This is a genomic window from Actinomycetospora sp. 2LY8.5 (assembly GCF_057180585.1).
The window spans coordinates 1-55,455 of the sequence record NZ_JBXUHE010000022.1; the positions used below are offsets into that span (position 1 = coordinate 1).

55 protein-coding genes (1 of these 55 only partly in view) are annotated in these 55,455 nt (G+C 74.8%); 27 read left to right on the top strand and 28 right to left on the bottom strand.

What is annotated here, in order from left to right; genetic code table 11:
• Positions 1-566: 566 nt before the first annotated feature.
• The 5 genes from AC2A1K_RS21320 to AC2A1K_RS21340 form a co-directional block, all read right to left on the bottom strand.
• Positions 567-2,261 carry a glycine/sarcosine N-methyltransferase gene (locus tag AC2A1K_RS21320; protein WP_483898331.1) on the bottom strand — a complete coding sequence of 565 codons (1,695 nt, stop codon included), beginning with the start codon at positions 2,259-2,261 and terminating at the stop codon, positions 567-569.
• A 262-nt stretch (positions 2,262-2,523) separates the two neighbouring features.
• Positions 2,524-3,741 (bottom strand): OmpA family protein, encoded by a 1,218-nt coding sequence (locus tag AC2A1K_RS21325; RefSeq protein ID WP_483898332.1) that lies wholly within the window; start codon positions 3,739-3,741, stop codon positions 2,524-2,526.
• The gene (locus AC2A1K_RS21330; RefSeq protein ID WP_483898333.1) at positions 3,738-4,667 is read right to left on the bottom strand and encodes a hypothetical protein; all 930 of its coding nucleotides are present in this window, start codon (positions 4,665-4,667) and stop codon (positions 3,738-3,740) included. The genes AC2A1K_RS21325 and AC2A1K_RS21330 overlap by 4 nt, the downstream gene beginning before the upstream one ends.
• Entirely contained in the window at positions 4,664-5,350 is a 687-nt protein-coding gene (locus AC2A1K_RS21335; RefSeq protein ID WP_483898334.1) for a hypothetical protein, read from the bottom strand. Before AC2A1K_RS21335 ends, AC2A1K_RS21330 begins: the two co-directional genes overlap by 4 nt.
• A gap of 2 nt (positions 5,351-5,352) precedes the next feature.
• Positions 5,353-6,102 carry a hypothetical protein gene (locus AC2A1K_RS21340; protein ID WP_483898335.1) on the bottom strand — a complete coding sequence of 250 codons (750 nt, stop codon included), beginning with the start codon at positions 6,100-6,102 and terminating at the stop codon, positions 5,353-5,355.
• A gap of 263 nt (positions 6,103-6,365) precedes the next feature.
• Between AC2A1K_RS21340 and AC2A1K_RS21345 the strand changes: the two genes are divergently transcribed.
• Both AC2A1K_RS21345 and AC2A1K_RS21350 read left to right on the top strand, forming a co-directional pair.
• A complete protein-coding gene (locus AC2A1K_RS21345) occupies positions 6,366-7,055 on the top strand; it encodes a vitamin K epoxide reductase family protein (RefSeq protein WP_483898336.1) in 690 nt (229 codons plus the stop codon).
• Positions 7,052-9,268 carry a heavy metal translocating P-type ATPase gene (locus AC2A1K_RS21350; RefSeq protein WP_483898337.1) on the top strand — a complete coding sequence of 739 codons (2,217 nt, stop codon included), beginning with the start codon at positions 7,052-7,054 and terminating at the stop codon, positions 9,266-9,268. Before AC2A1K_RS21345 ends, AC2A1K_RS21350 begins: the two co-directional genes overlap by 4 nt.
• A 67-nt stretch (positions 9,269-9,335) precedes the next feature.
• On the opposite strand, the gene AC2A1K_RS21355 is transcribed toward AC2A1K_RS21350, so the two are convergent.
• From AC2A1K_RS21355 to AC2A1K_RS21370, 4 genes are all read right to left on the bottom strand, one after another.
• Positions 9,336-10,064 carry a DsbA family protein gene (locus AC2A1K_RS21355; protein ID WP_483898338.1) on the bottom strand — a complete coding sequence of 243 codons (729 nt, stop codon included), beginning with the start codon at positions 10,062-10,064 and terminating at the stop codon, positions 9,336-9,338.
• Between the two features lie 40 nt (positions 10,065-10,104).
• On the bottom strand, positions 10,105-12,009 hold the full coding sequence (locus AC2A1K_RS21360; RefSeq protein ID WP_483898339.1) for a cytochrome c oxidase assembly protein: 1,905 nt from the start codon (positions 12,007-12,009) through the stop codon (positions 10,105-10,107).
• Complete coding sequence (locus tag AC2A1K_RS21365; RefSeq protein ID WP_483898340.1) at positions 11,990-12,736, bottom strand: zf-HC2 domain-containing protein; 747 nt, start codon at positions 12,734-12,736, stop codon at positions 11,990-11,992. The genes AC2A1K_RS21360 and AC2A1K_RS21365 overlap by 20 nt, the downstream gene beginning before the upstream one ends.
• A 76-nt stretch (positions 12,737-12,812) precedes the next feature.
• Positions 12,813-13,370 (bottom strand): sigma-70 family RNA polymerase sigma factor, encoded by a 558-nt coding sequence (locus AC2A1K_RS21370; RefSeq protein WP_483898341.1) that lies wholly within the window; start codon positions 13,368-13,370, stop codon positions 12,813-12,815.
• Positions 13,371-13,656: 286 nt separating this feature from the next.
• Between AC2A1K_RS21370 and AC2A1K_RS21375 the strand changes: the two genes are divergently transcribed.
• The 7 genes from AC2A1K_RS21375 to AC2A1K_RS21405 all read left to right on the top strand — a co-directional run bounded on the left by AC2A1K_RS21375 (position 13,657) and on the right by AC2A1K_RS21405 (position 19,475).
• Complete coding sequence (locus AC2A1K_RS21375; protein ID WP_483898342.1) at positions 13,657-13,929, top strand: hypothetical protein; 273 nt, start codon at positions 13,657-13,659, stop codon at positions 13,927-13,929.
• A complete protein-coding gene (locus tag AC2A1K_RS21380; RefSeq protein ID WP_483898343.1) occupies positions 13,926-14,627 on the top strand; it encodes a DUF5134 domain-containing protein in 702 nt (233 codons plus the stop codon). The genes AC2A1K_RS21375 and AC2A1K_RS21380 overlap by 4 nt, the downstream gene beginning before the upstream one ends.
• Before the next feature lie 28 nt (positions 14,628-14,655).
• Positions 14,656-16,017, top strand: a complete 1,362-nt coding sequence (locus tag AC2A1K_RS21385; RefSeq protein WP_483898344.1) for a PepSY-associated TM helix domain-containing protein — start codon at positions 14,656-14,658, stop codon at positions 16,015-16,017.
• 93 nt (positions 16,018-16,110) lie between these two features.
• On the top strand, positions 16,111-17,475 hold the full coding sequence (locus tag AC2A1K_RS21390) for a UDP-glucose dehydrogenase family protein (RefSeq protein ID WP_483898345.1): 1,365 nt from the start codon (positions 16,111-16,113) through the stop codon (positions 17,473-17,475).
• A 101-nt stretch (positions 17,476-17,576) separates the two neighbouring features.
• Positions 17,577-18,029: an SRPBCC family protein gene (locus AC2A1K_RS21395; protein ID WP_483898346.1), complete on the top strand. Its 453-nt coding sequence runs from the start codon at positions 17,577-17,579 to the stop codon at positions 18,027-18,029.
• Between the two features lie 71 nt (positions 18,030-18,100).
• Positions 18,101-18,874 (top strand): DUF1990 family protein, encoded by a 774-nt coding sequence (locus AC2A1K_RS21400; RefSeq protein WP_483898347.1) that lies wholly within the window; start codon positions 18,101-18,103, stop codon positions 18,872-18,874.
• Between the two features lie 193 nt (positions 18,875-19,067).
• On the top strand, positions 19,068-19,475 hold the full coding sequence (locus AC2A1K_RS21405) for a hypothetical protein (RefSeq protein ID WP_483898348.1): 408 nt from the start codon (positions 19,068-19,070) through the stop codon (positions 19,473-19,475).
• A gap of 40 nt (positions 19,476-19,515) precedes the next feature.
• Here the strand turns inward: AC2A1K_RS21405 and AC2A1K_RS21410 are convergent, their stop codons facing one another.
• The gene (locus AC2A1K_RS21410; RefSeq protein ID WP_483898349.1) at positions 19,516-20,556 is read right to left on the bottom strand and encodes an endonuclease/exonuclease/phosphatase family protein; all 1,041 of its coding nucleotides are present in this window, start codon (positions 20,554-20,556) and stop codon (positions 19,516-19,518) included.
• 36 nt (positions 20,557-20,592) lie between these two features.
• Positions 20,593-22,023: a heparin lyase I family protein gene (locus AC2A1K_RS21415; RefSeq protein ID WP_483898350.1), complete on the bottom strand. Its 1,431-nt coding sequence runs from the start codon at positions 22,021-22,023 to the stop codon at positions 20,593-20,595.
• Between the two features lie 574 nt (positions 22,024-22,597).
• On the opposite strand from AC2A1K_RS21415, the gene AC2A1K_RS21420 reads away from it, so the two are divergent.
• Entirely contained in the window at positions 22,598-23,551 is a 954-nt protein-coding gene (locus AC2A1K_RS21420) for a hypothetical protein (protein WP_483898351.1), read from the top strand.
• 205 nt (positions 23,552-23,756) lie between these two features.
• Here AC2A1K_RS21420 and AC2A1K_RS21425 read toward each other — a convergent pair whose 3' ends face one another.
• The 3 genes from AC2A1K_RS21425 to AC2A1K_RS21435 all read right to left on the bottom strand — a co-directional run bounded on the left by AC2A1K_RS21425 (position 23,757) and on the right by AC2A1K_RS21435 (position 25,618).
• Positions 23,757-24,257 (bottom strand): hypothetical protein, encoded by a 501-nt coding sequence (locus tag AC2A1K_RS21425; RefSeq protein ID WP_483898352.1) that lies wholly within the window; start codon positions 24,255-24,257, stop codon positions 23,757-23,759.
• A 237-nt stretch (positions 24,258-24,494) separates the two neighbouring features.
• Positions 24,495-25,301, bottom strand: a complete 807-nt coding sequence (locus AC2A1K_RS21430) for a phospholipase effector Tle1 domain-containing protein (RefSeq protein WP_483898353.1) — start codon at positions 25,299-25,301, stop codon at positions 24,495-24,497.
• Complete coding sequence (locus AC2A1K_RS21435; protein ID WP_483898354.1) at positions 25,202-25,618, bottom strand: phospholipase effector Tle1 domain-containing protein; 417 nt, start codon at positions 25,616-25,618, stop codon at positions 25,202-25,204. The genes AC2A1K_RS21430 and AC2A1K_RS21435 overlap by 100 nt, the downstream gene beginning before the upstream one ends.
• 115 nt (positions 25,619-25,733) lie before the next feature.
• Here AC2A1K_RS21435 and AC2A1K_RS21440 point away from each other — a divergent pair, with 115 nt between their 5' ends.
• Positions 25,734-27,761: an acyltransferase family protein gene (locus AC2A1K_RS21440; RefSeq protein ID WP_483898355.1), complete on the top strand. Its 2,028-nt coding sequence runs from the start codon at positions 25,734-25,736 to the stop codon at positions 27,759-27,761.
• Position 27,762: 1 nt separating this feature from the next.
• Here AC2A1K_RS21440 and AC2A1K_RS21445 read toward each other — a convergent pair whose 3' ends face one another.
• A complete protein-coding gene (locus tag AC2A1K_RS21445) occupies positions 27,763-27,933 on the bottom strand; it encodes a hypothetical protein (protein WP_483898356.1) in 171 nt (56 codons plus the stop codon).
• 206 nt (positions 27,934-28,139) lie between these two features.
• Between AC2A1K_RS21445 and AC2A1K_RS21450 the strand changes: the two genes are divergently transcribed.
• Positions 28,140-28,304 (top strand): hypothetical protein, encoded by a 165-nt coding sequence (locus tag AC2A1K_RS21450; protein WP_483898357.1) that lies wholly within the window; start codon positions 28,140-28,142, stop codon positions 28,302-28,304.
• Between the two features lie 53 nt (positions 28,305-28,357).
• On the opposite strand, the gene AC2A1K_RS21455 is transcribed toward AC2A1K_RS21450, so the two are convergent.
• Positions 28,358-29,029, bottom strand: a complete 672-nt coding sequence (locus AC2A1K_RS21455; RefSeq protein WP_483898358.1) for a hypothetical protein — start codon at positions 29,027-29,029, stop codon at positions 28,358-28,360.
• 193 nt (positions 29,030-29,222) lie between these two features.
• On the opposite strand from AC2A1K_RS21455, the gene AC2A1K_RS21460 reads away from it, so the two are divergent.
• Positions 29,223-29,576 (top strand): VOC family protein, encoded by a 354-nt coding sequence (locus AC2A1K_RS21460; protein WP_483898359.1) that lies wholly within the window; start codon positions 29,223-29,225, stop codon positions 29,574-29,576.
• Here AC2A1K_RS21460 and AC2A1K_RS21465 read toward each other — a convergent pair whose 3' ends face one another.
• Positions 29,577-30,089 carry a mycothiol transferase gene (locus AC2A1K_RS21465; protein WP_483898360.1) on the bottom strand — a complete coding sequence of 171 codons (513 nt, stop codon included), beginning with the start codon at positions 30,087-30,089 and terminating at the stop codon, positions 29,577-29,579. It lies immediately after the preceding gene.
• Positions 30,090-30,327: 238 nt separating this feature from the next.
• Here AC2A1K_RS21465 and AC2A1K_RS21470 point away from each other — a divergent pair, with 238 nt between their 5' ends.
• Positions 30,328-30,552, top strand: a complete 225-nt coding sequence (locus AC2A1K_RS21470; RefSeq protein WP_483898361.1) for a hypothetical protein — start codon at positions 30,328-30,330, stop codon at positions 30,550-30,552.
• A 4-nt stretch (positions 30,553-30,556) separates the two neighbouring features.
• On the opposite strand, the gene AC2A1K_RS21475 is transcribed toward AC2A1K_RS21470, so the two are convergent.
• Positions 30,557-30,964 carry a hypothetical protein gene (locus AC2A1K_RS21475; protein WP_483898362.1) on the bottom strand — a complete coding sequence of 136 codons (408 nt, stop codon included), beginning with the start codon at positions 30,962-30,964 and terminating at the stop codon, positions 30,557-30,559.
• 181 nt (positions 30,965-31,145) lie between these two features.
• On the opposite strand from AC2A1K_RS21475, the gene AC2A1K_RS21480 reads away from it, so the two are divergent.
• The 3 genes from AC2A1K_RS21480 (at position 31,146) to AC2A1K_RS21490 (ending at position 33,054) form a co-directional block, all read left to right on the top strand.
• The gene (locus tag AC2A1K_RS21480) at positions 31,146-31,844 is read left to right on the top strand and encodes a hypothetical protein (protein ID WP_483898363.1); all 699 of its coding nucleotides are present in this window, start codon (positions 31,146-31,148) and stop codon (positions 31,842-31,844) included.
• Between the two features lie 254 nt (positions 31,845-32,098).
• A complete protein-coding gene (locus AC2A1K_RS21485; RefSeq protein WP_483898364.1) occupies positions 32,099-32,746 on the top strand; it encodes a Clp protease N-terminal domain-containing protein in 648 nt (215 codons plus the stop codon).
• A 35-nt stretch (positions 32,747-32,781) separates the two neighbouring features.
• Entirely contained in the window at positions 32,782-33,054 is a 273-nt protein-coding gene (locus AC2A1K_RS21490; protein ID WP_483898365.1) for a hypothetical protein, read from the top strand.
• Between the two features lie 105 nt (positions 33,055-33,159).
• On the opposite strand, the gene AC2A1K_RS21495 is transcribed toward AC2A1K_RS21490, so the two are convergent.
• On the bottom strand, positions 33,160-35,472 hold the full coding sequence (locus AC2A1K_RS21495; RefSeq protein ID WP_483898366.1) for a CDP-alcohol phosphatidyltransferase family protein: 2,313 nt from the start codon (positions 35,470-35,472) through the stop codon (positions 33,160-33,162).
• Between the two features lie 52 nt (positions 35,473-35,524).
• Between AC2A1K_RS21495 and AC2A1K_RS21500 the strand changes: the two genes are divergently transcribed.
• The gene (locus tag AC2A1K_RS21500) at positions 35,525-36,496 is read left to right on the top strand and encodes a zinc-dependent alcohol dehydrogenase (protein WP_483898367.1); all 972 of its coding nucleotides are present in this window, start codon (positions 35,525-35,527) and stop codon (positions 36,494-36,496) included.
• Between the two features lie 175 nt (positions 36,497-36,671).
• A complete protein-coding gene (locus AC2A1K_RS21505; RefSeq protein ID WP_483898368.1) occupies positions 36,672-36,893 on the top strand; it encodes an FmdB family zinc ribbon protein in 222 nt (73 codons plus the stop codon).
• Here AC2A1K_RS21505 and AC2A1K_RS21510 read toward each other — a convergent pair.
• Positions 36,890-37,789: an aldo/keto reductase gene (locus AC2A1K_RS21510; RefSeq protein WP_483898369.1), complete on the bottom strand. Its 900-nt coding sequence runs from the start codon at positions 37,787-37,789 to the stop codon at positions 36,890-36,892. The two genes, AC2A1K_RS21505 and AC2A1K_RS21510, sit on opposite strands and share 4 nt — an antisense overlap.
• A 98-nt stretch (positions 37,790-37,887) precedes the next feature.
• Here AC2A1K_RS21510 and AC2A1K_RS21515 point away from each other — a divergent pair, with 98 nt between their 5' ends.
• Positions 37,888-38,451: a TetR/AcrR family transcriptional regulator gene (locus tag AC2A1K_RS21515; protein ID WP_483898370.1), complete on the top strand. Its 564-nt coding sequence runs from the start codon at positions 37,888-37,890 to the stop codon at positions 38,449-38,451.
• Between the two features lie 295 nt (positions 38,452-38,746).
• Positions 38,747-39,148 carry a 6-pyruvoyl trahydropterin synthase family protein gene (locus AC2A1K_RS21520; RefSeq protein ID WP_483898371.1) on the top strand — a complete coding sequence of 134 codons (402 nt, stop codon included), beginning with the start codon at positions 38,747-38,749 and terminating at the stop codon, positions 39,146-39,148.
• Here the strand turns inward: AC2A1K_RS21520 and AC2A1K_RS21525 are convergent.
• Positions 39,141-39,674, bottom strand: coding sequence for a L,D-transpeptidase (locus tag AC2A1K_RS21525; RefSeq protein ID WP_483898372.1), 534 nt, complete (start codon positions 39,672-39,674; stop codon positions 39,141-39,143). The two genes, AC2A1K_RS21520 and AC2A1K_RS21525, sit on opposite strands and share 8 nt — an antisense overlap.
• 324 nt (positions 39,675-39,998) lie before the next feature.
• On the opposite strand from AC2A1K_RS21525, the gene AC2A1K_RS21530 reads away from it, so the two are divergent.
• On the top strand, positions 39,999-42,251 hold the full coding sequence (locus AC2A1K_RS21530) for a transglycosylase domain-containing protein (protein WP_483898373.1): 2,253 nt from the start codon (positions 39,999-40,001) through the stop codon (positions 42,249-42,251).
• A 32-nt stretch (positions 42,252-42,283) separates the two neighbouring features.
• Here the strand turns inward: AC2A1K_RS21530 and AC2A1K_RS21535 are convergent, their stop codons facing one another.
• The gene (locus tag AC2A1K_RS21535; protein WP_483898374.1) at positions 42,284-42,799 is read right to left on the bottom strand and encodes a DinB family protein; all 516 of its coding nucleotides are present in this window, start codon (positions 42,797-42,799) and stop codon (positions 42,284-42,286) included.
• Between the two features lie 51 nt (positions 42,800-42,850).
• A complete protein-coding gene (locus AC2A1K_RS21540; protein ID WP_483898375.1) occupies positions 42,851-43,606 on the bottom strand; it encodes a GntR family transcriptional regulator in 756 nt (251 codons plus the stop codon).
• 20 nt (positions 43,607-43,626) lie between these two features.
• On the opposite strand from AC2A1K_RS21540, the gene AC2A1K_RS21545 reads away from it, so the two are divergent.
• The 4 genes from AC2A1K_RS21545 to AC2A1K_RS21560 all read left to right on the top strand — a co-directional run bounded on the left by AC2A1K_RS21545 (position 43,627) and on the right by AC2A1K_RS21560 (position 47,198).
• Positions 43,627-44,637 (top strand): glycosyltransferase family 4 protein, encoded by a 1,011-nt coding sequence (locus AC2A1K_RS21545; protein ID WP_483898376.1) that lies wholly within the window; start codon positions 43,627-43,629, stop codon positions 44,635-44,637.
• Positions 44,634-45,467 carry a class I SAM-dependent methyltransferase gene (locus AC2A1K_RS21550; RefSeq protein ID WP_483898377.1) on the top strand — a complete coding sequence of 278 codons (834 nt, stop codon included), beginning with the start codon at positions 44,634-44,636 and terminating at the stop codon, positions 45,465-45,467. The genes AC2A1K_RS21545 and AC2A1K_RS21550 overlap by 4 nt, the downstream gene beginning before the upstream one ends.
• 202 nt (positions 45,468-45,669) lie before the next feature.
• On the top strand, positions 45,670-46,653 hold the full coding sequence (locus tag AC2A1K_RS21555) for a lysylphosphatidylglycerol synthase transmembrane domain-containing protein (protein WP_483898378.1): 984 nt from the start codon (positions 45,670-45,672) through the stop codon (positions 46,651-46,653).
• Positions 46,653-47,198 carry a histidine phosphatase family protein gene (locus AC2A1K_RS21560; protein WP_483898432.1) on the top strand — a complete coding sequence of 182 codons (546 nt, stop codon included), beginning with the start codon at positions 46,653-46,655 and terminating at the stop codon, positions 47,196-47,198. The genes AC2A1K_RS21555 and AC2A1K_RS21560 overlap by 1 nt, the downstream gene beginning before the upstream one ends.
• Positions 47,199-47,252: 54 nt before the next feature.
• Here AC2A1K_RS21560 and AC2A1K_RS21565 read toward each other — a convergent pair whose 3' ends face one another.
• Complete coding sequence (locus AC2A1K_RS21565; RefSeq protein ID WP_483898379.1) at positions 47,253-47,435, bottom strand: hypothetical protein; 183 nt, start codon at positions 47,433-47,435, stop codon at positions 47,253-47,255.
• A 239-nt stretch (positions 47,436-47,674) separates the two neighbouring features.
• Between AC2A1K_RS21565 and AC2A1K_RS21570 the strand changes: the two genes are divergently transcribed.
• Positions 47,675-48,973: a GH39 family glycosyl hydrolase gene (locus AC2A1K_RS21570; RefSeq protein WP_483898380.1), complete on the top strand. Its 1,299-nt coding sequence runs from the start codon at positions 47,675-47,677 to the stop codon at positions 48,971-48,973.
• Between the two features lie 26 nt (positions 48,974-48,999).
• Here AC2A1K_RS21570 and AC2A1K_RS21575 read toward each other — a convergent pair whose 3' ends face one another.
• The 4 genes in view from AC2A1K_RS21575 to AC2A1K_RS21590 are tightly spaced (each overlapping or abutting the next) and all read right to left on the bottom strand, a layout consistent with a single transcriptional unit that may run on beyond the window.
• Positions 49,000-52,641, bottom strand: a complete 3,642-nt coding sequence (locus tag AC2A1K_RS21575; RefSeq protein ID WP_483898381.1) for a lipopolysaccharide biosynthesis protein — start codon at positions 52,639-52,641, stop codon at positions 49,000-49,002.
• Positions 52,634-53,446, bottom strand: coding sequence for a polysaccharide deacetylase family protein (locus AC2A1K_RS21580; protein WP_483898382.1), 813 nt, complete (start codon positions 53,444-53,446; stop codon positions 52,634-52,636). Before AC2A1K_RS21580 ends, AC2A1K_RS21575 begins: the two co-directional genes overlap by 8 nt.
• Complete coding sequence (locus AC2A1K_RS21585) at positions 53,443-54,393, bottom strand: glycosyltransferase family 2 protein (RefSeq protein WP_483898383.1); 951 nt, start codon at positions 54,391-54,393, stop codon at positions 53,443-53,445. The genes AC2A1K_RS21580 and AC2A1K_RS21585 overlap by 4 nt, the downstream gene beginning before the upstream one ends.
• Positions 54,390-55,455 carry the 3' portion of a GNAT family N-acetyltransferase gene (locus AC2A1K_RS21590; RefSeq protein ID WP_483898384.1) on the bottom strand. The gene runs 32 nt beyond the window's last position, so 1,066 of the gene's 1,098 nt are visible here — the last part of the coding sequence; the start codon falls outside the window, past its right edge — the gene reads right to left on this strand; it ends in the stop codon at positions 54,390-54,392. The genes AC2A1K_RS21585 and AC2A1K_RS21590 overlap by 4 nt, the downstream gene beginning before the upstream one ends.

The window sequence follows — 55,455 nt, forward strand, 5'->3', positions numbered from 1 at the left end:
CAGCGGTCGTTGGCGCCCTCCGACCACGGTGACAACACCCCCCAGATCATCAACGACAGGGGCACTCAGTCATGCCGTGGCCGGCGGCCTGCAAGCCCTCACCGGGCCTGATCAAGAAGGTAACGGGTGTGGCGAGGTCGGCGGGGTGGTCCAGTGGCACCTGGACGGTCGCGTGCCCCGCTCGACGTCGCCGGAGACCTCGGTGGCCGTCGCGCCGACCGCGAGCGCGACGAGCGGGTCCGGGTCCAGCGAGCCGCGCCCGATCACTACGCCGTCCACAGGCTCTCGGAGCCCGCGTCCACCCCACGCCGGGCCCACTCCGCGATCGCGAACGGCGGCGCCGGGCTCAGGTCGGCGAGGGTGGCCCCGAGACGCAGGGCTCGTGTCCTTCCTCGGCGTGTCGCGCGGCGAGCATGTGGCGATCCTGGCGTGAGACGCCAGCGATGCCGCATCGCTCGTACCGACACCGACACCGACACCGACACCGACGCACCGACGCAGCGGGGCACCGACGCCACGGGGCCGGCCGGGACGCGATGGTCCCGGCCGGCCCCGTGTGCCCGGCGTCAGCGCTTGATGCGGAAGATGCCCCAGGCGAGTTGGCCGCTCTTGCCGCCGTTCACCCAGTTCTTCAGGCCCGTCTTCATGTTCGAGACGTACTCGTCGGAGATCGCACCCTTGAACTTCGGCTCCGCGGCCTCGAGCTCGCTCAGCACGCGCCCGTAGTGGGTCGTGAGCTGCTGGGTGTGGTCCTCGAACTCCACCGAGGAGTAGCCCTTCTTGCCGAACTCCTGGCGGTAGAAGCCCGGCGAGCCGAGCGTGTCGAGGTGCAGGCGCGCCAGGATCGGCGCGAGCTGCGAGACGTCGGCGCCGTCGGCGGCCATCGGGTCGGTGAACACGACCTGGCCGCCGGGGACGAGGACGCGGTCGATCTCCTCGACGACCTGGCTGCGCTCGCCGGAGTGGAGGAACGCGTCCTGCGACCACACGAGGTCGTAGTAGTTGTCCTGCACCGGCATGCTCTCGAACGACCCGTCGACGACGTCGACGAGGTGGTCGAGGCCCTGCGCGCGGTTCTTCTCGCGGTTGCGCTCGTTCTCGACCTCGGAGAGGTTCAGGCAGGTCACGTGGCAGCCGTACTTCTTGGCCAGCCACCGCGCCGACCCGCCGTATCCCGCGCCCATGTCGAGCACGCGCGTCTCCGCGGTGATGTTCATGCCCTCGGCCATGCGCTCGACGGTGCGCTGCGAGGCCGGCGCGATGGCCTCGTCGGGCGAGTTGTAGAGCCCGACATGGATGTCCTCGCCGCCCCAGACCTCGTGGTAGAAGGTGTCGGCGTCGGTCGAGTTGTAGTAGTCGCGCGCGGTGTGGACCGCGGTCGAGTAGCTCTCGGTCAATTCGTCATCCGGTCGGTAGGTCTTCTCCGCGACGTGGATCCAGAAGTCGGGGCTCTCGGTCCCGTAGGTCTCCTGGAAGTCGCCGTACGAGTCGATCTTCTGGAACCCGACCTCGCGCATGAGCCGGCGCACGTAGTCCTTGCGCAGCGGGAACATGTTGAGGTGGTACACGGAACCGTCGTCGTGGAACGTGTACCGGAATCGGGCGAGACCGTCGTCGATGTACTCCGGCTCCGCGGTGACGGTGTCGCCGCAGTAGAAGTACTTGTGCTTCGACGAGAACCCGTGGTCGAGGATCTCGTCGTAGTTGCGCTGATCGAGGATCAGCACGCCGTCGTGCTTGAGCATCGCGTAGAACTCGGCCAGCGCCTTGCGCCGGTCACGCTCGTTGAACAGATGCGTGAACGAGTTCCCCAGGCAGATGATCGCGTCGTACTCGCCGTGGACGTCACGGTTGAGCCAGCGCCAATCGGCCTGGACCACCCGCAGCACGTGCCCGTGCTGGCGACCGTTCTCGAAGGCCTTCGCGAGCATCTCCGCGCTGCCGTCGGCGGAGACCGTCTCGAAGCCGGCCTTGAGGAGCTGGACGGAGTTGAACCCCGTGCCGGTGGCGACGTCGAGAACCTTCTCGACCCCGCGGGCACTGAGCTGGTCGATGAAGAACGACCCCTCGCTGGCGGCGCGACCCTCCCAGCCGATGTAGTCGTCCCACTTGTCCACGAACCCCTTGACGTACTCCTCTTGGTAGTGGTTCGTGTCTCGGACCTCGTTCGGGTTCTCGCCGAACTCCTGATGAACATCGGCCTCGGTGTACTCGTCGAGGCCAGCCGCGGTGTCGGGGCTCCGGTCTGCGGCTGCAGTCATGTGTCCTCCGGACGTCGGTGACGCTTCCGGAGAGACGACGCTAGGCAGGTCTCGGCGAGCGTGGAACCACCGCCGAGTTCGTACGGTCGACAAAATCGATACAGTCCGAGCCCCCACGACTCCCGCGGAGGGCGCCATCAGCGCTGCTCCGACCGGGTGTGCGCGACCCCGGATCCCCGTGACCACATCGTGCTGTGATGGCAGCCACGTTTCATCGGGAATGCGCAACCACGGTGACTCGCAACACTGTGTCACCGTCGGGTTACCCGGTCGGCTCGACGATCACCGTCCGATTCGCGCTCGCCGGACCGGGCAGCTGGCGCCCGTCCGGACCGACGTCGTCGACGTAGCCGGGGAACTCGCTGCCCACGCCCCGGGTGCTGATCCGGTCAGCGGGCGCCCCCAGCTCGACCAGCAGGGACTTCACCGCCTCGGCCCGGCGGGCGGAGAGGTCGATCTGTCCCTGGAGCGTGCCGGCGCGGGCGCTCGTGCCCGTCAGGGTCAGGCGCGGTGCCGGTGATTGCTGCACGAACTGCGCGAAGGGCGTGAGAACGGCGCGCGCCGCGTTCCTGTCGCGGAATTCGGCCGTGTCGGGCCGGAATCCGACGGAATTGTCGTCGGGAAGCGTCGTGGTCTGCCCCGGCGTGATCGTCGGCGGCGGCGGGACGTCGACGAGGCTCACGGGCGGGACGTCACTCGGGGCGTCGCCGCCCCGGGGCTCGTCGACGACCGCGACGCAGGCGGCGCCGCCCGCCTCGGCGACCGCGGTCCACAGGGCCACCAGCGAGGAGCGCTGGGCGGGGCTCGGTGCGGCCTGGGGCTCGGCGACGTCACCGAGGCCCGCGAGGACCACGGTGACGCCCTCCAGACCCGGCAGGGCGTTGTTCGCGCGCAGCGCCTCGACGGTCTCGGCGGGCGGCGCGTCGAGCAGCCCGCGCTGGCGGAAGTCCAGCGGGGCGACCGTCGAGAGCCCGGAGTCGACGAGGACGACGGTGCCGGGCCGGTCGCCGCCCTGCTCCGATCCTCCGGCGGACCGGCCCGCGAGGTCGAGCGCGGAGAGCACGTCGGCCTCGGGGGCCCGGGCGCGCATCTCCGTCAGCGCCTCGCCGAAGCCGTTCAGGAACTGGTTGCGGTCGTCCTCGGCGGCGATGCCGTTGCCGGCGTCGGTGGAGAACGTGTCGCTGCCCGCCGACGTGGGCCGCCCGTCGAGGTCGATCAGCGTGACGCGCGGCTGGTAGTCCTGGTCGACCGCGCGCGTCAGCACCGAGGTCGTCGCGTCCTGGACGCTCTGCGGCAGGCCCGGTGCGGGGGAGTTCGCGCGGCCGGACACCGCGAACGCCATCGGGCCGACCGGCACCGGGCAGGACAGGCCGCCGCCCCCTCCGCCGAAGCCGCCGCCCGCGGCGTCGTCGCCGCTCGAGCAGCCGGCCACCAGGGCCGTAGCGAGGACCAGGGCAGCCACGACAGGCCGTCGGGTCACCGAGAGTCTCCGTTCGCACCGGTGTCGACGGTGGTGACGGGGCGCATCGCAGGCGGGGCCTCCTCGCCGGGCACGACGTCGCTCGCCGGCGTGAACAGCGGGAAGGGGGCGTTGCCGGTGAGGCCGTCGGTGACCGACGGGTCGGCCTTCCTCGACGCCATCAGCGTGCGCGCGTAGTTCTGCAGCTCGAGCATCTCGGCGGTGACCTGCTGACGGGCCGCGCGCCAGCGCTGGTCCTCGCGCGCGCGTTCGTTCTCCTGCTGGCGCAGGGCCTCGCGGGCGCGTTCGAGCTCGGCGCGGCTGGCCCGCTCGCGCTCGGTGGCCTCGCGCATCCGGTGCTCGGCGCGCCGCAGGGCGCTCGCGACGGGATTGAACGACACGAACGTCGCGATCATCGCGGCCATCCCGCTCGCGAGGAACAGCGCGCCGAACAGCAGCGCGGGCAGCAGCGCGGTGAGCTCGATGTCGCCCCCGCCGGACCCGAACCCCCCGCCGGACCCGAACCCGGAGTCGGACCCGAACCCGGAGTCGGACCCGAACCCGCCCCCGGAGCCGGACCCGAACCCGCCCGACGACGTGGTGCTCGGGGTCATCAGCCGCGTGGAGAACGCCGCGGCGCCGAGCGTGAGCCAGGTCAGCGCAGCGAGGACCGTCAGGGGCACCGACGCGCGCGGGTCGCCGCAGCGTCGCCGCGCGAGCCCCTGCCCGACGAGGTGGGCGAGGCCGACCGCGGCCGCCGCGAAGCCGACGGTCCCGACCGCGATGAGCAGTGGCGAGCCCCGGAAGACGCGGGCGAGCACGACGTAGAAGGCCGCGATGTCGGCGCCGATGGCGAGCAGCACGATCACGAGAGCGAGGTGGTCCTCGCGCGACCGCTTGATCATCAAGGTGGCGTCCCGGTACGACCGGGGACGCTCGCGGCTCATCGGTCCTCCTGGCGGAGGAGGGGCCCGGTCGGTGGATCGTCGCTGTGCACCCGGGTCGAGCTCCGCTCCGCTGCGTCTCCCGCCACCCGGGTCGAGCTCCGCTCCGCTGCGTCTCCCGCCACCCGGGTCGAGCTCCGCTCCGCTGCGTCTCCCGCCACCCGGGTCGAGCTCCGCTCCGCTGCGTCTCCCGCCGGTTCCCCGAGCCGCTCCCGCGCCTCGATGTAGTCCCGGCGCGCGATCTCGAGGGCGCGGCGGTCTCGCTCGTGGGCGGCCTCGGCCTCGGCGAGCTGCTGGCGGGCGCCCCCGACGAGGCGGTCGATGACCGCGTGGTGGTCGGCGTGCTGGGAGTCGATCCGGGCGAGCCAGCCCGACGCGATCGACGCGATGAGCGGGTCCAGCGCGCGGCCGCTGCCCTCGTCGACGCCGCCGAGCATGCCCTCGACCAGGGCCCGGACCCGGCCACGCGCCTCGGCGACATCCGGGGTCGGCTGGTTGGGGTAGGGCATCGGGCCGACGCGATCGGCCGCGTAGACCTGGGCGAACCGGTGCTCCTCGGGCGTCGCCGCGCCCGACGGCGACGCGGAGATGCTCGCCAGGCGGGCCCCGGGCGAGGACCCGGTCGGTGTCGGGGGGCGGACGACGTCGGCCCCACGTCGGAAGCTGCGCCGGAAGAGGCGGGCCATGGCTACTCCTGTCCGGACGGGACGCCGGGCCCGGCGCAGGACCGGGGCGTCGGGATGCCGGTCGGCGGCGATACGGGACCGGTCTCGGGGAGGCGCGGGCCGGCGTGCTCGGCCGCGGTGACCCAGGCGGGCACCACGGGATGCCGGGTGACGAGCGCGGGGCCGATGCGGTCACCCGCGGGGTGGCGGCGCACGAGGTGGCGCTCGTAGCCGCTGATCCGGCGCATGACCTGGGCGTGCAGCCGGCGGACGCGGGTGGCGCCGGCGAGCTCGCCGGCGCGGATCGCGGTGTCCAGCCGGGCGTCCTCCGCGCGCATCGCGGTGAGCTGGGCGTGCAGGCGCGCGGCCTCGTCGACGAGCGGGCGCCGCCGCGCCTCGTGCTCGCGTGCCCGGCGGGCGGCGACGATGTCGTCGGCGGTGTGGGTCTCGCCCCCGCGGCGCACGGCGAGCTGCCCGGCGTCGAGCAGGACCGGGATCGCGTCCAGGCTCGCGCGCGCCCGGGCGAGTGCGTCCTCGGTGGCGGGCAGGCGCACGGCGAGGGCCGCGCGGGCCTGGTGCAGGGGAGCGGCCTCGCGATCGAGCCGCAGCCGCTCGCGGTGGACGCGGGCGAGGAAGTCCTGGTGGTACTCCTCGAGCGTCGGCGTCCCTCGCGGACGCCCCGGCTCGACGCCGGGCAGCCCGGCGCGCGCGTCCGCCCGCGCCTGCCGCCGGTCACGCCAACGGGCGAGCAGGCCGTAGCCGGACGGGGGCACGCGACGCGACGGTGCGGCCGATCCGCCGGGGTCCGGTGTCTCCGAAGTCCTGTCGGAGCTCATGGGCCGAGCGCTTCCACCGGGCCGATTCCTCCCCCCTGCACCCCGCCGAGTGACGGCGTACCGGCGAGTCTAGGCCGACGGCCGGACCCGGTAGCGGGAACGCGGATCCCCCGGTCCCGGGGCAGGTGCGGGCCCGCGGTCTCGCGACGTGGGCGCGATCACCGGGAACTCCTCGGCGTTCCCGGGCGACCAGCACCGTGATGGCCACCGCAGCGTCTCCCGGCGCACCCACCGACGTCCTGCCCGCCGTCCGGGAGGACGATCGGGGGGTGGACGTCGTGGACGCGCCGGCCCCGGAGGCTCCCGCCACCCCCGTCGGCGGTGGTACTCGCGGCGCCGGCGCCGTCCTGCTCGTGGGCGGGCTGGCCGGGGCCGTCGTCGCCCTGGTCCTGCTGCTCGACGAGCTCGCGCTGCTCGCCGACCCGACGTTCGTGCCCTCGTGCAGCATCGACCCGGTGCTGTCCTGCGGGACGATCATGCGCACAGCGCAGGCGTCGGTGCTCGGGTTCCCGAACCCGGTGATCGGCCTGCTGACCTTCCCGGTCGCGGCGGCGACGGGGGCGCTGGTGCTCGGTGGCGTCTCGCTGCCGCGGTGGGTGTGGTGGTCGCTGCAGGCGGGCACCACCGCGGGTCTGCTGTTCATCCACTGGCTGATCGTCCAGAGCCTCGCGGTGATCCACGCCCTGTGTCCCTGGTGCATGGTGGCGTGGGTCGCGGTGATCGCCATGTTCTGGTTCACCACCGTGCACAACCTGCGCACCGGCGCCCTCGGCGGCGCCCCGGCCCCGCTGCGCCACCACGGGTGGGGGCTCGCGGCCTGGTACCTGGCGATCGTCGTCGCGATCGTCGCGACGTTCCCCGCCTGGGCGGCCGGGCTGGTGGGTCCGTGAGCGCTCCTGCTGCCGAGGTCCTCGATCTCGACATCGGCGGGATGACGTGCGCGGCCTGCGCGTCCCGGATCGAGCGCCGGCTCAACCGGCTCGACGGCGTCGCGGCGAGCGTCGACCTCGCCGGCGACAGCGCCCGCGTCGTCATCGACTCGCCCGATGTCACCACCGCGACCGTCGTCGACACCGTCGCGAAGCTCGGGTACACGGCGCGGCCGGCTCAGCCCGTCGACTCCGACGAGCACTCCGACGAGGACGCCGACGGGCCGGACGCCGAGGACCCCGAGCTGCGCGACCTCTGGCGCCGGCTCGTCGTCGCCGCCGCGCTGTTCCTCCCCGTCGCCGACCTCGCGCTGGTCATGACGGCGGTGCCCTCGCTGCGCTTCGGCGGCTGGGAGCTGGTGCTCGCGGTGCTCGCCGCGCCGGTGGTCGGGTGGTCGGCGTGGCCGCTGCACCGGCGCGCGCTCGCCGGTCTGCGCCACGGCACGACGTCGATGGACACGCTGGTCTCGCTCGGGATCGTCGCGGCGACGGTGTGGTCGGTCGGCGCGGTGCTCGGTGGCGCGGGGGCGTCGCCGGCGGCGAGCACCTGGGACCTGCTGCTGCACCCGGCCGGGCCCGTGTACCTCGAGGTCGCAGCCGGGGTGACGACGTTCGTGCTCGCCGGCCGCTACGTCGAGCGCCGCGCGCGCCGGGCGTCGGGGGACGCGCTGGCGGCGCTCGCCCGCCTCGCCGCGCGCGACGTCGCGGTGCTGGACGCGGACGGCACGGAGCGGCGCATCCCGGCGGCCTCGCTCGCGGTGGGCACGCGGTTCGTCGTGCGGCCCGGCGAGAAGATCGCCGCGGACGGGCGGGTCGTCGCCGGGCGCTCCGCGGTGGACCGCAGCATGTTCACCGGCGAGCCGGTCCCCACGGACGCAGAGCTCGGCGACGCGGTGGTCGGCGGCACGGTCGCCGTCTCGGGCCGGCTGGTCGTCGAGGCGACCGCGGTCGGCGAGGCCACGGCGCTGGCGGGGATGGTGCGCCTGGTCCGCGACGCGCGCGCCGACAAGGCCGAGGTGCAGCGTCTCGTCGACCGGATCTCGGCGTGGTTCGTGCCCGCGGTGGTCGTGCTCGCGGTGCTGACGGCGGTGGGCTGGTGGCTCGCGGGTGCCGGGGCCTCCGGGGCGTTCTCCCCGGCGCTCGCGGTGCTCGTCATCGCCTGCCCGTGTGCGCTGGGCCTGGCGACGCCGATGGCGATGGTCGTCGCCTCCGGCCGCGGCGCCCGGCGCGGCATCTTCCTCAAGGGCCACCACGCCCTCGAGACGAGCCGCCGCGTCGACACCGTGGTGCTCGACAAGACCGGGACGCTGACGACGGGGCGGATGACGGTGGTCTCTGTCCTGGGCTCGTCGCCCGACGTCGTGCTGGCGCGTGCCGCAGCCGTGGAGCGGGGGTCCGAGCACGCGATCGCGGCGGCGATCGTCGCCGGCGGCCCGGTCGTCGGGGAACCCGAGGACTTCGTCGCGCTCCCGGGGCTCGGCGCGCGCGCGGTGGTCTCCGGCGTCACGGTGACGGTCGGCCGCCCGGACCTGGTCGGCGTCGTCCCGGCGTCGCTGGCCTCGGACTGGGCGGCGGCGGAGGAGGCCGGACACACGGTCGTCGCCGTCGGCTGGGACTCCCGCGTCCGGGGTGCGGTGGTGCTCGCCGACGAGGTGAAGCCCAGCGCCACCCCGGCCGTCGCGGCGTTGAAGCAGGCCGGCCTGCACCCGGTCCTGCTCAGCGGGGACCACGAGCGGGCCGCTCGTCACGTCGCCGACGCCGTCGGGATCGACGAGGTCGTGGCCGGAGTCCTGCCCGAGGGCAAGCTCGCGTTCCTCGCCGAGCGCCGGGCGTCCGGCGCGGTCGTGGCCATGGTCGGCGACGGCGTCAACGACGGCCCCGCCCTCGCCGCCGCAGACCTCGGCCTCGCCGTCGGCACGGGCACCGACGTCGCCCTGGACGCCGCCGACGTCATCCTCGTGCGCGACGACCTCACCGCCGTCCCCGAGGCCCTCGCGCTCGCCCGGGCCACGCACCGCACGATCCGCGTGAACCTCGGCTGGGCGTTCGGCTACAACGTCGCCGCGATCCCGCTCGCCGTGGCCGGGCTGCTCAACCCGCTGCTCGCGGGGCTCGCGATGGCCCTGTCGTCCCTGCTCGTCGTGACCTCGAGCCTGCGTCTGCGCGGGCGATGATCGCCCCGGGTGCTCCGCGGACCCGATGAGATCGGGTCGACGGAGCACCCGGGAGCGATCATGGCCGTCAGCCCGCGAGCGCCTGCTCCAGCTCGGGCGAGCCGGCCTGCACCGTGCGGCCGTCGAGCACCACGGTCGGCGTGCCGAAGCCGCCGTCGCGCTGGAGGGCCGGGTCGTTCGACGCGTTCTGGAAGTTGACGGCGACCTCGCCGAGGTGGCGGCCGTCGGTGACGCACTCGGCGTAGCCCGGGCCGGCGCCGGCGCGCTGGCCGAGGTCGATCAGCTGGGCGGTGTCGTAGGCGCGGCCGCCCTCGGAGGGCTGGGCGGCGTAGAGGCTCGCGTGCACCGCGGGGAAGGCGTCGTTCTCGGCCGCGCATATCATCGCGTTGCCGGCGGCGGAGGAGTAGCCCGGCGGGCTGGAGCGCTGGTCGAGCAGGTTGACGAGGTGGTAGCGGACCTGCAGGCGCCCGGCCTCCGTGGCCTGCGCGATCTGGTCGCCGTACCGCTGCTCGAACGCCTGGCAGGCCGGACAGAGCGCGTCCTCGTACACGTCGAGGGTGCGCGGGGCGGGCGCGCCGGCGGTGATGACGCCGTCGGCGACCGTTGTCGTGTACCGGGCGGGTGCCGGGACCGCCGGGATGCCGCCGTTCCGCGCGCTGTCCGAGCTGTTGCCGGCCAGGAACACCCCGCCGAAGACCACCGCCGCGACCAGCACCACGACGGCGATCGCCACGATCATCGGTGTCCGGGACGTGGTGCGCTTCGGCGGCGCGGGGCGCTTGGGGCGCGTGGCCATCCGGGAATCCTCCTCGTATCGGGGGTGTCGGGACATCTCGTCACCGGCCTCGGGCGAGGTCGGCGAGCATCCGGTTCCAGGCCTCGAGCTCCGCGTCGCCGTCACGGTCGGCGTGGCGGTCGCCGCGGGCGGCGTCGCGGGTGTCGGCGCGCGACCACTGCACGAGCAGCACGAGCAGCACGACGACCAGCGGCGCCTCGCCCGACGCCCAGGCGATGCCGCCGCCGAGGCGCTGGTCGGCGAGCAGGTCCGGCACCCAGGGCAGCGCGACCTGGCCGAAGAACGCCTGGCCGATCACCACGTCGGTGCTCATGAGGGCGACGGCGAAGAAGGCGTGGAACGGCATGGACGCGAGCAGCATCGCCAGGCGTCCGAGGTGCGGCAGCGGGCGCGGCGGCCGGTCCACGCCGATGATCGGCCAGAAGAACAGGGCGCCGGTCAGCAGGAAGTGCAGGAACATCAGCTGGTGCGCCCAGTGGAAGGGCAGCGCGGCGGCATAGAGCGGCGAGAGGTACAGCGCGGAGAACGAGCCGACGAACAGGGCGAGCGCCACGAGCGGGTGGGTCAGCAGGCGCGTCAGCGGGGCGTCGAGCAGGGAGAGCAGCCACGCCCGCGGTCCCGTGTCGCCGGCCGGTAGCGCCCGCAGCGCCAGCGTCACCGGGCCACCGAGCACCAGCAGGATCGGCACGCCCATCGACAGCAGCATGTGCACGCCCATGTGCACGCTGAACGTCGCCGTCGAGTGCGCGCCGAGCCCGGAGCCCGTCGCCCACACCAGCAGCGCGCAACCCCCGAGCCACGGCGCCGTCCGTCCGGCGGGCCAGGCGTCGCCGCGTCCGCGCAGTCGGTGTACCCCGGCCAGGTACGCGCCGGCCAGCGCCACGGCGACGACGGCCCACAGCAGGTTGAGGCGCCCGGGCCCGAGCAGGCCCAGGACCGTCGGGGGATCGAGCCGGTAGCCGAGCGCCGCGTCCTGGATCCCCTCGAGCGTCGTGAGCACCGGCTCGGTGAGCGCCGGCGGCAGCTCGGTGGCCAGCACCGCCCCGAGACCCACGGCGGGCACGAGCAGGGCGGCCACGGTGGGGCCGGGGACGCGGGATCGCCAGGTGAGTGCCGCCGCGGCCGCGAGCAGGGCGACCTGGACGAGCGCGAGCGGCCCGTGGACCCCCGAGAACCACGCGCCGCGCACGAGGACCGACTCCGCGACGACGACGCCGGCGACGCTCGTGGCGGCCGCCACCAGGGCGATCGGGCGGGTCGCGGGGGCCCGGTCGGGGGCGGGCAGCACCGTCTCCAGCAGCGCGAGCCCGAGCCACACGGCCGCGGCGACCGCGGCCAGCGCGGCGGCGTCGGTGGCGATGTCGTGTCCGGAGCGCGCGCTCGCGACCTGCCCGGTGACCGCCGGGGCGACGACCCCGAGCACCGCGAGCACGACGGCGCCCGCCGTGGTGCGCCACGACAGCGTGACCCGGCACAGCGTGGCCACCGCCCCGGCCACGACGGCCGTGACGAGGAAGGCGGCCGGTTCCTCGAGCGCGCCGGCGGCGGCGAGGAACGCGTCGGGCCGGGTCAGGACCTGCGGGTCGCTGCCGGTCCCCGTGAGCACCGTGAGCACGGCCGCGGCCAGCGCGGCGACCGCCCACACGGCGGCCGCGGCGCCCGCCCGGCGCACCGCGGCGTAGGCGTGCGCGCCGAGCGCCCGGGCCCCGTCGCGCGACGCTCGCGCGACGAGCGCGCCGACCAGCCCGCCGAGGGTCGCCCCGGCCGCCAGCAGGACGACCAGGCGGGCCAGGGGCGTCGCCACCTGCACCGCGACCGGCGGCGCGGTCACGCCGAGCGCCGCGGCGGGCAGCCCGCCGCGGAGCAGGGCGAAGACGACGACGCCGCCGCCGACGGCCAGCAAGGAGACGACGAGGGACCGGCGCTCAGGCGACGTCGGACTCACGCTCCCAGGGGGCCGGTGCGGGGGTGCGCGGACCGTCGGGTGCCGCGCCGCGCAGGGCGGGACGGGAGCGCCGACGCGCGCCCGGGGTCGGTCCGGTGCCGGGTCGCGGCGCGGTGCGCACCACGGCGAGGGCGAGCAGGAAGCCGGCGACGACGACCAGGTGCGTCGCGACGCGGGCGGGCTCGACGCGGCCGGCGACGAGGTCGATCCCGGACAGCACCGCGAGCACCGCGATGAACGCGCCCAGCACGGGCATCAGGCCGGCGAGGTGCCGGACCCACACGGCTCCGGCGACGAAGGCCACGCCGAGCGCGAGGTTCCAGGCCGCGCTCTCGTGCGCCGCGTGGGCCAGGCCGGCGCCGAGGACCATGAGCGGGTCGTCCGTGTGATCGGCATGGTTCGAGGTCGCCCCGAGCAGCCCCACCAGCCCGAGCACCGCCTGCGCGACTCCCACGGCCGCCAGGCCCACCCGCGCGCCCACGCCCCACCAGCGCACCCGCGGTCCCGGGGCGGTGCCGACGACGCGGTCGACGAGATCGGGGCCACCGACCACGATCCCGGTACGGACGCGGCGCGTCACGGCCTCGGCGTCGCGCTGCCACCCCCGGCATGCCGCGCAGCCGGCGAGATGCGCGTCGACGCCGGCGAGCTCGGCGGGGTCGGCCTCGCCGTCGAGCGCGGCCGACATCGCCTCCCGGCAGACGTCGCAGTCGGTGGAGCTGGCCATGTCCTGCTGGTCGCCGTGGCGGCCGCCGGAGTTCCCGGCTTCACGGGTCGAGCTCTGCTCCGTCTCCCGCCGGAGCTCACCCCGAGCGGTGCGCCCGCTCGGCCCCGGCGTCGCCGAGGGCCTCGACGAGGTCGGCGCGGGCCCGGGCGACGCGCGAGCGGATCGTCCCGATCGGGCACCGGCACACCTCGGCGGCGTCCTCGTAGCTCAGCCCGATCATCTGGGTGAGGACGAACGCCTCGCGACGGTCGGCGTCGAGCGCGGCCAGCGCGTCGCGGACGGCGGCGGACTCGGCGGGGTCGGGCTGCGGGGCACGCCCGAGCGGCCGGTCGTCCTCGGCCGGCTCCGCGGGGGCGACGGGGCGGCGGGCGCGGCGGCGCAGGTGGTCCGCGGCGACGCGGCGGGCGATCGAGAGCAGCCAACTGCGCGCCGGCGCGTCGCCCCGGTAACGGCGCAGCGAGCCGAGGGCGCGCTCGTAGGTCTCCTGGGCGAGCTCCTCGGCCGCACCGGGGTCGGCGAGGTGGCCGAGCAGGCGCCAGACCTGGTGCTGGGTGGCCGCGACGAACTCGCCGGCGGCGGTGCGGTCGCCCTCCCGAGCGCGCAGCGCCAGCGCGGTGATCCTCGCGTCGTCCACCCGGGCACTCCTTAGTCGTCACGCACGTGGTCGTCGCGCGGGGCCTCGGAGTTCCCGGCCGTGACCGTCGCGACAAGGGGGGTCCGCCGGCTCTGGGACGGTCCCTACCGTGCGTCCTCGACGGTAGGCCCCCGGGCTGGATGAGAAGACGCGGGCCTGCACCTGAGAACGCTGCGCCGTCCGGGCACACCACCCTTCGGCGGCGAGGTGAGAGGTGTGCGGCCGGATCGGACCGCCGTACCGTCCCCGCAGGTCGCAGGACATCCGATCTCCACGGAGGACCGCCATGACGGACCACGAGCCGCTGCCGACCGCAGGCCTGCAGCACGTCACGACGTTCTGCGGCCAGTGCTCGTGCGGCTGCCCGGAGCTCTACGTCGACCCCGCCGCCGACGAGGACCGCCGGGTGGTCATCACCGACGACTTCGGCGGGTCGATCCGGATGAGCCTCGCGCAGCTCGCGGTCATCGTCGACGACGCCCGCAACGGCGTGCTGGACGACCTCGTCGGTGCGTCCGGCGGCAGCTCCGCTCCGCATCGTGCCGCGGGCGCCCGGTGACCCTCCCCATGTCGGTCGCCGCGTTCCTCGCGGCGGTCTTCCTCGCCGCCGCCGCGCTGTGCGTGGTGAGCCTGTGGAGGCGCCGGGCCCGGCACGACGGCGCCGCGGCGCTGTCCGAGGCGAACCACGTCGTCATGAGCGTCGGGATGGCGGCCATGGTGCTGCCGGCGACGATGGATCTCGTGCCGCCGGTCGCGGGGGCCGTGACCTTCGGCCTGGCCGGCGCCGCGTGGGCGGTGCGCCTGGTCGCGCTGCGCGTGCAGGGCCGGCCGCTGGGCTCGGCGATCGGCGGCGACCGCTGCGCCACCCACCCGACGCACCTGCTGCTCAGCAACGGCGCAATGGCGGTCATGTACGTCGCCATGCTCCCGAGCGGCGGCGCCACGGCCGGGACGGGCGCGGGAGAGCACGCCGGGCACGGCGGCGGCGCCGGGTCGCCGCTCGCGCTGTCGGCCGTCTCGTTCGCGCTGGCCGTCTACCTGGTCCTGCACACGGTCCTGACGATCGGCGCGGTCGTGCGCTCCTCGTCGGCCGTCGCCGTGACGGCCGGGGGCGGCGGCCCCGCGTCCCTGCGCGCCGCGTCCCTCGGTGGCGGTCCGGTCGCCCGCGTGGGCCGCGCCGTCGACACCCCCGCCGTCCAGCTCGGCTGCCAGGCGGTCACCGGGGCCGGGATGGCCCTGATGCTGCTCGTGCCCTGACTCGCTTCCCGCTCCCCGAGAGGTTGTCGTGACCGTCGACCGGGCCCCCGCACGCCCGAGTGCGCCCGCGGACCGCGGAACGTGGGCGCTGCTGCGGCCCCTCGTGCTGCGCATCCACTTCTGGGCGGGCGTGCTCGTCGGGCCGTTCCTGCTGGTCGCGGCCCTGACCGGGCTCGTCTACACGCTGATGCCGTCGCTGGAGACCATCGTCTACCGCGACGAGCTGACGGTCCCGGCGTCGAGCGCCCAGGTGCCGCTCTCCGACCAGGTCCGCGCCGGCCTCGACGCGATGCCGGGCGCCGAGCTCTCGTCCGTGCGGCCCGGGGCGACACCGACCGACAGCACCCAGGTCATCGCGACCGACCCCTCGCTGCCCGAGTCCTTCTCCCGGACCGCGTTCGTCGACCCCCACACCGGCGGCGTGCACGGCGTCCTCGAGACCTACGGGTCCGGGCAGGCGATGCCGATGCGCGCGTGGGTCGACCAGCTGCACCGCAACCTGCACCTCGGCGACGCCGGCCGGCTCTACACCGAGGTCGCGGCCTCGTGGCTGTGGGTGCTCGTGCTGGCCGGGCTCGCGCTGTGGGTCGGACTGATGCGCAGGCGACGCCGTGATCGTCTCCCGGAGCGCGCCACCGCCCCGCTCGTGCCGCGGGTCTCCGGCGGGCGCCGGGCCCGACTGCTGTCGTGGCACGCGGTCGTCGGGTCGTGGGCGGCGGCCGGGCTGCTGTTCCTGTCCGCGACCGGGCTGACGTGGTCGACCTACGCGGGCGAGAACATCAACGCCTTGCGTTCCCAGCTCTCGTGGGAGACCCCGGAACCGGCGACGACCCTGCCCGCCTCGACGGGCTCGCCGGCCGACCTCGACGCCGCCGCTCGCGCCGCCGCGGACTTCGGACTCGCGGGCCCCGTGGAGATCAGTCCCGGCGGCGACGGCGCGGCCACGACCGTCACGCAGATCGACCGTCTCTGGCCCCAGCACCTCGACGCGATCGCCGTCGACCCGGGCAGCGGGCAGGTCACCGACGTCGTGCGGTTCGCCGACTGGCCGCTTGCGGCCAAGCTCGCCCGCTGGGGCATCGACGCGCACATGGGGATGCTCTTCGGCGTCGCCAACCAGGTCGTCCTCGCCGCCCTCGCGGCCGGGCTCGCCGGCGTGGTCGTCTGGGGCTACGTGCTGTGGTGGCGGCGCGGACCGGGCCGTCGTCCCGGGCACGTGCCGGCCGAGGGGGTGCTGCGCTCTCTGCCGCGCCCGCTGCTGGCCGGCGTCGGCGTGATGACGATCGCGGTCGGGGTCGCCCTGCCGTTGCTGGGCGCGTCTCTGCTCGTGTTCCTGCTGCTCGAGTCGCTGCTCGACCGGCGGCGGACGGGTGCCTCCGGGAACGCGTAGCAGACCGGTACGACGGGCGCGGAGCGTGATCTGGCAGCGTGGTCGCCGAGATCGATCGAGACCGCCGGTCTCGGGGAGCCGAGGGGGAACGCCGTGTTCACACGCCGGGTGGCCGTGGTGGGAACGGGCTATGTGGGGTTGACGACGGGGGCGTGTCTGGCGTCGCTGGGTCATCAGGTGGTGTGTGCGGACATCGACACCGCGAAGGTGGAGCGTCTGCGTGGCGGTGTGGTGGACATCGTGGAGCCGGGCCTGTCGGAGCTGGTGACCGAGCAGGTGTCGGCGGGGCGGTTGTCGTTCGTGGTGGGGGCCGCGTCGGCGGTGTCCGGGAGCTTCCCGGGGTCGTCGAGTGGGGGTGGACTGGACGCGGAGATCGTGTTCCTGTGTCTGCCGACCCCGATGGGCGTGGGTGGGGTGGCCGACCTGCGGGCGGTGGAGGCCGTGGTCGAGGAGACCCGGGAGCTGCTGGCGGCGGGCACGGTGGTGGTGAACAAGTCGACGGTGCCGGTGGGGACGGCGGCGCGGACCGCGGAGCTGCTGGACCGGGCGGACGTGTCGGTGGTGTCGAACCCGGAGTTCCTGCGTGAGGGCTCGGCGGTGCAGGATTTCCTGAACCCGGACCGGATCGTGGTGGGGTGTGACGCGGCGGAGGCTGCGGAGCGGGTGGCGGCGCTGTACGCGCGGCTGGGGGCGCCGACGGTGCTCACGGACGCGGCGTCGGCGGAGCTGATGAAGTACGCGGCGAACTGCTTCCTGGCGATGAAGTTGTCGTACGTGAACGCGATGGCCGAGTTGTGTGAGCGGGTCGGCGCGGACATCTCCGACGTGACCGAGGGGATCGGGTACGACCGGCGGATCGGGCAGGCGTTCCTGTCGCCGGGTCCGGGGTGGGGCGGGTCGTGCCTGCCGAAGGACACTCACGCGTTGCTGCAGGTGGCGGACGCGGCGGATTTCGAGTTCCGGTTGCTGCGGGCCACGATCGACACGAACACCCGGCAGCGGCAGCGGATCGTGGACAAGGTGCGGGCTGCGGTGACCGGGCGGCGCACGGGGTCGCTGACCCGGGTGCGGCTGGGGCTGTTGGGGCTGACGTTCAAGGCCGGCACCGACGATCTGCGGGACTCGCCGGCGCTGGCGATCGCGGCGTTGTTGCGGCAGGCGGGGGCGGATCTGGTGGGCTACGACCCCGCGCTGGTCGCCGATTCGGGGAACCCGGACCGTACGTGGCCCGACGAGGTCGACGGGGTGGCGCTGGTCGACGACCCGATGGAGGCCGCGCAGGGGGCCGAGGCGGTGGTGGTGCTCACCGAGTGGCCGGTGTTCCGGACGCTGGACTGGGCGGCGATGGCCGGGGCGATGAAGCAGCCGGTGGTGGTCGACACCCGCAACCTGCTCGACCCGGCCACCCTGCGTCGCGCCGGCCTGACCGGCATCGGCCTCGGCCGCCGCGAGACCTGACCCTCCCGGGTCTGTGCTCCCGATCGGCGCACGCTTACCGTAGGGACGTACGTCGGGGCGGCCGTGGGATGCGGTGCGTCGGTCTCATCGGAGAGGCGAGCATGCGCTGCGAGATCGCGGTCGACATCGACTCCTGCCCCGACCACGTCTGGGCCGTCATCACCGACCTCACCCGCTGGCCGCGATGGACCACCGCGGTGCGCGAGGCCGCGCTGCTCGGCGGCGGCACCCTCGCCCTGCACGGCGCCGTGCGCCTGCACGTGCCCCGGATGCCGGAGCGGACGTGGCGCGTCGCGGAGTTCCAGGCGCGCCGGCACCGCTTCGCACTGCGGAGCGAGGGGGTCGGCGGGCGCGCGAACGTCCGGTTCGCGCTGGCTCCCGCGGGATCCCTGACGCGCCTCGTCGTGACCCACGACCGCGCCGGTCGGCTCGGCTCGCCGGTGGCCCGTCTGACGGCGCGGACGGTGGAGGCGAACCTCCAGCTCCTCGCCGGCGACCTCAAGGAGCACTGCGAGTCCCGCCGCCGCAGCGGGGTCGTCGCGCCCACGGGCTGAGCCGGGGCGCCCGGGGCGACCGTCACGCCGGTCACGGGGTGACCGCGCGCTGACGGGGTATGCCCAGCACCGTGGCTGTCGATCGTTCCCTCGGCTCGTCCGGCTGGATTCCGGGGCCGAGCCAGGTGGTCCGCGAGGCGCTCATGCTCACGCGGCTGCCGCGCGGGGTCGCCGGGGTTCTCTGGCGCTGCCTGCGGCCCGACGCCCCGGTGCACACCGTCGAGGAGGCCGGCGACCACCGGGACCTGCCGCCGCCCCTGCCCGATGTCACCCTGCGCGACCAGCCGCTCGAGCAGGGGTTCGGGCCCGCGCTCCACCGGGAGTTCCGCGTGCAGGTCGTCGGGGCGCGGCGCAGCGCCGCCGAGCTGGTCGGCGTCCTCGCCCGCGACCTGAACCTCGCGGTCGTGCCCGGCGTGGCGCGGTTCGACTACGTCGCGGCGAGCGAGGCGCTGCGCGTCGGCGACGAGCTCGTGGTGCGCGTGCCCGGGCCGTGGGACGGGCCGGTGCGGGTGCTGCGGCGCTCGGCGAGGTCGTTCCGGCTGGGCACGCTCGTCGGGCACCTCGAGGCCGGGCAGATCGAGTTCGCCGCCCGCGACCTGCCCGGCGGGGACCTGGAGTTCGGGATCACGACCTGGGCGCGGGCGGGCGACCGGATCGCGGACCTGCTCTACAGCCGCCTCGGGCTGGCCAAGCAGGTCCAGTACCTGCTCTGGGTCGAGTTCTGCGTGCGGGCGGCGTCGCTGGCGGGCGGACGCCTGGCGGACGGGGTCACGGTCCGCACGCGCACGGTCGCGTGGCCGGAGGGTGCACACAGTCCGGAGGAGAATTCTTCCGAGGCCGTGTAACGCCCGGCGGGTCCAGGACGACATCCCGGGTGCCCCGCGCGCCACCGGACCCCCGACCCGGTGGCCGCGGGGCTTTCTCGTGCCCGCTTCGAGGTCGCCCGACGCTCACCGGTCGTGTGACTCAAGGTGTTGTAGTGACACGCGGGGTGAATGTGGCGGCTCTGCGTCCCTCGACGGACGTACCCTCTGCCGCGTGGACGGCGATGCGCGCGTGACGACGATGATCGTCGGTCTGCTCATCGCGTTCTGCGCCGTGCTCCTCGCGAAGTGGCTCGCGGTCGTCGCCATCGCCGCGCTCGTGCTCCTGGCGCTCCTGCGCTTCGCGCTGCGGCGGACCGTGCGGGTGGTGCGCGCCCGGCGGACGGCGCGAGCGGCGTCCGCCGTCGCGGCGTCGCCGGCGCTGGGCCCGGAGTCGGGCCCGTCGATCCGTGCGGTCACCGGGCGCGTGACCGGGTCGGGACCCGGCGCGACGCCGTCGGGTCGCTCGGCATCCGCCGGGCGCGCGTGTTCCTGGTGCGGCCGCGCGGGCGGTCACCACGACCTCCACGGCCGTCCCGTCCGTCCTCGCCATGCCCACGCGGGGGCCCTGACCCGTCTGTGAGCGACCCCGTGTCCCGGGGACACGGGTCCTCGTGCCCTCGTCAGAGCTGCAGGCGGGCGAGCAGGGCGCGGTGGTCGGAGCCCGGGAGGTCGACGACCTGGACGTCACGCGCCCGGGGGCCGCCGCCGGTGGTGAGCACGTGGTCGATCTGGGCGCCGAGGGCGCGGGGGACACCCGCGAACCAGGTGCCCGTCAGCGATTCGCCGCGTTCGGTGGCGGCGTCCTCGCACCCCCGCGTGCCCGCGCGGAAGGCGGAGTGGTCGGGGGTGGCGTTGAGGTCGCCGACCACGAGCGCCGGGCCCGCCGAGCACCAGCGCTGCATCTGCGCGAGCTCGCCCGGCCAGTAGGACACCCAGCCGGGGACGATCGAGACGACGTGGACCGCGCCCAGCCGGACGGGCCCGAGGATGCCGCCGGTGACCTCGGCCCACGGGTAGCGCGTGTCGGTCGGCGTCCCCGGCGCGTCGGAGATCGTGCGCGCGGTGACGGCGCCCGCGCGCGGTGACGACAGGATCGTGATCCCGCGGACGTCGGCGGCCCGCGCGGGCACGTTCGTCCACGAGCGGTACTCGGGCAGCAGCGCGGCGATGCGACCCCGGAAGCGCTCACCGGCCTCGGGCAGCACGACGAGGTCCGGGCGCTCGCGCCGGACCACCTCGGCGAGCGCGCCGACGTCGGCCCTGCCCTCGAACGCGTTGAACTCGAGCACGGTCAGCGCCGTGCCACCGGGCGGCGGCTCCGCGGCGGGGATCGCGCGCGGGACGACGAACCCCGCCGCCACCGCCACGACGACCGCGACCCCGGCGAGCCCCACGCTGCCCGCGACCCGGGCCGTCCGGCGCCGCACGACCCGGACCACGACGAGCACCACCACCAGCGCCGCCGTGGCCACCGTGAGCGCGGGCCGCAGCGCGGCGAACACCGCGAACGGGAGGTGGCGGTCGAGACCGACCAGGTCCGGCAGGAGCACCAGCGCCGCGAGCACCGTCGGCACGGCGACCACGGCGACCCGCCCCACGACCGACCGGCGCGGAGTCGGTGGGTGCGGGTCGCGCCGCAGGTCGGCGGCGCGCGAGGGCATCGGACCACACTAGGTGGCCCGGCGTGAGGTCCGGGATCAGTCCACGCGGCGCGGCCCGATGCCGCCGATCCCCTCCGGATCCCGCCCGATCTTGAGGTCGGTGACGATGATCGAGCCGTTCGCGCGGATCGCCTGCGCCCGGTACATGCCCATCTTCAGGTAGGCGTCGCGGGTGCTCATCGTGCCGTCGCGCGGCTGCCAGTTCGTGACGCCCGTGGGCCGTCCGTCCCGCCAGACGGTCACCGAGCCCTCGTCCGGGTTCTGCGCGAACCTCACGCGCATCGTCAGGTCGATCCGCTGCCCCGGCGAGACCGGGCCGATCGCCTGCATGTCGTCGCCCTCGCTGACCATGTACAGCTGGCCGCGCGTGACCTGCAGCGCCAGCGGTGGCGAGCCGTTGGGCGAGGTGTGGTGCCACTGCAGGATGACCTGCCAGTCGCCCGTGTCCGTGGGGAAGTCGTCCGACAGGTGCGCGGTGTAGCGGATGTACTGCTCGTCGCCGTCCGTGGGCTCGGTGCCCGGGCCCTTCGGCAGGACCTCGCTGCGCTTCCCGCCCGGCCCGAGCGAGAACTGCCAGGCCTGACGCCCCGGGTCGTCCGGGTTGGCGACGATCCGGGGCCGCGGCCCGTTCTCGACGAGCCCGTCGTTGGCGCTGTTGTCGAAGAGCCGGCTGAACGCGCCGGCGGCCGCGTCGAACAGTGCGCCGACCACGGGCTGCGGACCCTCCTCGGTGGGCGTCGTCGTGATCTCCGAGGGGGACACCGGCGCCACCGGCGCCACCGGGGACAGCGGGGCGGCACCCGGCGTGCTCGGCAGCACGGAGTCGAAGAGCCCCGCGGGCGCGGCGACCGACGGCTGCGGGTCGTTCGGCGCGGACGACGGGAGCGGCGAGCCCGGGGTCATCAGCGCGAACAGGGCCGCGATGCCCCCGCCACCGACGAGACCGATCGTGGCGCGCAGCGGCAGGCCCTGGCGGCGTTTCGGCGCGGCGTGGGACACCGGACCGCCGGACGCGGCCACGGTCGCGTCCGGCGGTCCCGCATCGACCGCCGCGGGCCGGCCGGTGGAGGTCGCGGTGACGGCGGGCGCCGCCGTCACCGCGGTGGCGTCAGCGTCGCCCGCCGTGCCGACCGGGGTGACGATCGGGGTGACGATCGGCTCCGTGGCGGGGTCGGCGTCGGGATCGGGGCGCTGCCGGGAACGCGGCTCGACGGCGCGGGTGACGGCGGCGTGGTGACGGTTGCGGGTCGTGACGTCCGTGGCCGTCGCCCCCGCCGTGGGCACCACGAACGGCGCAGTGCCCGGGGCTCGGCGGTGGCGCGCCGGCGTGCTCTCGCCGCCGCCGACCGCGGGGGGAGAGGCCGCCGGAACCCGCATGCCCCGCTGCGCGCGGCGGGCGCGGTGGTTGCGCGTGGGACGACGCCCGTCGTCGGACGAGGTGTCGGCGTGGCTCGCCACGTCGGTCATCGAGGGCGTCTCCCGGGTCGGTCCGGACGGGTGAAAGGGGGAGCCCCCGTCACGGGGCCGTGCAGTCGTGGCAGTCGTGCTCGTGTGTCTCAGTTTGTCACCCGACCGTGACTTTGCCCTGCTCCCGAGCGTGGCCCTGGGCCGAACGGCGTGGTCCTCGCGGCGGATGGCGCCGCCGTCCGGCCGTCACCTCACGACCACGTCACGTGGCCGACCGCTGCCCGACGGTGATCGCGCGCCGGCCGCGGTCGGTCCGGGCTCGCCCGGGCCGCGTCGCGGTCGGATCACGGGGCGGTGTCGGCCCGGCGTCGACGACCGGTCGGCCCGGCGGCCGGACGATCGACCGCGACCGGTCGTGAACTCCGCTCGGCGCTCGCCTCCGGCGGGTCGTCGACGTGGGGGCCGCCGCGACGCCGGAGCTGAAAGACCCATGTCCGGGCCACCGAGCCCGCTCGTCCGAACGGGTGAGCCGACCGGCCGGTCGTCGCGTCCCGACGGCGCGTGGGCGGCGACGCCCTCAGGGTCTCTCAGGTTCGCGGTTCGTGACCGGACGAATCCCTAGCGTTCGGAGGCGATGCGTACGACGACCACGCCGGAGCACCCCGTCACGGGGTCGGGCCCGGCCACCGCGAACCACCTCGGGGGTCGTGAGCTCGGAGGCAGGGTCGGAGGCGGGGTCGGAGGCAGGGACGGAGGCGGGATCGTCCGGATCGGCCTGCATCTGCTGCTGGCCGCGCTGCCGCTCCTCGCGATCTCCGCCCACGTCTTCGGGCTGATCACGATGAACGTCTCGGCGGGCATCCTCGTGATCCCCCTGGCGGCTGCGATCGTCGCACTGACGGTCCTCGCGCCGCACACCGGCGACCGTGTCGTCGCCGACGGGATGATCTGGGGCGTCGTCGGCTGCGCGATCTACGACGGCTTCCGGCTCACCACGGTCCACGTGTTCGGCTGGTGGGCCGACTTCATCCCCACCATGGGCACCTGGATCACCGGCAACCCCGACGACATGACCGCCGGGGCGGTCGTCGGCTACCTCTGGCGCTACGTCGGCGACGGCGGCGGCATCGGCATCACGTTCTTCGCCCTGGCCTGCGCGTTCGGCCTGCAGCGCTGGTCGCGCCGCGCGGTCGTCGGGGCGTCGATCGCGTTCTCGGTCTTCCCGGTCTGGGCCGGTCTGATCGGCACCGTCGCGATCGCCCCGCGCGGTCAGACGATGATGTTCCCGCTGACCTGGGTGACCGTCACGCTCTCGCTGATCGGCCACCTGATCTTCGGCTGGATCATGGGGCTCGGCTTCTACCGCTCCCGCTCCGTGCGCCGGGCGTGGCCGTGGAAGCCGGTGACCGGCAGTCTGCCGGCCCTGCCCCTGGGCACCGGGCGCCAGCCCGCGCTTCCCGCCCCGCGCCACCCGCAGACCCCGCCCGCGGGCCAGTCGATGGACCCGGACACCTGGGAGCTCTGGCGCCGCCAGCTCGAGGCGAACACCGCCGGTCGCCGGTCGGCCCGTCGCGAACGCGTGCGCTGACCCCTCGCTCGTCGCGCTCGTCGAAGAACTCCGCTCCCCAGCGCCGCACGACCCCGGCCCGAATCCCCCGACGGGCCGGGGTCGCCGCGGTTCACGGCCCGGAGGACCCCGGAAGTGCCGGGGAAGCACACGGCCCCGGTGGCGTTTCGGGGACGCCACCGGGGCCGTGCCGGTCCTGCTGCTCGCCGGTCGGCGAGCGTGATCACTACTGGATCGGGAGCTCTGTCGGAGCGCCGCTGCCCGAGCCCCCGGGGGAGCCCTCCGAGGACTCGCTCGACGGGCTCGAGGCGGCCTGCGCCTCGGCGCTCTCGTCCTCGTCCTCCTCGTCGTCCTCGTCCTCGTCGGAGGCGCCCAGGAGCCCGCTGGTGAGGGCGTTCGCCGGCTCGCAGACGAGGTCGTGCACCGGCTGCGTGGCCTGACCACCGACCTCGAAGGCCGGCGCCGTGGCGTCGCTCGTGACGCCGTTGACCGTCTCCTCGCCGAGGTGCGTCGCGTCGTCGACGACCGGAATCTGGCAGCTCTCCGACTCGTGGCTGCTCGAGCTCGCGTTCTCGTTGTCGTGGCCGCCCGAGGACGGTGCCTCTCCGGCGAAGGCCATGCTCGTGCCGCCGCCGAGCAGCGCCGCCGCCGCGGTGGCGGTGAACAGGCTGCGGCCGGCGACGGAGGTCATGGCGCCGCCGGAGCGGCGCGCGGAGTGCTGACCCATGGGTGGAGTACCTCGTCGCGTCAGGGTGGGAAGCGGTGACGACGCACGGGCAGAGTGACGCCGTACGTCTGGAGAACGTGACGCTGCGTTCTCTGAGGCGATCAACGAGAAGGTCACGACTCGATAACGGGGGGCGCGGGCGGCTCACCCGGTCGAGCGAGCAACCACGAGGGCCCGTGCGGCCCACCAGGCGATGTTCCACGCCCGTCTGCCCAGGGCAGCGCGCTACGGCGGATCTCAGATGACGCGGGCCACCTCGAGGGTCACCGCGCCGCTGTTCGAGCCGTAGCCGGTCCACGCCTCGTTCGCGAAGGCGTCCAGGTAGCCGCCGCGCGGCGCGGTGAGCTCGCGCCGCCCGGACGGCCCGATCGGCACGGACGTGCCCTCGCGCACGGTGCCGTCGAGCTCCACGACGTCGTCGGCGACCGCCGCGACCAGCTCGAGCCAGGCCGGCCCCGGGTACGCGGCGACTGCCGACGACGTCGCAGCGCGGGTTGCCCGTGACGCGCTCGACGACCCGGCGCACCCCGTCGAGCACGGTCCCCGCCGCGTACGACGGCTACGACAGCACCGGCCACGGCACGGCGCCGGTGCCCGGGGAGGCCGCCCCGTGGTCGCGCCAGTCGCCGGACACCGCCAGCGCGTAGCGACCCGGCACGAGGTAGAGCCCCGTCTCGACCCACGGCTCGTCGGCGGCGACCGGCACCGCCGCGGACTCGGGACGTAGGGCCCGCGGCGCTCGTCCAGCGCGATCGCCTGGTGGGCGTGGCGGACGTCCGGGGCGAGCTGGAGGTCGTGGAACTCGATCCTCGGCCGCCCGGCGAGCGCGGAGAGCAGCCCGAAGGTCCGGGGGACGCCGAGCGCGCCGACCGTGTCCCACACCCCGAGGAACGCGATCGGGGCGCGGTCGTCGGGGGCGGAGCCGGGGTGGAAGGTCAGCCCGGTCAGCTTCTGCTTCGCCCGGTAGCCCTCGGCGATGACGCGCTCGACGACGGCGTCGCGCGCGGCGTCGTCCTGGTCGGGGAGAAGGCGACGAGCCCGCACGCCGCGAGCATCCCCACCGTGCTGCGCGCGGTGAACGCGCCGCGGCTGTAGCCGACGAACACGAGCTCGTCGCCGGGTCGGAACGTCTCGGCGAGCCAGCGGTAGATCTCGCGGATCGGCTCCGGCAGCCCCGCGCCGAACGCCCCGTCGAGCACGCGGCGCACCGGGCCGCCGTCGGTGCCGAGCCCCTCGACGTAGCGCGGGAGCCGGTCGTCGGTGCGGGCGAGCCGGTCGTACAGGCGCCGTACGTTCGTCCTGTCGGTGGCGGTGTTCCAGGTGCCGTCGCAGCAGACGACGAGTCGCCGCGTCACGCTCACGTGATCAGTCTCGCGCGAGGATGGTCGGCAGCCCGACGTCGGGGTGAGCGGCGCCATGAGGAAAACTGGATCGACGGTGACGGCGCGATCACCGTGGGGAGGGCCGGGAGACGTGGTGAGCACCGGGACGTCGGTCGCCCCGTCCGGCCCCCGCACCCGCAGCGGGCGACGCCCCGAGATCGAGGGCCTGCGCGGCCTCGCCGCCCTCCTGGTCGTGGTCTACCACGTCTGGGTCGGGCGCGTGTCCGGCGGCGTGGACGTGTTCTTCCTGCTCTCGGGCTTCTTCGTGCTCGGGATGGTGGCCCGCCGGGCGATGCGCGGCGAGGGCGTCGACCTCGGCGCGACGTGGACGCGGCTGTTCTGGCGCCTCGTGCCGACCGCCGGCCTGGTGCTGCTCGCGAGCACCGTCGCCGCGGCGGTCCTGCTCCCGCCCTCGACGTGGGCGCGCAACCTGCGCGAGCTGTTCGCCTCCGGCCTCTTCGTCGAGAACTGGCGCCTCGCGACCGACGCCGTCGACTACTACGCGAACCACGGGACGGCGAGCGTCGCCCAGCACTTCTGGTCACTGTCGATCCAGGCGCAGTTCTACCTCGCCGCCCCGTTGCTCGTGATCCTCGTGGCGTGGTGGGCGCGTTCCCGCGGGGTCGACGTGCGCTCCGCGCTGCTGGCCGCGCTCTGCGCCGTCGCGGTCGTGTCGTTCGTGCACTCGGTGCACGCCACCGCCACCGACCAGGCCTTCGCGTACTTCGACACCCGCACGCGGCTCTGGGAGTTCGCGCTGGGCGGGGTGCTCGCGCTCGTCGGAGACCGGGTGCGGCTCGGGCAGCGGGCGCGCGCGGTGCTCGGCTGGGCCGGCGTCCTCGGGCTGGTGACGTGCGGCGCGGTGCTGGACGTGGGCGCCGCCTTCCCCGGCTACCTCGCGCTGTGGCCCGTGCTCTCCGCGGCCGCCGTGGTCGTCGCCGGGCGGGCGGGGGCCGGGGAGCGCCTCGCGACGCCGACCGCCCAGTACCTCGGGAGCATCAGCTACCCGCTCTACCTGTGGCACTGGCCGGTGCTGGTCGTGTCGCTGGTCCTCACGGGCGCGGCGACGCCCGGCCTGGTCGGCGGCGTGGTCGTCGTGGTCGTGTCGCTGGCCCTCGCGATCGCGACCCACCACCTCGTCGAGGAACCGCTGCGCCGGGTGTCCCTGCCGCGTCCCGCGGGCCTCGCCTCGCTGACCGTCGCGGCGACGCTGATCCCGGCGATGACCGGCCTCGGCATCTGGGCCGCGGTGATCGCCGCGGACCGGGGCACGCCGGTCGCCCTCGGCGACCAGAACCACCCCGGCGCCGCCGTCCTCGTCGCCGACCACGAGAGCACCGGCGGGGAGGGCGGGGGTGTCACCGCGCCCGTCCAGCCCTCGACGAGCCGGGTGCAGGACGACTGGGCGCAGTACCGGGACGCGTGCGCGCCCGTGCCCGACCACCCGATGCTCGAGCAGTGCGTGCCGATCGTCCCCGAGGGCGTGCCGCAGCGCCGGATCACCGTCGTCGGCGACTCGCACATGCAACAGCTCCTGCCGGCCCTCGAGCCGGTGGCGCGCGAGCGCGGGTGGCAGGTCAGCACGCTCATCCGCGCCCGCTGCCCGTTCTCGCTGGCGTCGGAGACCGACCCGAACGACGCCACGTGCGTCGACTGGAACGCGGCCGCGGTCGAGCACCTCGCCGCCGACCGGCCGGACGCCGTGATCGTCGGCGCGAGCCGGGACGTCCGGGCCGGACTGACCGAGTCGACACCGGACGGGTTCGTGGCCGGGTGGCGCGAGCTCGACGAGCTCGGCATCCCCGTCGTGGCCGTGCGCGACAACCCGCGCTACGACCACCGTCCGTCGGAGTGCTTCGAGACCTACGGGCGCGGGGCGGAGCAGTGCGCGATCCCGCGCGCCGAGCTGCTGGCCCCCGACCCGCCGTACGCGCTGCGCGAGGACGTGCCGTCGAACGTGTCGTTCCTCGACCTCAGCAACGAGATCTGCACGCCGGGGACCTGCCCGCCCGAGATCGGCAACGTGCTCGTCTACCTCGACGACAACCACCTGTCGGCGTCCTACAGCCGGACGATGTCCCCGGCCGTGGGGAACCAGCTGCCGTCGCTGCTGGGCTGGTAGGTCAGCCGGTCGGCTCCTCCCCGGCCTCGGCGGTCCCCTGCTCCTCGGGCTCCAGGTCGATGTCGAACGCGGGCTCGACGTCGTCGGGGTCGGCGTCGGGGGCCGTGTCGGGCGCCTTGTCCTGAGGCCTGTCCGGGGGCTGCTCGTCGGGGGAACGCGGGTCGCTGCTCATCACGGTCAGCGGTACCCGTGACGCGACGGTCCGACGCGGGCGGCCGTGTCACGGGAACGTTGCGGGGCCGGAGGTTGCGTCGCCGGGGCGGGTCGAGGCGGTGACGTAGCCGACGCATCGTGACCGCCAACCGTCGGTCTCACCACCCGTCTGAATCCATGAGTGCAGGGAGTGACCAGCGCTCGGGGGCAGAAGGAGTGAGTCGGATGTTCGTCATCGTTGCCGTGGTCGTCGTCGGTGTGATCTTCCTGTGCGGGGCGCTGCTGGGTGTCAGCGTCGCGCAGACCGGGGCCGCCGACCGTGCTCGCCGCAACCAGCGCGACCGGCACATCTCGGCCGTGCGCACCGCGTCGCTGCTCTCGCACTCGTGACCCGCACGTGAGCACTTTCCGGGCCGATAGGCCCGGAAAGTGCTCACAACGGGTCAGGTGGCGCAGGTGGTGGCGACCGTGCGGGCGACGCGGGTGGTGACGAGGTTCCAGTCCTCGGCGGCGACGGGGTCGGTCTGCAGCCAGTCCATGACGTCGTCGACGCCGGCGGCGTAGGCGCGCTGCTCGGGCGAGGAGTCGCCGTACGTGGCGGCGAGATCGCCCTCGCGGGCGGTGACGACACCCGCCCACTGCCCGCTCGGCGTGCGCCCGAGCGTCACGACCGTCTCGTCGATGGCGTCGGCGACCACCGTGGCGCACTGCCCGACGACGGCAGGCGCGCCCTGCGCGGGCGCCGGCGCGGTGGCGGCGGACGCGCTCACCGCGTTCACGAGGCCCGGGAGCTGCGCGCCCATCCCGACCAGCGCCATCGCGGCGCCCGCGACGGCGACGGCCAGCGGGGCGCGGGTGGCGGCGCGGCGACGCCGCGGGACCGACGGCACGGCCGGCATCGCCCGCGGCGGCGTCGGCACCCCGGTCACCGGGTCGCGGCGGTATGCGGTCGGCGGCGGGTAGCCGAGGCCGGCGGGCGGGGCGTCGACGGGAACGAAGCGGGCGGCCGGGGCGAGGGGCGGGACCGGGGCACGGACCGGGACCGGGACCGAGACCGAGACCGGGACCGCCGCGTGCGTGACCACGCCGTCCTCGCGGCGGTGGTGCTGCCCCATGTCGACCCCCGAACGGCCTAGTCGGCGAGCGCCCGGTTGGACGCTGTGTGAGCGATGTCGCCAGGGGTCGGACTTCCGTTAGCTCTCCGAGACCCGTGGAGGCGGGGTCCACCGGGTCGGGTGAACGGGGTAGGCCAGGAGAGTCACGCGATCCTGACGCCACCTGTCAGGAACGGCTCCTACCGTCCGCGCCATGTCCACCTCGCTCGCCATGATCAATCTCGACGGCCCTGACCCCCGGGCACAGGCCGCCTTCTACGGCGCCCTGCTCGGCTGGCAGACCGTCCACGCCGAGGACGAGTACGCGATGATCTCGGGAGAGGGCGCGCCGATCGGGTTCGGCCGGGTGTCGGGCTGGACGCCGCCGCCCTGGCCGGACCCCGAGGGCGTCAAGCGCTACCACCTCGATCTCGCCGTCGACGACCTCGACGCCGCCACTGTCCGGGCTCGTGAGCTGGGCGCGACGCTGCCCGCGCACCAGCCGGGGGAGGGCTGGCGCGTGCTCGTCGACCCGGTCGGTCACCCGTTCTGCCTGTGCCCGCGCTGATCAGCGCCTGCGGCGCACCAGCCCCGCGAGGTAGGCCGCCTGCCCGGCGTGCTGGATGTCGTCGTCGACCACGCTGACCAGGCGCACCCCGCGCGTCACCGGCGGGTCCCAGCTGTCGTCGATGACCTCGTCGAGATCCTCGCCGCGCAGGGTTCGCAGGTAGGCGACGGTCCGTCCGTGCACCGCGTCGAGGTACCCGGTGAGCAGCGCCGGGTCGTCGACGCGCACCGACGCGACCTGCTCCGAGGTGTGCCCGTAGCCGATCGAGGCGTCGTCGAGCGGCAGGTCGAAGCGGCGCGCCCACCCGTCGGCGGTCCACGCCTGCTCGGTGCCGGCGAGGTCGGCGACGTGGTCGTCCTGGACGCGGGTGAGGTGCCAGACCAGCCAGGCGATCGGGTTGGCCTCGGCGTCCGCGCGCCAGCTCAGCTCGTCGGCGGTGAGCCCGTCGACGGCGCGCCGCGCGTCGCTCTGTGCCCGGCCGAAGGCGTCGACGAGCACGTCGATGGCGTCCATGCGTGATCTCCTCAGCGTGCGGTGGCGAGGACGAGGTGGTTGTCCCGGTACGACAGCGTGCTCTCGTCGAACGGTGCGCCGCACGTCAGCAGGCGCAGCTGCGGCGTGGTCGCGGGCCCGTGGATCCGGTCGGACGGCGGCGTGCCCGTCGAGATTCCCGGTTCGGGGAAGTCGGGGGCCCGTCATGCTCTGCGCGAACACGGCCCCGGCGGGACTCGCGGAGGATCACGCTGGGGCCATGAGCTCCAGCCTGTACGTGGCCCTGCGCAGCGGCCACGAGCACACCGTCACCGGCCTCGACGACGATGCCGCCGCCGCGCTGCGCCAGCGCATCGTCGACCACCTCGAGGCCCGGGGGTCGCATCCCACGCTCGACCTCGGGGACGGCACCACCGTGCGCACCGACGCTGTGGTCCTGGCGCGCGTCCACGACGAGGGACCGCGCACCGGGTTCGTGGGGTGAACCCTCAGGAGTCGCCGTGGGGGTGGCGCGGGGCCGGGACGAGGGCGGCGCGCACCGCTCCGACCGTGAGTCCCCGGCGGCGGGCGAGGTAGGCGGCCACGCGCCGGTGGGCGGTGCTCGGGGCGGGGTGCGCGGCGACGAGGTCGTCGAGCACCCGGTCCCAGAGCGCGGCCAGGCCCGGGTCGTCCCAGTCGGTGCCTGCGAGGTCGACCAGTACCGGGCTGTCGAAGCCGTCGCCGACCCACTCGATGGCGAGCTCCACGACGTCCGCGGGGTCCCACGCCATGCCCAGCACCTGCGCGGCTCGCGCCTCGGCGGGTGTCATGCCTCGCAACGACGGCAGCCCGGCGAGTCCGGCGAGCCCGGCGCGCCGGCGGTGGTGCGCCGGCCTGATCGCGGTGATGCTCCCCATGTCAGCCCCCCATGAACGCTGAACGTGAGCCGTCCGCCCCTGACGCTCACTCGGTCAGGCTAGCGGACCGTCCGGAACGCCGAAACGGCGACACTCGGCGACGCTCCTGGGCGCGGCGTGCATGTGTGAACCTATGGTTGACAGAACAGGCATGCTGGTGAACGTGAACCTCAGGTTGTCAGTGAACGAAGCCGTCACCGAGGCGACCGCGCGAACGGTCGTCGACGATCCCGGCGCCAAGCTCGACGACCGCGCCGGCGAGCGCGTCGCGCGCCACCGGGCGCTCGCCGGGGTGGGGGCGGCGCTCGCCGTCGAGGCCGAGGCCCGGGAGGCGACGGCCCGGGCCGCCGCGGAGCGCGCCGAGGTCGCCGTGTGGCTGGGGGCGAGCCTCGCCGACCTCGGCGGCGTCACCGGCCGGTCGCGCCAGGCGGCCCGCAAGCGCTGGCCGCATCTCGGCGCGGTGCACCGGCGCCGGCACTGGCTCGGCCACCATGTCGACGACGTGCTCTGGGCGGCGCGCCTGGTGCTCGACGCCGATCTCGAGGGTGCCGACCCGGACGCCCGCGCGGCGCTCGCCGACGCGGTCGCCGCGACCGAGCGGGACTTCGCCGGCGAGCCCGCCGACCTCGACGCCGCGGTCGCGCGCTGGCGGGCGTTCGATGCGCTCGTGGACCGGCACCTGCGGGACCTGCTGGCCGGCGTCCCCGACGGACCGCCCGACCCGAGCGCCGGAGACGGAGCGCAGCGGAGCTCGACCGTCGATCCCGGAGACGGAGCGCAGCGGAGCTCGACCGTGGATCCCGGGTTCGCCGCGCACGGGGCACGCGGGGTGCTGGGCTACTACGACCACGCGGTGCACTCCTCCCACCCGGCCGAGTGATCCACGGAACGAAGCCGCGCCGTCCCGACCGGCGTGTCGACCCGGATTCCGCCGGACGGGCAGCAGCAGGCGTGGAGGTCGGCGGAGGGTGACCACGCGGCGGGCGCCGTCCCTCACACTCGTCACGCCCCCGGCGGGCGACACCCCGGCCGGGCCCACGGGTGCTGACCAGCGGTGTCCCGCCGGACCCGGACGCGCCCGGCGGCTCGCGGGGTGGTTCGTCCGAGCGTCGACGACCCGCTAGGGAAACGGTCATGGGGACGACGACGCCCATCCACGACACGCTGGCCGGAGTGCCGCTCGCGGTCCCGGTCCGACCCACACCCACCCCGCGCACAGCGCCCTCGGTCGCCGAGGACGCCGAGCGGGTCGTCGCGCTCGCCTGGCAGGAGGCCGACGAGCGCGGCCACGCGTACTTCGGCACCGGGCACCTGCTGCTCGGTCTCGTCCGTGCCGGCGACACCGAGGCCGACGTGCTGGCGGTCGCCGGCGTCACGCCGGAGCGCGCCGACGCCGCGATGGCGCTCGTCGTGCTGTCGTCGGTGTCCGAGCCCGTGGTGCGTGCCGCCGCGGGCGCCCGGCCGCTGCCCGGCGAGGCGGTGGCCGCGGTGCTGCGGGAGGCGTCGGCGGCGACGGCGGTCGCCGGGCCCGACGGTGAGGTCACGGCCGCCGGCCTGCTCGCGGCGCTGGGCACCCGCCCGTGGGGGCAGGCGGCGGAGATGCTCGCCGCCCTCGGCGTCGACGCCGCGGAGCTCGCCGCGGCCGTCGCGACCCTCGCCGAGGGCCCCGGCGCGACCTCCCGGCCCGCGCCGCGCGACCCCAGCGGCCTGCTCTCGTCGGCCTGGCGCGCGATCGACGAGGACGCGGGCAAGCCGGTGGAGGAGGAACTCACGGAGGCGTGACGCCGGGACGTCGCGGCGGACAGAATCCTCGCCCCATGGCGAAGCCGAGCTGGATCCGCGCCGAGGACGGCGACTGGTACCGCGTGTCCGAGGTGGTCGCGGTGAAGACCCTGCCGCACCCCGACGGCGGGTTCATGGTCACCGTCGAGACCCACCGCCACGACAACATCGACGTCACCGGCCGGCTCGACCACCGCGAGGACGCCTCGCGCAACCGTGACGCCGTCGCCTCCCTGCTCTCGAAGGCCGAGGAGGGCGCCGTGATCACCTTCACCGCGGGCGCGTTCTCCGCGGACGCGGTGGCCTAGCTAGCTCGGTCGTCCGGCGGCGAGGAGAAGCGCCTAGGGTCGATCCGGTGACGAGGAGACGGCCCGACCTCGCTCCTTCGTCGCGCTGTCCAGCCGTTCCCGCGCCTAGGGACGGGGACCGTAGGCGTCGAGGAACCGGTCGCGGAAGGCGTCCATCCGCCAGGTCGGGGTGGCCGGGTCCGGTGTGAGCCCGTCCGCCCAGCCCCAGCCGCTGATCGCGTCGAGCACCGCCGGGTCGCGGCTGACGATCGAGATCGGGGCGTTGCGGTTCGTCGTCGGGCCGGTGACGACGGGCGAGGGCTGGTGGTCACCGAGGATCACGAGCACGGGCGCGCGGGCCGGGTTCGCGGCGGTCTGGCGCTCGATCCACGCGTAGAGCGTCGAGAGCGAGTACTCGATGCTGCGACGGTAGTCCTCGCGCACCTGCGCTGAGGGCGTCGTGAAGATCGACTGGAACGAGTGCTGCGGCTCCTCGGGGTGGAACACGCCGCCGTCGCCGACGGCGTCCCAGGGCACCGTGCGCGGCAGCGGCGCCCAGGGCCCGTGGCTGGAGGTCAGGACGAGCTCGGCCATGGTCGGCGGCGACCCGGGGCCGCGCTCGAGGCGGTCGAACGCGCTGAGCAGGTACTGGTCGGGCATCGGCGACCAGCTATAGCGCGGGCCGCGATAGCCGAGGTCGTCGTGGGTGTAGGCGCGGTCGAGGCCGAAGAACCCCGCCTCCGGCCACGGGCCCGTGGTGCCGGGCTGGACGGCAACGGTGCGCCAGCCGGCCTCGTGGAACGCGCGGGACAGCGTGAGGCGGTCCGACGAGACGAGGTCGGTGTGCCGCTGCTCGCCGTCGATCCACAGCCCGGAGAGCAGGGTCGCGTGGGCGAGCCAGCTGCCGCCGCCCGCGACCGGGGAGGTCAGCAGGCCGGTGCGAGCGCCGTACCCGACGGCGCCGAGGCGGCGCTCGCCGTCGTCGACGACGGCGCGGATCGGCTCCGCGAGCCCCGGGTCGTCGAGCGCGGAGACGCCGTAGCTCTCGACGACCGCGACGACGACGTCGCGTCCGCGCAGGGCGGTGAGCAACCGGTCGTCCGGGACGTCCGCGAACGCGTCGACGCCCGCCTCGCGCGCGAACGCCTGCTGGTCGCGGACACCGGCGTCGATCTCGACGGCCCGGTCCAGGGCGCGGATCGAGGTGTCGCGCGACGCGACCGGTACGCCGGGCACGAGCTGCACCGACAGCGTCCACGCCACGAACCACGCCACGGCCAGGACCGCGGCGAGGCGCAGCGCGCCCGAGCGGTGGTCGGCGGCGATGCGCGCGAGCCGGGCCACCGCGCCGCCGGTGCCCACCAGCAGCGCGATCCCGAGCAGCGCGACGAGCACCGCGACGACCGTGCCGACGACCGGTCCGGAGGTCTCGGTGACGAAGTCGTAGGCGTTGCCGAGCAGCACCGCGTCGCGGGCCGGGTCGAACGGGCGCGCGATCGCGACCGAGAACCCGAGGTCGAACAGCGTCAGTACCAGCATGAGGCCCAGCACCACGCCGGCGACCCACGCGAGGACCCGCCGCGCCCAGGCCGGCAGCACGACGGCCACGACGAGCGCGACCAGCACCTCGAGCGGGACGCGTAGCGCCGAGCCGGGGACGAGGCGGGCGATGTCGCCGGGCAGGAGCAGCGCGAGCGCGACGAGCACCCCGGCGAGCGCCGTGAGCACCCCGACGAGGCCGCGCCGGATCCGCACCGGGTGGTCGTCGGCGGTGCGCCACAGGCGGACGACGTCGCGCCCGAACGACCAGAGCAGCGCCGCGAGCGCCGCGGCCACGAGCACGCCCGCGACGACGGCGGGCAGCAGCGTCGACGCCGCGACCACGAGGACGATGCCCTGCGCCGCGGCGACGACCTTGCCCGAGCGCAGCGGCGTCAGCTCGCCTCCCAGCCACGGCAGCACCACCGCCGCGGCGACGAACAGGTAACGCGCGAGGCCGATCAGCAGCACCCAGTTCCCGTGCTGGCCCGCCACGTGCCACGACAGGACGAGCAGCAGGAACGCGTCGAGCTCCATGTCGAAGCGCGCCCCGAACGCCGACGCCACGTTCCAGCGGCGCGCGACCTGCCCGTCCACCCCGTCGAGCACCAGTGCGACCGCCGCGAGGATGACCAGCGCGGGCGTCGAGACGGGGTCGGCGACCAGCGCGGTGACGCCGACGACGAGCACCGCGCGGACCAGCGTCACGCGCCCGGCCGGACCGAGCGCGTCGACCGGCGCGCCGGCGAGCAGCGCGACGAGCGCGGCCGCCGCGGCGGCGCCGACGACGATGCCGAAGGGGCCGAGGCCGACGCCCTGGGCGAGGGCGCCGAGGAGCCCCGCGCTCGCGAGCGCGCCGCCGGCGAGCTCGGCGGTCAGGATCTCCTTGGGGCGGACCACGCGTGCCAGCATGGACGCCCCGTGATCACCGCGGGGTGTGGAGGGTGGGTTCATGGCGGGGACCGCGCGGGCGTTCCGGGTGGAAGCACCCGGGCGGGGTGCAATCGTCGAGATCCCGCTGCCCGAGCCGGGCGCCGACGACGTCGTCGTGCGCACGCTGCACTCGGCGGTCAGCCGCGGCACCGAGACGCTGGTGTTCCGCGGGGAGGTGCCCGCGAGCCAGTACGGGCTGATGCGCGCGCCGTTCCAGACCGGCGACTTCCCGGGCCCGGTGGTCTACGGCTACCTCGCGGTCGGCGTCGTCGAGTCCGGTCCGGGGGTGGGGCGCACGGTGTTCGGGCTGTACCCCCACCAGGACCGCGTCGTGCTGCCCGCCGACGCCGTCGTCGCGGTGCCGTCCGACGTCCCGGACGTCCGCGCCGTGCTCGCGGGCACCGTCGAGACGGCGGTGAACGCGCTGTGGGACGCGGCGCCGCGGGTCGGCGACCGGGTCGCGGTGGTCGGCGCGGGCATGGTCGGGGCGGCGGTCGCCGGCGTGCTGGCGACGTTCCCGGGCGTGCGCGTGGAGCTGGTCGATGTCGACCCGGGGCGGCGCGCGGTGGCCGACGCGCTGGGCGTGGGCTTCGCGACGCCGGCCGACGCGCACGGGGAGTGCGACCTCGTCCTGCACGCCAGCACCACCGAGGCGGGCCTCGCGCGCTCGCTGGAGCTGCTCGGCGACGAGGGCGAGGTGGTCGAGCTGTCCTGGTTCGGGGAGAACGCCCCGCGCGTCCCGCTCGGCGAGGCGTTCCACTCGCGGCGCCTGACGCTGCGCGCCACCCAGGTCGGCCGCGTCGCCCCGGCCCGGCGAGCCCGGTGGGCGACGACCGACCGCCTGCGCCTGGCCCTGCGCCTGCTCGCCGACCCGCGCTTCGATGCGCTGATCACCGACACCTGCGCGTTCGACGACCTCCCGGCGGTCGTGCCCGCCCTCGCCGCCGGTGAGCGCCCGGGTCTCGGCGTGCGCGTGGACTACACGCCCTGATCGCACCGCTCTGATGACAACGAACGGGCCGTTCGCTGCTTCTCGGCGCGCGAACCCCCGTTCGTGCCGAGCGGCGTCGCGGTCGGCGGAGGCAAGATCGCCCCAGGCGCTCCGTCGACGGCGGGGCGGGCGCGTCGGAGAGCGACCGAGACGGCGGTCGGCTGGGAGGATCCACATGCCGCGCTACGAGTTCCGCTGCCGGACCTGCGCGTCGACGTTCGAGGTCGACCGGCCGATGCGGGCCGCGAGCGACCCCGCCGACTGCCCGGCCGGTCACGACGACACGGTCAAGCTGCTGACGACGGTCGGGCTCGGCGGGACGGCCCGCACGGCCACGCGTCCCGCCATGGCGCCAGCGGGCGGGGGCGGCTGCTGCGGCGGGGGCTGCTGCGGTTAGCCCAGCGCCGCCAGCGCCGTCATCGCCGTCATCGACTCCGCGTCGAGCACCAGGTCGCCGGCGGCCACGTTCTCCTCGAGGTGGGCGACGCTGCGCGTGCCGGGGATGAGCATCGTCTGCGGCGCGTGCGCGAGCAGCCACGCGAGCCCGACCTGCGACGGCGTCACCCCGAGCCGCCCGGCGACCTCGGTGACGGCGGGGAGGTCGGTCACCTTCGGCGTCCCCGGGAACCCCGAGCCGAGCGGGAAGTAGGGCACCCACGCGACGTCGTGCTCGCGGCAGAGGTCGAGCACCGGCTCGCTGCTGCGGTCGAGCAGCGAGTAGGCGTTCTGTACGCAGGCGATCCCGGCGGGCAGCGCCCGGCGCAGCTGGTCGGCCGAGACGTGCGAGAGCCCGATCGCCCCGATCCGGCCCTCGTCGCGCAGCGCGGTCATGACCGCGAGCTGGTCGTCGAGGTCGACCACCTGCTCGGCGGCCGCCACCAGGCCCGGCGCGGTGTCGGCCCGCCGCAGGTTGACGACGTCGATCCGCTCGACGCCCAGCGAGCGCAGGTTGGCGTCCACCTCGGCGCGCAGCTCCTCGGGGCGCTGGGCGAGCCGCAGCGGGATCGCCGCGCCCGGATCCGCCGTCGCGCCGACCTTGCTGACGATCACGAGGTGCTCGGGGTAGGGCGCCAGCGCGGCCCGGATGCGGCGGTTCACCGTGCCGTCGCCGTAGAACGCGGCGGTGTCGAGGTGGTCGACGCCGAGCTCGAGCGCGCGCCGGAGGACCGCGACCGCCCCGTCGTCGGGCCCCTCCTCGCGCAGCTGCATGGCGCCGTAGCCGACGCGGGCCACGGTGCGCCCGGCGAGGGACCCCGATCCGCCCGGGTGGGGACGGGTGCTCGTGCTGGTCATGGTCGGCTCCCCGCGACGGTGGCAGACTGGCAGTGGAAGCGGAGGGTCCTCCGCTCTCGGGACGACGCTACCACGGAAACGGAGGAGCCTCCGCTTCGATGGCCGAGCCACGTCTGCGCGTCGACGCCCGGCGCAACCGCACCCGGCTGCTGGAGGTCGCCGGCGCCGCGTTCGCCGCGGGCGGCGAGCCGTCGCTGGAGAAGGTCGCGCGCGACGCCGGGGTCGGCATCGGCACGCTCTACCGGCACTTCCCGACTCGCGAGGCTCTGGTCGAGGCCGTCTACCGCCACGAGCTCGCGGCCCTCGCCGGCGGTGTGGACGCCCTGCTGGCCGACCACGAGGACGCAGCGAGCGCCCTGCGCGCGTGGGTCGACCGCTACGCCGACTTCGTCACCACCAAGCGTGGGATGGCGGGCACGCTCAAGGCGATGATCGCCGATGGCACGCTCGCCTCGGCGAACACCCGCGAGACCATCGACGGCGCCGTGACGACCCTGCTCGACGCCGGCGCCGCGGACGGCACGCTGCGCCCGGGCGCCGACGCCGACGACGTCGTGACCCTGCTGGTCGGGGCGTTCCTCGCCACCGACGGCACCGACGACCGGGCCCGCGTCGGGCGCCTGCTCGACCTCGTGGTGGCGGGCCTGCGTCCCGTCGGTTGAGTCGTTCCGGACCACAAGGGGTGCCCGTGCGCGGGAGCGGCCCCTGGAGAAGGGCGCCGCCGCGGCATGGTTCGGCCCTCGTGGCGCTGGCCACAGGTCCGGTGATCCCCGCGCGGTGTCGCCCGTTCGTCCGGCTCGAGGACCTCGGGCGCTACATCGACACGACGTCGAGAGCTTCTCGACGCTGCTGTACCGCCGGCGCTCCTCGCTGCTGGCGCACCTCCCGCCGACGGTCTACGTCGGGGCGGTCGGCCCTGGGGCGCCGCGGCGGCTGAGAGGCGTCAGGATGGCGGGCATGTTCGCCGTGACGGTCCGCGACCACATCATGATCGCCCACAGCTTCCGGGGAGCCGTCTTCGGACCGGCGCAGGCCCTGCACGGCGCGACCTTCGTCGTCGACGCCACGTTCCGGCGGGCCGAGCTCGACGCCGACAACATCGTCGTCGACATCGGGCTCGCCACCGAGCAGCTGCACGACGCGCTCGCCGACCTGACCTACACCAACCTCGACGACCACCCCGAGCTCGCCGGGGTGAACACGACGACCGAGTTCCTCGCGCAGGTCATCGCCCGGCGGCTGGCGACGCGCGTCGGCGACGGTCGCCTCGGACCGCACGCCGGCGGGCTGGCCGGCATCACCGTCACCCTGCACGAGTCGCACGTGGCATCGGCGAGCTACGAGCTGGCCCTCACCTGACGATCTGGACCTCGTCGCCCGGCTGGAGGGCGGCGAACAGCTCCTGGGCGTCGTCCTTGTCCAGGCGGATGCAGCCGTGCGAGTTGCTGGCGCGGCTGCCGCTGTGGAAGGCCCGGCCCTCCTGGTCGAAGAACACCGAGTAGGGCATCGACGCGTCGTTGAACTCCTTGCTCACGTGGTAGCGCTCCTTGCGCTGCACCGCGAACGTGCCGGTCGGCGTCGGATCCTCCGGGGCGCCGGACGTGATCGGCATGGGGTCGCTCGCCGCGCGTCCGTCGTCGGTGAGCCAGGCCTTCTTGCGGCTCAGGTCCACGCAGACGTCGGCGGTCTCCTCGCACGGGGGCGCGCCCAGACCGTCCGCGGCAGGAGCGGGCCGGGCGGGTGCGGGCGCCGCGGCGGCCATCGGTGCTGCGGCCACGGTGGCCACGGTGGCGACCGTGGCCACCGTGGCGACGCCCAGCGGGGCGAGCGCGGTCCGGGTGATGGCCCGAGGGGATTCAGGGGAGCGGCGGTGTCGGCCCGCCATGGCACAGCCTCCTCGTCGTTCGGGGTGCGACGAAGTAGTCGGTCACGGTCTGTCGAGCACGGTCGGCTTCCCCCGCACGGTCGCACGCACACGTCGATTCGCCGGGACGGGGGGCGGCGGTCGTGGGTACGCACCGACATCCCGCTCGTCCCGATCGTGCTCGTCGCGGCGTCCGGCCTCGGGCTCCAGGCGCTGACGGGCACCGTGTCACGAGGATCTCGCCGGGCTGCGACCCGAACGTCCCACTTTGCCTGTTTTCGCAGGTCACCCGCTCACACGTACCACCTCGGCCCGGGCGCATGATGGCTCTCCGTGCGGAGATCGATGACGCTCGGGGCGCGTCTGCTGGCGATCGGGGTGATCGGCGGGGTGCTCGTCGCCGGCCTGCTCTACCCCGTGGTCGGGGCCGTCGGCGGGCTGGCGGGGCAGGCCGTCAACGGCGTCGAGGCGACGACGCCCGGCGTGCTCGACGGGGAGATGCCCTCGGTCACGACGATCACCGACGACACCGGCGCGCCGCTGGCCCACCTCTACGACCAGAACCGCCAGTCCGTCGCGTCGAACCAGATCTCGACGGCGATGAAGGCGGCGATCGTGGCGATCGAGGATCGCCGGTTCTTCGTCGAGTCGGGCCTCGACGCGCGGGGCGTCGTGCGGGCGCTGGTGAACAACTCCACCGGCGGCGCGACCCAGGGCGCGTCGACCCTCACCGAGCAGTACGTCAAGAACTACGACGAGTACGTCGCCGCGCAGACGCCCGCCGAACAGCTGCGTGCCACCGCGCCGAACCTCGGGCGCAAGGTCCGTGAGGCCGAGGTCGCTGAGCAGCTCGACCACACCGTGCCCAAGGACCAGATCCTCACCTGGTACCTGAACGTCGTCTCGTTCGGGAACCAGGCGTTCGGCGTCCAGGCCGCCGCGCGGACCTACTTCGACACCACCGCCGACCGCCTCACCGTGCCCCAGGCCGCCCTGCTCGCGGGCATGGTGCAGAGCCCGGCGGCCGACGACCCGGTGCACCACCCGGCGGCCGCGACGGCCCGGCGCAACGTCGTGATCGATCAGATGGCCCAGCAGGGCGACATCACCCCGGCCCAGGCGGCGGAGGCGATCGCGGCACCGCTGGGCGTCGACGCCGGCCTGCACGGGCCGACCGAGGGCTGCATCGGCGCGGGCGACGCCGGGTTCTTCTGCTCCTACGTGCTCGACTACCTCGCGCGTGCCGGGATCACCGAGGACGAGCTGCGCCGCGGCGGCTACACCGTGCGCACGACGATGAACCGCGCCGCGATGGAGCAGGCCAAGGCCGCGGTCGACGCCGAGGTGCCGCCGTCCCAGCCACACGTCGCCGACGTCCTGTCGATCGTGGCGCCGGGGCCGGACGCGCACCGGGTGACCGCGATGGCCGCGAACCGCGGCTACGGACTGGACGCCGGCCACGAGCAGACGACCTACGACCTGCCCGGTACGCCCGAGAACCTCGGCGCCGGGTCCGTCTACAAGATCTTCACGTCGTCGGCGTACCTCGCCCGGGGCGGCGGGGTCGACACGGTCGTCCCGGTGCCCGCCAACGGGTACGCGTCGCCGCTGACCCCGGGCTTCGTCGTCTCCAACGACGGCGACTACCCGCCGCAGATGACGCTGCAGGACGCGCTCGCGCAGTCGCCGAACACCGCCTTCGTCAAGCTCGAGGAGTCCACCGGCGTCGCGCCCGTCGTCGACATGGCGGTGAGGCTGGGCCTGCGCTCGCTGGCCGACTCGCCGGGTCCCGGGCAGCCGTCGATCGCGGACACCGTGAAGGCCCAGAACCAGGCGTCGTTCACCCTCGGCGTCGCGCCGACGAGCTCGCTGGAGCTCGCCAACGTCGGCGCCACGCTGGCGTCGCACGGCGTGTGGTGCCCGCCGAGCCCCGTCACGTCGGTGACCGACGCCTCCGGCGCGCCGGTGCCGGTGAACGACGCGGCCTGCGAGCAGGCGGTGCCGGGACCCCTCGCCGACACCGAGATGACCGCGCTGTCGAAGGACGACCAGCCCGGCGGCACCTCCGCCGCCGCCGCGACCGCCGCCGGCTGGAACCGCCCGACCGCCGCCAAGACCGGCACCACCCAGACCTCGGAGTCCGGCGCGTTCGTCGCGGCCACGCCGTCGCTGTCGGCCGCGGCGATCACGTTCGACGACTCGTCGTCACCCCGCCCGATCTGCACCGGAAGCCCGCCGACCTCGTGCGCGACCGGGAACCTCTTCGGCGGGACCACACCGGCGCAGACCTGGTACCGCGCGATGACCTCGATCCTGGGCGCGAGCCCGGTGGAGCCGTTGCCCGCGCCCGACCCCCGGTTCCTCACCGGCGGGCGCCTGACCACGATCCCGGAGGTCGTCGGCGACTCGGCCGACGAGGCGACGCAGACCCTGCGCGCGGCGGGGTTCGCGGTGTCGACCGCGACGGCCGACAGCCGTGCGCCTGCGGGCACGGTGATCGGCGAGAACCCGCTCGGCGGCGGCGTCGAGGGTCAGACGGTCACCGTCACGACCTCCACCGGCCGCCTCCCCCCGCCACCGCGTGCCCCCGGCATGTGAGCACTTTCCGGGCCTATAGGCCCGGAAAGTGCTCACAAGCCGCTGATGTCGGTGACGTGGTGCACGCCCTCGTGCGCGGCCTGGCGCAGGAGCCACCGGGCCGTGCGCTCCTCGTGGGGGAGCCGGGTCACCGTGCGGTCCCAGTCGGCGTCGTCGAACCGCGCGACCTCGTCGAGCAGGCCGGGCGTCACGACGGCGAGCTGGTCGAGGACGGCGTCGAGGTCGTGGTCGTCGTAGCGGAAGCGGCGCGCCCGCAGGTCGTTGAACATCGGCTCCAGGACCGGGCGGTCCTCGGTGCGGGCGCGGTGCAGGCGGATCGTGAAGGTCATCGCGACGTCGCGCAGGTGGCAGACGTACTCCGCGACCGACCACACGCCCTCGGCCGGGCGTCCGTGGCGGCGGTCGACCGGAACCGCCGTGACGGCCGACCGCGCCCGCCCCGGGACGGAGGCGACGATCGCGGAAGCCCCCGCGATCGTCAGATCCACGAAGCGCATCCCGCAGGGCACACACTCGTGGTCCTCGGCGACCAGCGGCGGGAGGGTCACGGCGGACTCACGGCGGACTCACGGCGGACTCACGGCGGACTCACGGCGGACTCACGGCGTTGCCACCCCGAGGTGGAACCCGCGCGCGGAGAAGCTCGCGTCGAGCGCGAACCGGTCCCCGCGCACGACGGTCCGGCGCCACTCCAGCGCCCGCCCGCCCGCGAACCCGGTGCGCTCGATGACGAACACCGCCGTGCGCGGCGGGCACTCCAGCAGCACGGACTCCGCGCCCGAGGGCATCTGCGCCGCGATGTGCTCGTGACCGGACTCCAGGCGCGTCCCCGTGCGGTCGGCGAGCTCGCCGTAGAGCGAGGTGTGGGTGAAGTCGGCGTCGAGCAGCGGCGCGGCCACCGTCGCCGGCAGCCACACGCGGTCGAGCGCCAGCGGGGCCTCGTCGGCGCGGCGCAGGCGCTCGAGGTGCAGCAGCGGCGTCGACTCCTCGAGCCCCAGGCGCGCGGCGACCACGCCGTCGGCGCGCACGTCGAGCACCCGCACCTCGCTGCGCTGGGTCATCCCGGCGGCCTCGACCGACGCGAACAGGCTGTAGAGCGTGCCGACGGGCTGCTCGATCTCCGCGCGCCGCACGCGCGGCGCGCGCCCCCGCTCGGCGGTGACCAGCCCCTCGGCCCGCAGCCCGCGCAGGGCCTGGCGGACGGTGTTGCGGCTGACCTCGTACTCGGTCACCAACGCGTTCTCGCCGGGGAAGACGGCGTCGAACTCGCCCCGGGACAGCCGGCTGCGCAAGTCATCCTGGACCTGTGACCAGAGAGGGACCGGGCTCTGCCGGTCGACCGGAGCCGCGCGCACGGGAGCGATTTTCGCTCACCGTGGTCCGGCCCGTCGCCGAGGAGGTGCTGGTCAGCGGCGGCGACGTCTACGACGCGCGGGTGATCGCCGGGCTGCGCGATCTCGGGTGGACCGTCGAGGACGCCCAGATCCCCGGGTCGTGGCCGCGTCCGGACGACACCGCGCGCCGAGCGCTCGACGCGATCCTGGACGAGGGTCACGGCCCGGTCCTGCTCGACGGGCTGGTCGCCTGCGGGGTCCCGGACGTCGTCGTGCCCCACGCGGCCCGTCGTCCGCTCGCCGTCCTCGTGCACCTGCCCCTCGGCGAGGAGCAGCCCGATCTCGACGCGGCCGAGCGCGTGGTGCTGCGGGCGGCGGGCCGGGTCGTCGCCACCAGCCCCTGGACCGCGCGGCGCCTGCAGGGCCGCGTCCCCGAGGTCGTCGTCGCCGTCCCCGGCGTCGACCCGGCTCCGCCGGCAGCGGGCACCGACGGCGCCCACCGCCTGCTCTGCCTCGGCGCGATCACCCCGACCAAGGGTCAGGACATGCTCGTCGAGGCCCTCGCGGTCCTGCGGGAGCACCCCTGGACGCTCGACCTCGTCGGCCCCACCGGCCGCGCGCCGGGGTTCGTCGACGACCTGCACGCCGCGATCGACCGTCACGGCCTCTCCCACCGCATCCGGGTCCCCGGCCCGCGGACGGGCGGTGCCCTGGACGAGATCTGGGACGCCACCGATCTGCTCGTCGCCTTCTCGCGCGTCGAGACGTACGGCATGGTGGTGGGCGAGGCCTTCGCGCGGGGCATCCCGGTGATCGCGAGCGCCGTCGGAGGACTGCCGGACACTGTGGCGAACGGTGGAGTCTTAACGCCTCCTGAGGATGTACCGGCACTCGTCGCAACGTTGCACCGCTGGTTCGCCGATCGCGCGCTGCGGGACGGGTTACGGATCTCAGCGTCCCGCCAACGATGCAGGCTGACGGCGTGGACACAGACGTCGCGACGGGTGGACCAGGCGCTCGCCGAGCTGCCGGTGTCCCTGCCCCCCGCGTGAGCGAACGACCCGATCACGCCACGCCCGGCGCCCCCGCCGCCGCCGACTGGCTCGCGCTGCGCGAGGTCGCCGACGCCGAGGCGCGCGCCGTGGACCTCGTCGAGGAGCTGCGCGCGGGGCACCCCGCCCCCGGGCGCATCCTCGACCTCGGCGCCGGCACCGGGTCGATGGCCCGCTGGCTTGCCCCGCGCCTCGGCGGGCCGCAGCACTGGGTGCTCGCCGACCGCGACGCCGCGCTGCTCGGCCACGTCGCCGACACGCTGCCGAACGTCGCCCGCGACGGCTCGACCGTCACAGCCGAGACCCGCGAGCTCGACGTCACCACGCTGACCGCCGCCGACCTCGCCGGCGTCGGCCTCGTCACCGCCTCCGCGCTGCTCGACCTGCTCACCGCCGCGGAGATCGACGCCATCGCCGCCGCGTGCGTCGGAGCCGGTTGCGCCGCGCTGCTGACGCTGTCGGTGGTCGGCTCGGTGCGCATCGACCCGGGCGAGCCCCGCGACGTCGCGATGGCGGCCGCCTTCGACGCCCACCAGCAGCGCACCGTCGACGGGCGCGCGCTGCTCGGACCGCACGCCGCGGCCGTCGCCGAGGAGGCCTTCGCCCGCCACGGCGCCGCCGTCCGGTCCCGGTCGAGTCCGTGGCACCTCGGGCTCGACGACGTCGACCTCGTCTGCGCCTGGCTCCAGGGCTGGGTGGCGGCGGCCGTCGCGCAGGACCCCGACCTCGCGCGCCACGCCGACGCCTACCTCGAGCGCCGTCTGGAGGCCGCCGAGCAGGGACGCCTGCGCGTGACGGTCGGCCACCTCGACCTGTTGGCCCTGCCCTGACCGAGCTCTCGACCGAGCCCTCGACCGACCCCTCGACCGACCCAGCACCACCGGAACAGACCGCTCCCCAGCTCCCCGTCTGGATCTCCCCGTGCCGCTCCCCACGACAGAGCTCCCCGCTCCACGCACCAGTCCTGAGAACTCTCCCTCGATCTCTCAGAACGCCGGATCTTCATTGCGTTCCCGGTGCACCCTCGGCGCCGTGCTTCGCCTCGCCGTCGGTCTCGGTCTCCCCGCGCTGCTCGCCATCCGTCTCGGCGCCGGTGGTGTCGTCGAGGCGCTGGGTGCGATCACCTGGCCGACCGTCGTCGCCGCCCTCGCCCTCGGCGCGGTGACCACCCTCGCCGGCGCCGCCCGCTGGTGCGTCGTCGCGCGCGGGGTCGGGCTGCGGCTGTCCCTGCGCGACGCGACCGCCGACGCCTACCGCGCGACGCTGCTCAACTCCCTGCTGCCCGCGGGGGTGCTCGGCGACGTGCACCGCGCCGTGCGCCACCACCGCCCCGGTGACGCCCGCGGCGCGCGGGCGGTCGTGATCGAGCGGGTGGCCGGTCAGGTCGTGGTGGTCGCCGCCGGCGTCGCCGTGCTCGTCGCCAGCCCGACGCTGCTGCATTCGCTGGTCGGTCCCGGGTTCGGGGTCGTCGTCGGCGGGCTCGCCCTCGCCGGCGTGGTCGCGGGTGTGTGGATCGCCACGGCCCGCCGCGCCGCCACGATCCGCGTCGCGCTGCTCGCCGCGCTGGGCGACGTGCGCGAGGGACTGGGCCGGGTGCGCACGGCGCCCGCGGTGCTGCTGCTCTCGCTCGTGGCGCTCGCCGGCCTGCTCTCGCTGTTCGTGCTGGCGGCCCGCGTCGCCGGGGTCGGCGCGCCGCTCGGTCAGCTGTTGCCGCTGGTCACGGTGGCTCTGCTCGCCATGTCGGTGCCGCTGACGGTCGGCGGCTGGGGGCCGCGCGAGGCGGCCGCCGCAGTCGCGTTCGCCGCCGTCGGCCTCGATCCGGGCCAGGGGCTCGCGACGTCCGTCGTCTACGGCGTCCTGGCCCTGATCTCGTGCCTGCCCGGCGCTCTGGTCCTGCTCGCGGACGCCGTCGGTCGCCCGAATGCGAGCCGGTGGTCCCGGTCCGCGGCATTACCGTGGCGGGCGTGCTCACCGTCGTCCGCCACGGTCAGAGTGAGGCCAACGCCCGCGGGGTGATGTGCGGCCGGTCCGACCCACCGCTCACCGAGACCGGGCGACGACAGGCCCGTGCGCTCGCCGCGGGCCTTCCTCGGCCCACTCGGATCGTGTCCAGCCCACTCGCGCGGGCCCGCGAGACCGCCGCGCTGTTCGGCAGCGACCTCGAGGTCGAGTGCGACCCCCGCTGGACCGAGATGGACTACGGCGACCTCGACGGCCAGCCGATGACCGCGCTCGACCGCGACGGCTGGCGGGCATGGCAGTCCGACCCCGAGCACGTGCCCGCCGGGGGCGAGTCGCTGGTGGCCGTGCGCGCCCGCGTCGCCGCCGCCTGCACCGAGCTCGCGGCCGAGGCGGCCACGGGTGAGGTGGTCGTCGTCAGCCACGTCTCGCCGATCAAGGCCGCGATCAGCTGGGCGCTCGGCGTCGGCATCGAGATCGCCTGGCGGATGTTCCTCGTCGACGCCGCGGTCTGCCGCATCGACACCAGCGGGTCCCTCCCGTGCCTGCTCGCCGTGAACGACGAGGGCCCGCTGCACGCGGGGACGATCCTCCCGGCGTGACGGGTTCCCGGAGTCGTCGGCACCGCGCCGGCCGACGGGGTCCGGGAACCGCACTCAGCGCGAGTGCCGGCCGGGAGGTGCCGACGCCACCGGCGCCATCGGGGTCGTGGCCCGGAGCTTCCCGAGATAGGCCTCCGCCGACACGGCCACCGGCCGGATGATCGTGGTGCGGCGCGGGACGACCGCGACGATCGGCGGAGCCGCGTGCTTGGCCATGACGAACCCCCGTGGTGCCACCGGCCTCCGTGCCGGCGTCTCGACTGCTTCTCGCGGGAGCGGGCCGGGCCGTTAGCGATCACCGCCGACTCTCACCCGACCGGGCGGGATCCGCGGTCTCTGCACGGGTGAGGTCGACATCGTCCCGATGGACCATGGTCATCCGTCGACGGGCCGTGACAGGCTCGCCACCGCGGGCGATCCGGACGGAGCGGACACGACGTGGGTGGCAGGCGCACCCCGGTGAGGACGGGCCTCGAGTGAGGACGAGCTGGTGGTACGGCGCCGTGGCGTCCGCCGCCACCCTCGCCCTGCTCGGCAGCGTCGTCGGCTGCGCCCCGGTCGGCTCGGTCGCGCGGGCGGAGCCGGCGACCGGGTGGGGCTTCACCCACACCCAGGAGAGTGCCGACCACGGCTACCCCGAGGCCATGGCGTCGGTGCAGCGGGCCCTCGCCCAGCAGCCGCTGGTCCAGAACCAGCACATCATGGGCTGGGGCGCGGGCAACCCGGAGCCGTCGCCCGGCGTGTACGACTTCACCACGCTCGACAGCCGCATCGACTTCATCCGCCGCTCCGGCGGACGTCCCGTCATCACCCTGTGCTGCGCGCCGGACTGGATGAAGGGCGGGGAGCCGGGTACCACCGACTGGAGTCAGCTGGAGACCGCCCCGCTTCCCGAGCACTACGGCGACTTCGCCGCCCTCGCCGAGCGGATCGCGCGGCGCTACCCGGACGTCCGCCAGTTCCTGGTGTGGAACGAGTTCAAGGGTTTCTTCGACGACGACCGCGGCCAGTGGAACGCCGAGGGGTACACGCAGCTCTACAACGCCGTCCACGAGGCGCTCAAGCGCGTCGACCCAGGGATCCAGGTGGGCGGGCCCTACCTCGACATGGCGTCGGCCCCCGACGGCGTGGACGTCGGCACCAGCGAGCTCTCCGGCCCCTGGGGGCACGTCGACCCCCGGACGCTGCAGGCCTTCGACTACTGGCTCGCCAACACCCGGGGCGCCGACTTCGTCGTCGTCGACGGGCACGCGACCACCGAGAACGGTGCCCCGGACCCGTTCACCGCGCTGGCCAAGTTCCCCGCCGTGAGCGCGTGGGTCCGAGAGCGGACGGAGCTGCCGCTGTGGTGGGCCGAGTGGTACGTCCAGCCGTTGGACTCCAGCTGGCCGCTCGAGCAGGAGATCGCGGTGCGGACCGCCGCGATGATCGAGTTCGCCCGCGCGGGCGTGGCGACGAGTCTGTACTGGAACCCGCCGACGTCCGGCGACCAGAGCGGCACGAGCCTCTGGACCTCCACCGAGACGGGTCCCGAGGGGGGCCGCCCGGGGCCGATGCTGGGCATCACCCAGGAGTTCGCCCGGTGGTTCCCGCCCGGCACGGTCTTCGAGGATCTGCCCACCGACCCCTCGGTGCGCAGCCTCGCCACGCCGGGGACCGTGCTGCTGGTGAACACCACCGAGCAGCCCCGCCAGGTCGGTCTCGACGGGCAGGCGATCCCGCTCGCCGGCTACGAGGTCCGGTGGGTGCCGCGCGGGACCTCGATCGCCGGCTGAGATCGCGGGCTGAGATCGCCGGCTGGTCAGCCGCTGGTCAGGGCGATCGCCCGCTCCACGACCACACCGAAGAACGCGATCGCCAGCGGCACCCACAGCAGCCGCAGCGGCCACAGCTCGCGCTTGCGCTCCGGGGGGACCCGCAGCAGCCAGATCTCGCGACCGAGCAGCGTGGCGACCAGGACGACGAGCAGGAACAGGCCGACCGGGGTCCACGGGGTGGCCCCGATGAAGCCGGGCGGGAGGGGGGCGATCGGTGCCTCCCCGGGCGGCCGATCGCGCAGGACGTAGAGCTGCGCGTCGGGGTCGTCCCGCAGGAGCACGACGTCGGGAGAACGCTCGAGCGCCGCACGGAAGCGTGTTCCCCAGTCCTGAGGGAAGCCGCTGCTGATCTCCAGGAACTCCTGCTGGCCGTGGGTGATCAGTAGGTACGGCGTCGTCAGCTGCTCGCGCATCTTCGCGATGACGGGTGCCGCGTCGTCGGGGTTCTCCGTGACGAGAACCGGGGTGACGCGGACGCGTTCGATGTCGCGGTAGGAGATCGGGATGAACGGCGTGCTGGCGGCGGCCCGGGCGTCGGTGGGGAAGAGCACGGTGGACGGTCCGGGGTGGTCGTACACCGACTCGACGGCCGCGAACTCCCCGGCACGCATCTGCTCGTAGTCCTCGTTGCCGTACCGGGCGAGCAGGAACCCTCCGAGCAGCACCGTGACGACGAGCCCGGCGGCTACGAGCCGCGGCGTCGACCCGGCGCGCGAGCGCGGGTCGGGGAACACCGCCAGCGCGACGAGGACCGCGAGCGCCGGCAGGGCGAAGAAGTAGACGCGCAGGACGATCTCGCCGCCGTAGCTCTGCAACCCGGCCGCGAGCACCGGCACCACGACGAGGACGACGGCGATCCGGTCGTCGACACCCCGCCGCAGCCGGCGCCACAGCCCGAACCCGGCCGCGGCGAAGAGCCCCAGGCACAGGGCGATGCGGGTGAGGACGACGACCTGGTGGTCGGGGTCCCCGGCGGTGCGCTCCTGGACGCCGCTGGAGAAGGTGCCGCCCAGGTCCCCCACACCCGAGATGAGCTGCCCGAGGTGGCCCGTCCAGTAGGGCGCGGTCATGTAGCTGATCCATGCGAGCAGGACGACCACGAGGATCAGCGGCAGGCCCCGCGTGACGCAGCGGCGCACCAGGACCAGGGCCGCCGTGGCTCCGACCATGACGAACGGCGTCAGCTGGTGGGTCGCCGCGGTCACGACGAACACGACGAGGAGCGTGCAGAGCAGGACGATGCGCGTGGTCGACGACACCGGCGGCGCCGGGAGATCCCCGGGCACGTCGGGGCGGGGCAGACCGGGGACACGCGCGATCCACCGCTGCCACCGCGATCCCGATCCCCCGCCGCCGGTGCTCGACGCCGCGGCCGGCCGGAACCAGGTGAGCAGGACGGCGAGGAACGACAGGTACAGGAAGTAGGTCATCCCCTGCGGGGAGAAGTAGTCCTGACCGACCCAGTTGCCGGCGACGAAGATCAGCAGGGCGAGCCACTTCGCCTGCCAGGCGGCCCGCACGGTCGTCAGCATCAGGCCGAGGGCCAGGGTGTAGAGCAGGTTGCTCAGCAACGGCACGAGGGCGAGCAGGTCGAGGGCGCCCCGCAGGTCCGCACCGCGCGAGATCATGCCGATGAAGGCGAAGAACCCCGGCCAGCTGAAGCGCGCGTCGAAGTCGGGCGGGGCGACGCCGGTCCGGACGATGTGGTCGACCATCCCCATGTGGACGTAGGTGATGGCGAACCGGGGCAGGGTCTCGATCACGGCGGTGACGCCGTGCAGGCAGGCCGTCACGGCCACGAGCTGGGCCCCGAGCAGGAGGGGGTGCGCCCCGCGCAGCGCCAGCGAGCCGACGAACGCCATCCCGAGCAGCCACAGGCCGAACAGTGAGACCGCCGGTAGCGCGGAGACGAGCCCGAGGCCGCTGAGGACCGAGACGTCGATGCCGATCAGCGGCAGCCAGAAGAGGGCCGCCGCCAGGACCGACAGGGTCGCGAGCGCGGGCAGGGCCGGCACCCTCCGCGGAAGTGCGAGCAGCGTTCCGGTCCGCGATGGTTGCGATGGCTCTCCCGGCTCCTCCGGGTCGGCCTCCTCGTCCTCCTCGACGTCCTCGGACGGGGCCACGGGGCGGACGACCGGAGTCAGCACGACGAGCCGCCGGCGCGGGGAAGGCGGGCGCGCCGGACGCGGCAGCACCCGATAGCCGGTGGTGTCGTGCTCGCGGGGATGCGTGACGACGAGCTCGACGAGTCGGCCGCCGGCCGGCGGGAGCGCGGCGGGCGCCGCTCCCGGGTCGTGGGACGACCGGAAGAACCGCACGAGACCCGGGAGGATCGTGGCGGCCACCGCGGTCTGGCTGACCAGCACCAGGATGCCGACCCCGGTGATCGGGGCCAGGCCCATGCCGAGGTGCCCGCCGTCGAGCAGGAGCCCGAGCGTCACCGAACCCACCACGGCGATTCCGGAGGCGACCTGCACCCGGGCGAGCGCGCGCGACCGGCCCTGCGCCCGCAGCACGCCGAGCCAGATCTCGAGGACGGCGCGGGGGAACGCCGTCAGCACGAGCAGCTGCAGCAGCGTGGTCGCCTCGACGTAGCCCGGGCCGAGCGCGCCGAGCAGCACCGGCGCCCCGAGACCGAGCACGGCGGCCGCGATCAGGAGGATGATCGCGGCGCGGCGCAGGGCGGAGCGGGTGTAGGAGACGAGCATGTCGGCGTCGTAGACGCCCTCGACGGTCAGCGACTGCGCGAGGTTGATCGGGACCAGCTGCAGGCTGCCCCACACCATCCAGACGATGTAGAAGGACGCGAAGGTCTCGGGGAGGACGACGGCCGCGACGATCACGGGCACGACGTAGGCCGCCGAGAAGGAGAACAGCGCCCCGACGTAGTCGCCGGCGAGGAACCGCTTGACCTCCTCGCGGCCCGGCGGGTCGCCGGCACCGGCCGAGGCGCGGGCCCGCCGGAGCAGGCGGCCGTAGATGAGGACGTTGAGCGGGATGGTCACGACGGCCATGCCGACGACGAACGAGACATAGACGCCGTCGCCGGGGACGACGGTGGCGAGGGCGATCAGCAGCACGAGCTTGACGGCGCCGAACACCGTGTTCTCGATCGGCACCCACACCGAGCTGCGCAGCCCGACGAGCACGCCGTCCTGCACGGTGAAGATGCCGCTCAGGACGACCACGGCGACGAAGAGCGCCGCAGCGCCCGGTTCGGCGAGGCCGGCGAACGAGGGCCCCCACAGCGGCACGAGGGCGAGGAACCCGAGGGAGAGCGCCACGACGACCGCGGAGCTGATCCAGTAGGTCGTGGTGACGAAGCGGGTGGTGTGGCGCCCGGTGCGGGGGAGGAACCGCGTCAGGGTGCCGGTGACGTTGATGCCGATGACGGCCGAGAGCAGCGTGAACGCCGAGATCAGCGCGGAGCCGACCCCGACGTCGGCGGGGGAGTAGTGGCGGGCGGCGACGACCCAGAACGCGAGGCCGAGAACACCGTTCATACCGGTGTTGACCATCAGCGCGTACGCGTTGCGGGAGAAGGAGTCGGACAGGTGCGCCCGGAAGCGCCCGACGAAGGGCAGGCGCCTCGGGGCGGCTCCGAGTCGTGTGGCGAGGTCAGCCAAGGCGGCACCACGTACGGGCCGCGGACCGGGAGCGCCGCACGGCCGCGTAGCCCGCGGTGAGCATGCGCTCGCGGAGGAAGAGGGTGCCGAGGTCCTGCTGGGCGACGATGCGCCGGAACCGTGCGAGGTCGGTCGACCGGTTCACGGTGAGGCGCGGGACGGCGTAGGTGTTGCTCCTCGCGCCGGCCGCGGTGTTCGTGACGGCGGCGGCGTGCCGGTAGCCGGCGGCCGCGGCGGCCTCGCGCACGCGGCGGCTCGAGTACCCGTAGGGGTACGCGAGCGAGGTGACGCGGTGCCCGAGGTGCTCCTCGAGCAGCTCGCGGCTGGTCGTGAGCTCCTCGCGCAGCAGGTCCTCGGGCAGCTGGTCGAGCTGGGGGTGGCTGTGGCTGTGGGCACCGATCTCGACCCCCGCGGCGTCGACCTCGCCGATCTGCTGCCAGGTCAGGGTGTCGTCCAGCGGGCGTCCGCTCGCGAACGGGCCGGCGTCGGCGAGCCACCCCGTCGTGACGAAGAGCGTGGCGGTGGCGTGGTGGGCGACCAGCCTCGGCAGCGCCTCGCGGTGGAAGTCCGCGTAGCCGTCGTCGAACGTGAGGACGATCGGCCGGGCCGGCAGCTCGATGCCGCCGGCGAGGGCGGTCCGGATCTCGCCGAAGGTCATCGTCGTGTAGCCCTCCTCGCGGAGGACCTCGAGCTGTGCGGTGAAGTCCGCCGGGTGGACCGAGAGGTCGAGCACCTGTGGATCGGGGTCGATCGCCACCGAGTGGTACATGAGGATCGGCACGGTGGTGGTCGCGGTGGTGGTCACGGCGTCGCCCCGGCTCTGGAGCGGGCCGCCCGCACGGTGCCCACGCCGTACCCGCCGACCGTCCACGCGAGCCCGACGACGATCGCGCCGGCCCGCCCGAGCCCGGAGGAGTCGCCGCGACGTGCGTCACCCAGCCCGCGGGCGACGCCGCGACGGAGCGCGCCGAAGGTGTAGGAGCGCTCCGCCGAGAGCCCGCGACCCATTCCCACGCTCTGCGTGACGAGGGACTTCGACAGACCCTCGGCGTAGCACCGGGTCCGGAAGTAGCGGAAGCGCGAGCGGGTGTCGGAGACGCGGTGCCAGATCACCGAGCGGTCCTCGAACAGGAACACGCCCCCGGGGATCGCCTCGGCCATGCGGATGCACAGCTCGGTCTCCTCGCAGCCCAGCGGCGTGGACGAGGTGCTGGTGCGGCCGATGTGGGTGGGGAAGCCCCCGCTGCGGACGAAGGCGTCGCGCCGGAAGGAGGCGTTTCCGCCGAGGAGGTTGCGGACCCGACCCGGTTGCCGGCCGACGAAGGTACAGCCGACCGTCCAGTCGAACTCGTGCGGCCACCAACGGGGACGGTCGGTCTCCCACCATGGCAGGGTGGTCCCGCCCACCCCGAGGACGGTGTCGTCCACGTAGGCGGCGAGGAAGAACTTCAGCCAGTCGGGCTCGGCGACGGCGTCGTCGTCGAGGAAGGCGACGACCTCGCCGCGCGCCGCGTCGATCCCGGTGTTCCGCCCACCGGACAGGCCCTGCTCGTGGCCGTTCGGGACGACCCGCACGTCCGGCAGCGCCGCGCCCAGACCCTCGAGCAGGGCCGGGTTGTGGTCGACGACGACGAGGATCTCCAGCGCGGGCACGCTCTGGCGGCGCACGGACTCCACCGCGGCGAGGACGTCGTCCCACCGGTCGGCGGTGTAGGCGCAGATGACCACCGAGGCGGTCTCGGGAGCGGTCATGAGGCGTCCTCCTTCGGGCGCACGGACGCGCGGAACGAGGCGTAGGTCCGCAGGGTGCGGTCCGCGACGTCGTACAGGCGGGGGTGAGCGACGACCGCGTTGCGGAGCTCGCGCATCGGCACCCGGCGGGCCCAGTGGACGAGGCCCGCGCGCCGGCGGGTGACGGTCCGGCCCTCCCACACCTCGTGGGTCCGGTCGGCGAGCCAGTCCTTGTAGTCCTTGGGCCCGCGGCCCAGGTCGATGTACTCCATGCCCTCGCCCGCCGCCGCCTCCGCCATCCCGACGTGCAGGAGCAGGCCCGGCGAGTACCGGGAGAACTCCGGGTCGTAGGTCGGGAACCACGTGGGGAGGACCTGCTCGGAGCGCAGGCCGAGGTGCCCGGCGACCAGAGTGTCCCCGGCCCACACCAGGGAGACGACGCCCGAGCAGCCGGGCGTGCGCAGCCCCGCGACGTCCTCGACGAGCGCGCGAATCCACGGCTTCGCGAACCGGTCCGGGCGGGCCGTGCGCCGGTACTGCTCGGACTTCCAGCCCATGAGCGTGCGGACCGCCTCCCGGTCGTCGGCGGCGAACTCGAAGCGCACCGGACCGCTGTCGCGCTCCAGCCGCCGCCGGCGCCGCGGGAGGTCCTTGATCCGGGAGGAGCGCTGCCGCGCCCGGGCGAGGAAGGCCTCGAAACCGTCGCGCAGATCCATGATCGGCGAGTCGGCGCGGCAGGCCGTGTACCGCTCGAAAGGCGCCGGACACCCGGGCATCTGGTCGAACTCGAAGACCCCGATGCCGCAGAGGTCCAGCAGCCGGCGGGTGTCCCACGTCCACCCCGGGCGGTGGACCACGCCCTGGGCCTCGTTGAGCAGGGCGGCGGGGCTGGTCGCCTCGCCGAAGGAGCCGCGCTCGAAGGGCAGGAAGCCGACGATCTCGCCGTGCTCGGAGATGACGGCGACGCGGGTCCGGGGTCGGTGGCGCGCGACGGCCTGGACGAACTCGATCGAGAGGAAAGGGCTCTGGAGGCGCGCGTCCTCCTTCTGGAAGGCGGCCCACTGCTCGTGCTCGTCGGGACCG

Coding starts and splice junctions, on each gene's coding strand:
- AC2A1K_RS21485 (WP_483898364.1), top strand. CDS start 32,099: ATGGGGACGACGACGCCCATCCACGACACGCTGGCCGGAGTGCCGCTC.
- AC2A1K_RS21500 (WP_483898367.1), top strand. CDS start 35,525: ATGGCGGGGACCGCGCGGGCGTTCCGGGTGGAAGCACCCGGGCGGGGT.
- AC2A1K_RS21470 (WP_483898361.1), top strand. CDS start 30,328: ATGAGCTCCAGCCTGTACGTGGCCCTGCGCAGCGGCCACGAGCACACC.
- AC2A1K_RS21375 (WP_483898342.1), top strand. CDS start 13,657: ATGACGGACCACGAGCCGCTGCCGACCGCAGGCCTGCAGCACGTCACG.
- AC2A1K_RS21465 (WP_483898360.1), bottom strand. CDS start 30,089: ATGGACGCCATCGACGTGCTCGTCGACGCCTTCGGCCGGGCACAGAGC.
- AC2A1K_RS21420 (WP_483898351.1), top strand. CDS start 22,598: ATGCGTACGACGACCACGCCGGAGCACCCCGTCACGGGGTCGGGCCCG.
- AC2A1K_RS21490 (WP_483898365.1), top strand. CDS start 32,782: ATGGCGAAGCCGAGCTGGATCCGCGCCGAGGACGGCGACTGGTACCGC.
- AC2A1K_RS21365 (WP_483898340.1), bottom strand. CDS start 12,736: ATGGCCAGCTCCACCGACTGCGACGTCTGCCGGGAGGCGATGTCGGCC.
- AC2A1K_RS21460 (WP_483898359.1), top strand. CDS start 29,223: ATGTCCACCTCGCTCGCCATGATCAATCTCGACGGCCCTGACCCCCGG.
- AC2A1K_RS21335 (WP_483898334.1), bottom strand. CDS start 5,350: ATGGCCCGCCTCTTCCGGCGCAGCTTCCGACGTGGGGCCGACGTCGTC.
- AC2A1K_RS21585 (WP_483898383.1), bottom strand. CDS start 54,393: ATGACCGCTCCCGAGACCGCCTCGGTGGTCATCTGCGCCTACACCGCC.
- AC2A1K_RS21530 (WP_483898373.1), top strand. CDS start 39,999: ATGACGCTCGGGGCGCGTCTGCTGGCGATCGGGGTGATCGGCGGGGTG.
- AC2A1K_RS21425 (WP_483898352.1), bottom strand. CDS start 24,257: ATGGGTCAGCACTCCGCGCGCCGCTCCGGCGGCGCCATGACCTCCGTC.
- AC2A1K_RS21560 (WP_483898432.1), top strand. CDS start 46,653: ATGTGCGGCCGGTCCGACCCACCGCTCACCGAGACCGGGCGACGACAG.
- AC2A1K_RS21515 (WP_483898370.1), top strand. CDS start 37,888: ATGGCCGAGCCACGTCTGCGCGTCGACGCCCGGCGCAACCGCACCCGG.
- AC2A1K_RS21395 (WP_483898346.1), top strand. CDS start 17,577: ATGCGCTGCGAGATCGCGGTCGACATCGACTCCTGCCCCGACCACGTC.
- AC2A1K_RS21475 (WP_483898362.1), bottom strand. CDS start 30,964: ATGGGGAGCATCACCGCGATCAGGCCGGCGCACCACCGCCGGCGCGCC.
- AC2A1K_RS21410 (WP_483898349.1), bottom strand. CDS start 20,556: ATGCCCTCGCGCGCCGCCGACCTGCGGCGCGACCCGCACCCACCGACT.
- AC2A1K_RS21355 (WP_483898338.1), bottom strand. CDS start 10,064: ATGGCCACGCGCCCCAAGCGCCCCGCGCCGCCGAAGCGCACCACGTCC.
- AC2A1K_RS21520 (WP_483898371.1), top strand. CDS start 38,747: ATGTTCGCCGTGACGGTCCGCGACCACATCATGATCGCCCACAGCTTC.
- AC2A1K_RS21345 (WP_483898336.1), top strand. CDS start 6,366: ATGGCCACCGCAGCGTCTCCCGGCGCACCCACCGACGTCCTGCCCGCC.
- AC2A1K_RS21330 (WP_483898333.1), bottom strand. CDS start 4,667: ATGAGCCGCGAGCGTCCCCGGTCGTACCGGGACGCCACCTTGATGATC.
- AC2A1K_RS21450 (WP_483898357.1), top strand. CDS start 28,140: ATGTTCGTCATCGTTGCCGTGGTCGTCGTCGGTGTGATCTTCCTGTGC.
- AC2A1K_RS21455 (WP_483898358.1), bottom strand. CDS start 29,029: ATGGGGCAGCACCACCGCCGCGAGGACGGCGTGGTCACGCACGCGGCG.
- AC2A1K_RS21505 (WP_483898368.1), top strand. CDS start 36,672: ATGCCGCGCTACGAGTTCCGCTGCCGGACCTGCGCGTCGACGTTCGAG.
- AC2A1K_RS21415 (WP_483898350.1), bottom strand. CDS start 22,023: ATGACCGACGTGGCGAGCCACGCCGACACCTCGTCCGACGACGGGCGT.
- AC2A1K_RS21445 (WP_483898356.1), bottom strand. CDS start 27,933: ATGAGCAGCGACCCGCGTTCCCCCGACGAGCAGCCCCCGGACAGGCCT.
- AC2A1K_RS21510 (WP_483898369.1), bottom strand. CDS start 37,789: ATGACCAGCACGAGCACCCGTCCCCACCCGGGCGGATCGGGGTCCCTC.
- AC2A1K_RS21525 (WP_483898372.1), bottom strand. CDS start 39,674: ATGGCGGGCCGACACCGCCGCTCCCCTGAATCCCCTCGGGCCATCACC.
- AC2A1K_RS21320 (WP_483898331.1), bottom strand. CDS start 2,261: ATGACTGCAGCCGCAGACCGGAGCCCCGACACCGCGGCTGGCCTCGAC.